55 protein-coding genes (1 of these 55 cut by a window edge) are annotated in these 56855 nt (G+C 65.6%); 17 read left to right on the plus strand and 38 right to left on the minus strand.

The genetic code is table 11. The annotated features are described in order from the left end of the window. Window positions 1-379 carry the start of a hypothetical protein gene (locus tag HN018_RS17670; protein WP_171835236.1) on the minus strand. 569 nt of this gene lie to the left of the window's left edge, so 379 of the gene's 948 nt are visible here — the first part of the coding sequence; its start codon is at window positions 377-379; the stop codon falls past the left edge of the window. 108 nt (window positions 380-487) lie between these two features. After that, window positions 488-1042, minus strand: coding sequence for a thymidine kinase (locus tag HN018_RS17675; RefSeq protein ID WP_171835339.1), 555 nt, complete (start codon window positions 1040-1042; stop codon window positions 488-490). A 99-nt stretch (window positions 1043-1141) separates the two neighbouring features. Here HN018_RS17675 and trpS point away from each other — a divergent pair, with 99 nt between their 5' ends. Then, on the plus strand, window positions 1142-2137 hold the full coding sequence (gene trpS / locus HN018_RS17680; protein ID WP_171835237.1) for a tryptophan--tRNA ligase: 996 nt from the start codon (window positions 1142-1144) through the stop codon (window positions 2135-2137). A gap of 12 nt (window positions 2138-2149) precedes the next feature. Beyond that, a complete protein-coding gene (locus tag HN018_RS17685) occupies window positions 2150-2569 on the plus strand; it encodes a secondary thiamine-phosphate synthase enzyme YjbQ (protein ID WP_171835238.1) in 420 nt (139 codons plus the stop codon). 119 nt (window positions 2570-2688) lie between these two features. On the opposite strand, the gene HN018_RS17690 is transcribed toward HN018_RS17685, so the two are convergent. Next, entirely contained in the window at window positions 2689-3138 is a 450-nt protein-coding gene (locus HN018_RS17690) for a hypothetical protein (protein ID WP_171835239.1), read from the minus strand. A 356-nt stretch (window positions 3139-3494) separates the two neighbouring features. Between HN018_RS17690 and HN018_RS17695 the strand changes: the two genes are divergently transcribed. Further along, window positions 3495-3950: a hypothetical protein gene (locus HN018_RS17695; RefSeq protein WP_171835240.1), complete on the plus strand. Its 456-nt coding sequence runs from the start codon at window positions 3495-3497 to the stop codon at window positions 3948-3950. Window positions 3951-4022: 72 nt separating this feature from the next. Here HN018_RS17695 and HN018_RS17700 read toward each other — a convergent pair whose 3' ends face one another. The 7 genes from HN018_RS17700 to HN018_RS17730 form a co-directional block, all read right to left on the minus strand. Beyond that, the gene (locus HN018_RS17700; RefSeq protein ID WP_204259565.1) at window positions 4023-5981 is read right to left on the minus strand and encodes a beta-galactosidase; all 1959 of its coding nucleotides are present in this window, start codon (window positions 5979-5981) and stop codon (window positions 4023-4025) included. Beyond that, window positions 5974-8100, minus strand: coding sequence for an alpha-galactosidase (locus tag HN018_RS17705; protein WP_171835241.1), 2127 nt, complete (start codon window positions 8098-8100; stop codon window positions 5974-5976). Before HN018_RS17705 ends, HN018_RS17700 begins: the two co-directional genes overlap by 8 nt. Further along, window positions 8097-8951: a carbohydrate ABC transporter permease gene (locus HN018_RS17710; protein WP_171835242.1), complete on the minus strand. Its 855-nt coding sequence runs from the start codon at window positions 8949-8951 to the stop codon at window positions 8097-8099. The genes HN018_RS17705 and HN018_RS17710 overlap by 4 nt, the downstream gene beginning before the upstream one ends. Beyond that, a complete protein-coding gene (locus tag HN018_RS17715) occupies window positions 8951-9829 on the minus strand; it encodes a carbohydrate ABC transporter permease (protein ID WP_171835243.1) in 879 nt (292 codons plus the stop codon). The genes HN018_RS17710 and HN018_RS17715 overlap by 1 nt, the downstream gene beginning before the upstream one ends. A 7-nt stretch (window positions 9830-9836) precedes the next feature. Beyond that, window positions 9837-11075: an ABC transporter substrate-binding protein gene (locus HN018_RS17720; protein WP_204259566.1), complete on the minus strand. Its 1239-nt coding sequence runs from the start codon at window positions 11073-11075 to the stop codon at window positions 9837-9839. A gap of 172 nt (window positions 11076-11247) precedes the next feature. Next, entirely contained in the window at window positions 11248-12087 is an 840-nt protein-coding gene (fghA, locus tag HN018_RS17725) for an S-formylglutathione hydrolase (RefSeq protein WP_171835244.1), read from the minus strand. Beyond that, window positions 12087-13202 carry an S-(hydroxymethyl)glutathione dehydrogenase/class III alcohol dehydrogenase gene (locus tag HN018_RS17730; protein WP_171835245.1) on the minus strand — a complete coding sequence of 372 codons (1116 nt, stop codon included), beginning with the start codon at window positions 13200-13202 and terminating at the stop codon, window positions 12087-12089. The genes fghA and HN018_RS17730 overlap by 1 nt, the downstream gene beginning before the upstream one ends. Window positions 13203-13360: 158 nt before the next feature. Between HN018_RS17730 and HN018_RS17735 the strand changes: the two genes are divergently transcribed. Next, on the plus strand, window positions 13361-15679 hold the full coding sequence (locus tag HN018_RS17735) for an FdhF/YdeP family oxidoreductase (RefSeq protein ID WP_171835246.1): 2319 nt from the start codon (window positions 13361-13363) through the stop codon (window positions 15677-15679). A gap of 218 nt (window positions 15680-15897) precedes the next feature. On the opposite strand, the gene HN018_RS17740 is transcribed toward HN018_RS17735, so the two are convergent. Then, window positions 15898-17037, minus strand: a complete 1140-nt coding sequence (locus HN018_RS17740; RefSeq protein WP_171835247.1) for an FAD-dependent oxidoreductase — start codon at window positions 17035-17037, stop codon at window positions 15898-15900. 231 nt (window positions 17038-17268) lie between these two features. Here HN018_RS17740 and HN018_RS17745 point away from each other — a divergent pair, with 231 nt between their 5' ends. Beyond that, window positions 17269-17451, plus strand: coding sequence for a hypothetical protein (locus HN018_RS17745; RefSeq protein WP_171835248.1), 183 nt, complete (start codon window positions 17269-17271; stop codon window positions 17449-17451). A gap of 140 nt (window positions 17452-17591) precedes the next feature. Here HN018_RS17745 and bluB read toward each other — a convergent pair whose 3' ends face one another. Beyond that, window positions 17592-18254, minus strand: coding sequence for a 5,6-dimethylbenzimidazole synthase (bluB, locus tag HN018_RS17750; protein ID WP_171835249.1), 663 nt, complete (start codon window positions 18252-18254; stop codon window positions 17592-17594). Between the two features lie 95 nt (window positions 18255-18349). Between bluB and HN018_RS17755 the strand changes: the two genes are divergently transcribed. The 4 genes from HN018_RS17755 (at window position 18350) to HN018_RS17770 (ending at window position 23476) form a co-directional block, all read left to right on the plus strand. Further along, window positions 18350-19582, plus strand: coding sequence for a dicarboxylate/amino acid:cation symporter (locus tag HN018_RS17755; RefSeq protein WP_171835250.1), 1233 nt, complete (start codon window positions 18350-18352; stop codon window positions 19580-19582). Window positions 19583-19972: 390 nt separating this feature from the next. Further along, window positions 19973-20926 carry a sugar-binding protein gene (locus HN018_RS17760; RefSeq protein WP_171835251.1) on the plus strand — a complete coding sequence of 318 codons (954 nt, stop codon included), beginning with the start codon at window positions 19973-19975 and terminating at the stop codon, window positions 20924-20926. Between the two features lie 19 nt (window positions 20927-20945). Beyond that, window positions 20946-22472 (plus strand): sugar ABC transporter ATP-binding protein, encoded by a 1527-nt coding sequence (locus tag HN018_RS17765; protein WP_171835252.1) that lies wholly within the window; start codon window positions 20946-20948, stop codon window positions 22470-22472. Continuing rightward, window positions 22469-23476, plus strand: coding sequence for an ABC transporter permease (locus HN018_RS17770; RefSeq protein ID WP_171835253.1), 1008 nt, complete (start codon window positions 22469-22471; stop codon window positions 23474-23476). Before HN018_RS17765 ends, HN018_RS17770 begins: the two co-directional genes overlap by 4 nt. Before the next feature lie 33 nt (window positions 23477-23509). Here HN018_RS17770 and HN018_RS17775 read toward each other — a convergent pair whose 3' ends face one another. The 4 genes from HN018_RS17775 to lepB all read right to left on the minus strand — a co-directional run bounded on the left by HN018_RS17775 (window position 23510) and on the right by lepB (window position 28163). After that, the gene (locus HN018_RS17775) at window positions 23510-25744 is read right to left on the minus strand and encodes a xanthine dehydrogenase family protein molybdopterin-binding subunit (protein ID WP_171835254.1); all 2235 of its coding nucleotides are present in this window, start codon (window positions 25742-25744) and stop codon (window positions 23510-23512) included. Between the two features lie 3 nt (window positions 25745-25747). Then, window positions 25748-26731 carry an FAD binding domain-containing protein gene (locus HN018_RS17780; RefSeq protein ID WP_171835255.1) on the minus strand — a complete coding sequence of 328 codons (984 nt, stop codon included), beginning with the start codon at window positions 26729-26731 and terminating at the stop codon, window positions 25748-25750. Window position 26732: 1 nt separating this feature from the next. Continuing rightward, window positions 26733-27230: a (2Fe-2S)-binding protein gene (locus HN018_RS17785; protein ID WP_171835256.1), complete on the minus strand. Its 498-nt coding sequence runs from the start codon at window positions 27228-27230 to the stop codon at window positions 26733-26735. 177 nt (window positions 27231-27407) lie between these two features. Then, window positions 27408-28163 (minus strand): signal peptidase I, encoded by a 756-nt coding sequence (gene lepB / locus HN018_RS17790; protein ID WP_239478795.1) that lies wholly within the window; start codon window positions 28161-28163, stop codon window positions 27408-27410. A gap of 143 nt (window positions 28164-28306) precedes the next feature. Here lepB and HN018_RS17795 point away from each other — a divergent pair, with 143 nt between their 5' ends. Both HN018_RS17795 and HN018_RS17800 read left to right on the plus strand, forming a co-directional pair. Then, window positions 28307-29059, plus strand: a complete 753-nt coding sequence (locus HN018_RS17795; protein ID WP_204259567.1) for a DUF1223 domain-containing protein — start codon at window positions 28307-28309, stop codon at window positions 29057-29059. Window positions 29060-29145: 86 nt separating this feature from the next. Next, on the plus strand, window positions 29146-30309 hold the full coding sequence (locus HN018_RS17800; RefSeq protein WP_171835257.1) for an MFS transporter: 1164 nt from the start codon (window positions 29146-29148) through the stop codon (window positions 30307-30309). A 70-nt stretch (window positions 30310-30379) separates the two neighbouring features. Here HN018_RS17800 and HN018_RS17805 read toward each other — a convergent pair whose 3' ends face one another. From HN018_RS17805 to HN018_RS17815, 3 genes are all read right to left on the minus strand, one after another. Continuing rightward, window positions 30380-30667, minus strand: a complete 288-nt coding sequence (locus HN018_RS17805) for a pentapeptide MXKDX repeat protein (protein WP_204259568.1) — start codon at window positions 30665-30667, stop codon at window positions 30380-30382. 112 nt (window positions 30668-30779) lie between these two features. Further along, a complete protein-coding gene (locus HN018_RS17810; RefSeq protein WP_171835258.1) occupies window positions 30780-31538 on the minus strand; it encodes a molybdopterin-dependent oxidoreductase in 759 nt (252 codons plus the stop codon). After that, window positions 31535-32182 (minus strand): cytochrome b/b6 domain-containing protein, encoded by a 648-nt coding sequence (locus tag HN018_RS17815; protein WP_338033988.1) that lies wholly within the window; start codon window positions 32180-32182, stop codon window positions 31535-31537. The genes HN018_RS17810 and HN018_RS17815 overlap by 4 nt, the downstream gene beginning before the upstream one ends. Window positions 32183-32323: 141 nt before the next feature. Here HN018_RS17815 and msrB point away from each other — a divergent pair, with 141 nt between their 5' ends. The 3 genes from msrB (at window position 32324) to HN018_RS17830 (ending at window position 34144) form a co-directional block, all read left to right on the plus strand. Continuing rightward, on the plus strand, window positions 32324-32848 hold the full coding sequence (gene msrB / locus HN018_RS17820; RefSeq protein WP_171835260.1) for a peptide-methionine (R)-S-oxide reductase MsrB: 525 nt from the start codon (window positions 32324-32326) through the stop codon (window positions 32846-32848). A 134-nt stretch (window positions 32849-32982) separates the two neighbouring features. After that, window positions 32983-33513, plus strand: a complete 531-nt coding sequence (locus HN018_RS17825; RefSeq protein ID WP_239478796.1) for a sigma-70 family RNA polymerase sigma factor — start codon at window positions 32983-32985, stop codon at window positions 33511-33513. After that, window positions 33503-34144 (plus strand): NrsF family protein, encoded by a 642-nt coding sequence (locus tag HN018_RS17830; RefSeq protein WP_171835261.1) that lies wholly within the window; start codon window positions 33503-33505, stop codon window positions 34142-34144. Before HN018_RS17825 ends, HN018_RS17830 begins: the two co-directional genes overlap by 11 nt. Window positions 34145-34167: 23 nt before the next feature. On the opposite strand, the gene HN018_RS17835 is transcribed toward HN018_RS17830, so the two are convergent. Genes HN018_RS17835 through HN018_RS17850 form a run of 4 tightly spaced genes read right to left on the minus strand, consistent with a single transcriptional unit; the run spans window position 34168 to window position 38894 of the window. Next, window positions 34168-35100, minus strand: coding sequence for an ABC transporter permease (locus HN018_RS17835; RefSeq protein ID WP_171835262.1), 933 nt, complete (start codon window positions 35098-35100; stop codon window positions 34168-34170). Next, window positions 35097-36203, minus strand: coding sequence for an ABC transporter permease (locus tag HN018_RS17840; RefSeq protein ID WP_171835263.1), 1107 nt, complete (start codon window positions 36201-36203; stop codon window positions 35097-35099). Before HN018_RS17840 ends, HN018_RS17835 begins: the two co-directional genes overlap by 4 nt. Beyond that, entirely contained in the window at window positions 36200-37771 is a 1572-nt protein-coding gene (locus HN018_RS17845; protein WP_239478798.1) for an ABC transporter ATP-binding protein, read from the minus strand. The genes HN018_RS17840 and HN018_RS17845 overlap by 4 nt, the downstream gene beginning before the upstream one ends. A 16-nt stretch (window positions 37772-37787) precedes the next feature. Beyond that, a complete protein-coding gene (locus HN018_RS17850) occupies window positions 37788-38894 on the minus strand; it encodes a BMP family ABC transporter substrate-binding protein (RefSeq protein WP_171835265.1) in 1107 nt (368 codons plus the stop codon). 261 nt (window positions 38895-39155) lie between these two features. Between HN018_RS17850 and HN018_RS17855 the strand changes: the two genes are divergently transcribed. Further along, window positions 39156-39530: a hypothetical protein gene (locus tag HN018_RS17855; protein WP_171835266.1), complete on the plus strand. Its 375-nt coding sequence runs from the start codon at window positions 39156-39158 to the stop codon at window positions 39528-39530. 42 nt (window positions 39531-39572) lie between these two features. Here the strand turns inward: HN018_RS17855 and HN018_RS17860 are convergent, their stop codons facing one another. After that, window positions 39573-40070: a YciE/YciF ferroxidase family protein gene (locus HN018_RS17860; RefSeq protein ID WP_171835267.1), complete on the minus strand. Its 498-nt coding sequence runs from the start codon at window positions 40068-40070 to the stop codon at window positions 39573-39575. Between the two features lie 160 nt (window positions 40071-40230). On the opposite strand from HN018_RS17860, the gene HN018_RS17865 reads away from it, so the two are divergent. Next, a complete protein-coding gene (locus HN018_RS17865; RefSeq protein ID WP_171835268.1) occupies window positions 40231-41106 on the plus strand; it encodes a bestrophin family protein in 876 nt (291 codons plus the stop codon). A gap of 5 nt (window positions 41107-41111) precedes the next feature. Here the strand turns inward: HN018_RS17865 and HN018_RS17870 are convergent, their stop codons facing one another. After that, a complete protein-coding gene (locus HN018_RS17870) occupies window positions 41112-41276 on the minus strand; it encodes a hypothetical protein (RefSeq protein WP_171835269.1) in 165 nt (54 codons plus the stop codon). Window positions 41277-41451: 175 nt separating this feature from the next. Here HN018_RS17870 and HN018_RS17875 point away from each other — a divergent pair, with 175 nt between their 5' ends. Next, window positions 41452-41757 carry an alkylphosphonate utilization protein gene (locus tag HN018_RS17875; protein ID WP_171835270.1) on the plus strand — a complete coding sequence of 102 codons (306 nt, stop codon included), beginning with the start codon at window positions 41452-41454 and terminating at the stop codon, window positions 41755-41757. A 15-nt stretch (window positions 41758-41772) separates the two neighbouring features. Here HN018_RS17875 and HN018_RS17880 read toward each other — a convergent pair whose 3' ends face one another. From HN018_RS17880 to HN018_RS17940, 13 genes are all read right to left on the minus strand, one after another. Then, complete coding sequence (locus HN018_RS17880) at window positions 41773-44724, minus strand: ligand-binding sensor domain-containing diguanylate cyclase (RefSeq protein WP_171835271.1); 2952 nt, start codon at window positions 44722-44724, stop codon at window positions 41773-41775. Between the two features lie 192 nt (window positions 44725-44916). Continuing rightward, on the minus strand, window positions 44917-45102 hold the full coding sequence (locus HN018_RS17885) for a hypothetical protein (protein ID WP_171835272.1): 186 nt from the start codon (window positions 45100-45102) through the stop codon (window positions 44917-44919). Between the two features lie 582 nt (window positions 45103-45684). Continuing rightward, window positions 45685-46569 carry an MBL fold metallo-hydrolase gene (locus HN018_RS17890; protein WP_171835273.1) on the minus strand — a complete coding sequence of 295 codons (885 nt, stop codon included), beginning with the start codon at window positions 46567-46569 and terminating at the stop codon, window positions 45685-45687. A gap of 64 nt (window positions 46570-46633) precedes the next feature. Continuing rightward, the gene (locus tag HN018_RS17895) at window positions 46634-47407 is read right to left on the minus strand and encodes a response regulator (protein ID WP_171835274.1); all 774 of its coding nucleotides are present in this window, start codon (window positions 47405-47407) and stop codon (window positions 46634-46636) included. An 8-nt stretch (window positions 47408-47415) separates the two neighbouring features. Continuing rightward, complete coding sequence (locus HN018_RS17900; RefSeq protein WP_171835275.1) at window positions 47416-48195, minus strand: SDR family oxidoreductase; 780 nt, start codon at window positions 48193-48195, stop codon at window positions 47416-47418. Continuing rightward, window positions 48192-49166, minus strand: coding sequence for a sugar-binding transcriptional regulator (locus tag HN018_RS17905; protein ID WP_171835276.1), 975 nt, complete (start codon window positions 49164-49166; stop codon window positions 48192-48194). The genes HN018_RS17900 and HN018_RS17905 overlap by 4 nt, the downstream gene beginning before the upstream one ends. A 12-nt stretch (window positions 49167-49178) precedes the next feature. Next, on the minus strand, window positions 49179-49943 hold the full coding sequence (locus HN018_RS17910) for an SDR family oxidoreductase (protein WP_171835277.1): 765 nt from the start codon (window positions 49941-49943) through the stop codon (window positions 49179-49181). Between the two features lie 45 nt (window positions 49944-49988). After that, window positions 49989-51479 (minus strand): sugar ABC transporter ATP-binding protein, encoded by a 1491-nt coding sequence (locus HN018_RS17915; RefSeq protein ID WP_171835278.1) that lies wholly within the window; start codon window positions 51477-51479, stop codon window positions 49989-49991. A gap of 60 nt (window positions 51480-51539) precedes the next feature. Further along, the gene (locus HN018_RS17920; RefSeq protein WP_171835279.1) at window positions 51540-52475 is read right to left on the minus strand and encodes a sugar ABC transporter substrate-binding protein; all 936 of its coding nucleotides are present in this window, start codon (window positions 52473-52475) and stop codon (window positions 51540-51542) included. Between the two features lie 56 nt (window positions 52476-52531). After that, entirely contained in the window at window positions 52532-53536 is a 1005-nt protein-coding gene (locus tag HN018_RS17925) for an ABC transporter permease (RefSeq protein WP_171835280.1), read from the minus strand. Next, on the minus strand, window positions 53533-55005 hold the full coding sequence (locus HN018_RS17930; protein WP_204259569.1) for an FGGY-family carbohydrate kinase: 1473 nt from the start codon (window positions 55003-55005) through the stop codon (window positions 53533-53535). The genes HN018_RS17925 and HN018_RS17930 overlap by 4 nt, the downstream gene beginning before the upstream one ends. A gap of 2 nt (window positions 55006-55007) precedes the next feature. Continuing rightward, the gene (locus tag HN018_RS17935) at window positions 55008-55967 is read right to left on the minus strand and encodes a transketolase family protein (protein WP_204259570.1); all 960 of its coding nucleotides are present in this window, start codon (window positions 55965-55967) and stop codon (window positions 55008-55010) included. After that, window positions 55964-56818: a transketolase gene (locus HN018_RS17940; RefSeq protein ID WP_171835281.1), complete on the minus strand. Its 855-nt coding sequence runs from the start codon at window positions 56816-56818 to the stop codon at window positions 55964-55966. Before HN018_RS17940 ends, HN018_RS17935 begins: the two co-directional genes overlap by 4 nt. Window positions 56819-56855: the final 37 nt, after the last annotated feature.

The raw sequence follows: 56855 nt of genomic DNA on the forward strand, positions 1-56855 counted from the left end.
CGTCGCGATGGGACGTCGCCATTCGTCCGACGACGCGGTTCACGGCCTGCCCCACAGCCATTTGTGCCTGCCCCTGAATGGTCAAGGCGCTTCCCTCTGCTGTCAGCGCACCCTTGATGAACTCCCTGGCCTCATTCCAGAAGCCGCTGGGAGGCTTTTTCGACACGACAACTGCCGCCGGAAGCCACTGGAAGACGATTATATCCCCAAAGTTCTCGCTATCGCGGCGCGGTGCCCGCAACGCGTAAATGTCGCCGTCGGCGGCCCAGACAATCCCGACATCAGGTCCGCATACCTTGTCAACGAACCTGGCAAGGCAAGTGCGCGCGTCGAACGCGGTACGGTAAGGGCCCCACTGTCGACTCAGCGGCAAAACCAAGCGGATTCCTTCTCTGTTCGTATCGTTATGAAATGCTGACGCACGACGATGCGACCATGCGTGATCCCTGACAACTGTCGGCTTTACCGGGGTTGCTCCGCCCCATTGTCACCGCGCCGGTTCCGTCCAGTGCTCCTCGCACCGCGCCTCGTAGAGATCGTCGTCTCCCAATTCCAGCCGTTTGCCGGTCTCGGTTTTCTTGGCGGTCCACATCGCCAGCTGTTCGCAGATGTGGCAGCGGGCACGGAGGACGAGGTGCCGGTCGGCGCAGGCGGACAGGCGGGTGATGGTGTCGAACGGGCGGCGCAGGTAGTCGGTGTCCAGGCCGCCGACGGTCACCCGGGCGCCGGCGGCGACCGCACGCCCGATGTCGGCCACGATATCCCCGGCATAGTGGGGCGGGACCATGAACTGGACTTCGTCGATGACCAGCACGGTGCGGCCGGCGGCAGCGTCTGGCCAGTCGGCCACGGCGAGCGCCTCGACGCGGGTGCGGTCTCGGCTGGCGATGACCGCCGCTCCATCGCGGGTGTCGAAGGCGGGCTTCAGCACCAGGGCGTCGGGCCCGTGCGCGGCGGCCTGGGCGATCAGCGCGGCAGACTTGCCGGCGAACATCGGGCCGGTGATCAGCACCAGTTCGCCACGTCGTTCCTTCCCCGTCATCACCGCCCCCCCGTTCGTCCGGCCGGTTGCATAGCCGGTTCCGGACACACGCGCACGCCACGCTTGACCGCCCGGCCCGCATGGCCGGACAAGACGGGCATGCAACGCATCTTTTCAGGCATCCAGCCGTCCGGCGTCCCTACGCTGGGCAATTATCTCGGCGCCATCCGCAACTGGGTGGCCCTGCAGCAGGGGCACGAGTGCCTCTACTGCCTGGTCGACCTGCACGCGATCACCACCTGGCAGGATCCGGCGCAGCTGCGCGAGCAGACCCGGACCCAGGCGGCGATCCTGCTGGCGGCCGGGATCGATGCGGAAACCCACATCCTGTTCAACCAGTCGGCGGTCAGCGCGCATGCCCGGCTGGCCTGGATCTTCAACTGCGTCGCCCGGATCGGCTGGCTGAACCGGATGACCCAGTTCAAGGACAAGGCCGGCAAGGACCGCGAAGCGGTCTCGGCCGGGCTCTACGTCTATCCGAACCTGATGGCGGCGGACATTCTCGCCTACCACGCGACACGGGTGCCGGTGGGCGACGACCAGCGCCAGCACCTGGAGCTCGCCAACGACATCGCCCAGAAGTTCAACCACGATTACGGGGTGACGTTCTTCCCGGTCATCGAGGCGCTGGTGCCGCCGGACGCCGCCCGGGTGATGAGCTTGCGCGACGGCACCAAGAAGATGTCGAAGTCCGATCCGTCCGACCAGAGCCGGATCAACCTCACCGACGATGCGGACGCGATCGCACAGAAGATCCGCCGCGCCCGGACCGATGCCGAGCCCCTGCCCTCAGAGCCCGCCGGCCTCGCCGAACGTCCGGAGGCTCGCAATCTGGTGACGATCCTGGCAGCACTGTCCGACATGACGATCGAGGACACGCTGGCAGTGCATGGCGGACAGGGGTTCGGCACGTTCAAGGAAGCGCTGGCCGAGCGGATCGTGGCCACGGTTGGACCGATCGCCGGTGAAGCCCGTCGGCTGATGGATGACCCGGCGCATCTGGATGCCGTCCTGCGCCGAGGTGCGGCACGCGCCAACGCAATCGCCGAACCCATCGTGCGCGAGGCGGAACGGATCGTCGGCTTCCTGCCCTAGAGAGGTTGATCCATGCGACAGGCACTGCACGAGCTGACCATCGAAACCAGGGGCAAGGGACTGGTGATGATCACCCGTCCGGTGCTCGAGTGGGTGGCGGACCAGGGCATCGAGACCGGGCTGCTGACGCTGTGGTGTCGGCACACCTCGGCGTCGCTGACGGTGCAGGAGAATGCCGATCCGAGCGTGCGGACGGATATCGAGCGGTATTTCGAGCATATCGCACCGGAAGCGCCGGGCCGCTACGTGCATGACGACGAGGGCCCGGACGACATGCCGGCGCATCTGCGGACGATGCTGACCAATACCCAGCTGACCATACCGGTGGCCGACGGACAGCCGGTGCTGGGGATGTGGCAGGGGCTGTATCTGTTCGAGCACCGGCGCCGCCCGCATCGGAGGCAGGTCGTGCTGCATCTGCTGGGGGAGTAGTTTCTTTTCAGCGCCCTGAGGCTGAAGGCATGCCAGACCACGGAACGGTCCGGAGCACGACACGCAACAACGCGATGACATCGTGATTGTCCAAAAAATCCACCCGCTCCGACATTACCCTAGCTCCGAACATAAACCAGTTCAGCGCCATACTCTTCCTTACCGGCAGCCCAGGAGATATCGACCCAGGCCTTGCCGCCTTCAATCAGGATCATCCTGCCACCGCCAATCTGCGTGCCATTCTTTTCGACCTTGTAGGCGAGTTCATGCGGAAGCGCCGGGTCGCTGGAAAATACGCTGAGTGTCAAACCAGGGGTAGGTTTTGTCCGATGAACGACCATCGGTTGTCCGTCGATGTGGCCAGTGACAACCTCACCGATCGAAGGAATTTCCCACCTGATCCTCCGGTCGGCCGTGATCGCCAGGACATAGGCTGGCGGCGCGCCGTCCGCTCCGGGACTGGACCTGGCCGGGGCAAGCTTCCAGGTTCCGGTCCATGGACTTTCCGTAGCGTGCGCCGCCATCGGATAGAAGGCGAGGATGGCGGCGGCAAATCTGAATTTCATCATGGTGCCTGTGTTTCTTAATTATCCTACCACCGGGACTCTACCGCGCCTGAGTCTTACGTTTCATTTCCGGAACGTGGCGGTTTCGTCAGATTCGGCATCTTTCCGGCCTGGCTTGCAATGTTAGGTTGAGTCGCCTGAAAAGACGGCCGATCAAAACTGGCGCATTGCCAGCCTCTCGGTCCGGAGCCGGAATCGTCGTTGCGCAGCCCGGCGGCAAGATCCCTTCAACCGCATTCCAGCGATTGCTACTCTGAAGCCAGCGGAAGGCCGACGCGGTCATCCACTTGATCACGCGCCCGACAAATCCCAGATCACCGCTCTACGAAGGTTTGGCAGCCGCAAGAGGGGACCGTGCAATGAGAATGGGATACGGGGTCATCCTGATCGCGCTTGCGGGATGCGCGGGCCCGACCGGACCGGTCGTCGGCGACTGGCGCGGTTACCAGTTGGGTTTAAGCGGCCTCAACGATCTCTCCACCCAATTGATCCTGGACGGGGAGCCAGATGCACGGTCAGGCATCTACCATCTGGTCACGAGGGCAATGGAGCCCGGGCTGGTCGATGATCCGCGCTGGAACGTACGCTGGACCGACCACTGGGAACGGCGGGTACTGCAGGACGCGCAGGCGCAGAGTTATGTCGCGATCCATCTGTTCAATGCACCCAACGCGGAAACGCCTGACTATCTCCTGACCGCGAATGGGCTGCTGGTACCGGTGCCGAACACGAAGCATCCGGACGTGTCTCCGGAGGCCCTGAAAGTCGCGTTGGTGCCGCTGCCTCGCACATCCTGGGGTTACGGGCGGCCATAGATTGCCCAGCCACCGACGACCCAGGCCAAAGGCCGTGGCCACGCGCGCCACGGAGCCTGAAGAACTTTTCGATCAGACCGCTACACGCCAGCATGCGAAATCCTGCGGTTCCACGACCGGGTGTCCCATGACCAGGGTCCGCACGAGATGGTCCGGCAGCGTCCAGGGCTCCGGTCCGTAGTTAAAGGCGAAGCAGAGCTCGCCGCGATGCCTCAGTCTCACGCCGGCCGGCAACTCGGTCAAACCCAGGCCCCCCGCCGGGAGAACATGCCGCAATGCAGCTTCCAGCAGAGCTGCGTCGGGCCAGCAGGCAAGATAGACATATCGGCCGCCCTCGACCACGGCAGGCGACCCGTCGTGGAACCGCGCTGTAACGTCAGCATCGGTTTCGATCCACTCCCGCCAGCGGATCGCACGACCTGCGAACTTGCCGGTCACCGGGTGCGACAGGCCTGGTCGCAGGGAGCCGACGTCGACCACCTGCATCGGCAGCATCGATCGTAACGGACCCGGTGGCAGTCCGTCCGGAATGGAGAAGTCGACGCTTCTGGAACCGGTACGCGGTCCGATCAGGACGGTTGCCTCGGTGGCGGAGAGTGCGGCGAGGCCGGCTTCCGACAGATGCGGCAGGGTCGGCGCCAGCACGGTACGGTATCCGGCCAGCGATGCTCCGGATGCCACTATATCGACGTCCTGACCGAGCCGCCGCGCCATCTCGTACCAGCGGAAGCACATCTCGATATAATTGAAATCCTTGCCCTGCGGCTGGATGTCCAGCATCCAGGCCGCCTCGTAATCGAACACCAGGGCAACCGGTGCCTGCGTGCTTGCCGGCAGGGTGCCGGCGCTTCGAAGTTCGGCCGCGACCTGGAGCGCCTCCTTGCCCCCCGCCGACACCGAGCGGTTAGGCCGATGCAGGCCGGCATGCATCTGCTCCTGTGCGAACGGGCATTGCCGCCAGCGGAAATAGCTCACCACCTCGGCACCGTGCGCAAATGCCTCCCAGGTCCACAGCCGCACCATTCCGGGCTTCGGCACCGGGTTCCAGTCCGCCCAGTTCACCGGTCCGGGCTGCTGCTCCATGATCCAGAACCGTCCGCGTCCGATGCCCCGATACAGATCGTGGTGGAAGGCCGCCATGTCGGGATGGCCTGTCTCGATGAAGGGTGCACGTTCCGCATCCCCGAACGGGAACTGGTCGGTGAAACCCAGCGGGTATGAGTCCCAGGTCGCGAAATCGAGTTCCTCGCCCACCGCATGATGATCGAAACCGGTAAACCGGCCCATGAAGTTGTGGGTCACGAACCGGCCCGGCGAATGGGCGCGCAGGATGTCCGCCTGCATCCGGCAATAGGCCCGCACCTGGTCGGAGGAGAACCGCCGGAAATCCATCCGCGCCGCCGGCGCAGTTTCCGTGACCGCGCCGACCGGCAGCGACACCTCGGCGAAGGAACGCAATTCCGCCGACCAGAACACCGTGCCCCAGGCCTCGTTGAGCCGCCCGATGCTTCCATAGCGGCGCCCGAGCCAGGCCTGGAATGCGCGCAGATCCTCCGGTCCGTAGGACAATACCGTGTCGTGGCAGCCGAACTCGTTGTCGATCTGCCAGCCGGCGACGGCCTGGTTGTCGCCGTAGCGCCCGGCGACCGCCTCCGTGATGCGGCGGCTCTCGCGGATCCAGGCCTCCGACGAGAAACCGGTATGGCGGCGGGACCCGAAGCCGCGCGTCCGGCCGTTCTCATCAGTCGGCAGGATGCTGGGCTCGCGATCGATCAGCCATTTCGGGGGGGTGGCGGTCGGCGTACACATCACCACCCTCAATCCGGCGCCGCCCAGCACGCCGATCGCCCGGTCGAGCCAGGCCCAGTCGAAGCGTCCTGGTTCGGGTTCGATCCTGCTCCAGGCGAACTCGGCGATCCGCACGTAGGTAATACCGGCGGCGCGCATCGCGGTCGCATCGTCCGCCCACCAATCCTCTGGCCAGTGCTCGGGATAGTAGCAGACGCCCAGCATCGCATTAGTGTCAGTCAAGTGCGGTGAGCTCCAGAACCAGTGCGGTTTCGGGCTGCAATTCCGGCAGCGCGATTCCGGCCGTGGCGAGCAACGCGCCTGGAACCAGCAGCCCTTCCGCGAACAGCGAACGCTGCGACTCCGACAGCCGCGTATCCAGATGCTGCGGCGCCGGCAGTTGCACCCGATAGCCGATTGCCGGATCGAGACCGGGAAGTGTCAGCGGCGGCGCACGAAGCGGATCGGTGCGTTCCTGCGCCACCAGGTAGGCGGCGTGCCGTCGATCGGACGAGACCACGCCACGCAAAAGACGCGCCGCCTGCGTCGGACGTGCGAACAGGTTGCCGCCATGCAGGAGCGGGCGCAGTCGCTTGTGCAGCGCGATCCAGCCGGCGAGCATCTCAAGTTCGTCCGGGTCCAGCGTGGTCGGGTCCAGCTCGACACCCATATGCCCGAACAATGCCACGGCCGCCCGGAACGCGAGCGTATGCCGTCGTCCGGTCTGATGGTTCGGCGACGCCGCGACATGCGCACCCATCAACTCCGGTGGCAGGAAACGCGAAAAACCGCGCTGGATCGACAGCCGTTCCAACGCGTCGGTGCAGTCCGATGTCCAGACCCTGTGCGTATGGCGCAGGATACCGAAATCCGGACGGCCGCCGCCGGACGAACAGGTCTCGATCTCCAGCTGGGGGTGCGCCGCACGCAGCCGGGCCAGCAACGCGTAGTTGGCAAGCAGATGGCGCCGATAGGCGGGGTGCCCGTGCCGGTCGCCGGCCGCCACGAAGTCGCGGTTCATGTCCCATTTCAGGTAGGAAATCGGATGCGCGCGCAGCAGCGTATCAAGCTGGCCGAAGATGTCGTCCGCAATCTCCGGGCGGGTCAGATCGAGGATGAGCTGATACCGCGACGTGCGCAGCCTACGCCCGGCAACATGCAGCACCGCATCGGGATGGGCGCGATACAGGTCGCTGTCCGGGTTGACCATCTCCGGCTCGACCCACAGCCCGAACTCCAGACCCTGCGACACGACGGCCTCGATCAGCGGCCCGAGCCCGTTTGGATATTTGACCGGATCGGGCCGCCAGTCGCCGAGCCCGGCATGCGGGTTGTTGCGTCCTGCCATCCAGCCATCGTCCAGCACGAAACGCTCGATGCCGATTTGTTTGGCGGCTGTCGCCTGCGCGACCAGGCGATCATGCTGGTGCGTGAAGTAGTTGCCTTCCCAGGTGTTCAACGTGACCGGCCGTGGCCGCATCGCCCCATCCGGCCAGCGCAGGACGTCACGGCGCACACCGTCGTGGAAACGTCGCGACAGGCCGGCCAGCCCATCCGGCGAAAACGAGGCATAGGCCACCGGCGTCTCGATCGCCTCGCCCGGTGCCAATTCGACTTCTCCCGGATGCAGCAACTCGCCGGTGATCACCAGTACGCGGCCATCCTCGAGCCTCTCGGCGGTGGTGCGATGATTGCCGCTCCAGCCGAGATGGACGCCATAGACCCGGCCTCGATCCTCATCGAAGCCGGCAGCACCGGCGATGATCCCGGGGAAACGGTCATGCAGGCGGCCGCGCCGGTTTTCCGATGCCCACAGTCCGCTGGAGAGATCGACCCGGCGCTCGGCGAACTCCCGGCCCCATCGTCCGTCGAACACGAGCAGTTCGGTCGCATCGGCCGGCAATAGAAAAACGCCGGCCGCCAGGCGTTCCACGTTGAGCGGCTCGTGTCCCTCGTTGCGGAGCACCGAGCGCATGCTCAGCAGGTCGCCGTCGGGCGCCAGGGCCAGGATTATTTCGAGTGCGAGTGCGGTCACCGGATCGCTCGCCGAGATCCGCAATTCCCCCGGCTCCTGGTGGATGGTCACCTCGGTAAATTCCGCAGACCAGTCGATGCGCCCGCGACTGGCCGCCATTGCGGCGGTACGCTGCGAACCCGTCCCCAGCGTCGGCATCAGCACCGCTTCGACATGGTCTTCGTCGAGACCGTTGTGACGAAGCGCGCGATCGCGCAGGGAGGACACTGCGTCCAGCGAAACGCCATCGGGCAGGCGCGCACCCCAGTGCACGATCTCGGGCAGGCCCGTCACGCGTTGCAGAAGCAGCAAGGTCGTGTTGCTGCCATCAAGCCTGTGAGTTGTCATTCCTTCACCGATCCCAAGGTCAATCCGGAAATAAAGTGCCGCTGCATCAGGAAGAACACCACGACCGACGGGGTTGCCGCGACGATCGCGCCGGCCGACATCAACTGCCATGAGGCCAGCCACATGCCCTGCAAGGCCTGCAGCCCGGCGGTAATCGGGCGGGCGCTGTCGGATTGCACCAGTACCAGCGCCCAGAAATAATCATTCCAGATGAACGTGAATTCCAGCACGGCCAGGGCCGCCAGGGCCGGACGGACCAGCGGCAACACGATCAGCCAGAAGATCCTGAAACTTCCCGCCCCGTCCATGCGGGCCGCTTCGAGCAGGGAGTCGGGAATCTCGCGCATGAAGTTGCGCATGAACAGCGTACAGAACCCGGTCTGGAACGCCGAGTGGAACACGATCAGCGCCCAGATCGTGTTGTAGAGCGGGAACACGTGGATCATCAGGTCCCGCACCGGGATCATCAGGATCTGGAACGGCACGAAATTGCCGGCGATGAAGATCGCCAGGACGAAGCTGCTGGCGCGGAAACGGAACTTCGCAAGCCCGAACCCCGCCAGCGTCGACAGCACCAGCGTTCCGGCCACCGCGGGCAAGGTGATTTCGATCGAGTTGAGCAGGTAGCGGCCCATCGGCGAGGACGTGAAGACCGCCGCGTAGTTGCCGAACAGGTTGGTGCCGTGCGGCCATCCCCAGTAGTTGCCTTGGGCGAGATCCTGCGCGGTGCGGGCCGAGGTCAGGAAGATCGCCAGCAGCGGCAGCAGCCAGATGATCAGGCTGACCGGCAGTGCCACGCGATACAGCGCCCGTGCGCCCGGAGAAGCGGTCTGGATCGGGCGGGGAAACATCAGCGCCGCTCCTGCCGAAGCATGATGACCAGGAAGATGGCGATATAGATATCCATGATCGCGAACAGCACGACGGCGATGGCCGCCCCGTAGCCGTAGCGGAACGACAGGAAGGTCTGCTCGTACATGTAGTAGGCGAGCACGGCGGAGCTGTCGTACGGACCGCCCTTGGTCATGATCGACACCAGGTCGAACGACCGCAACGCACCGACCACCGAGACGACGACGGCAATGAAGGTTGCCGGCCGCAACTGCGGGATGATGATGTTCCAGAGCATGTTCCAGCCACGCGCCCCATCCATGCGGGCGGCTTCGACGATCTCGCCGTTCACCGCCGTCAGGCCTGTCAGATACAGGATCATGCAGTATGCGGTCTGCGGCCAGAGACCGGCGACGATGACGGACGGCGTCGCCCAGTTGGCGTTGCCCAGCAGCGATACGCCGTGCAGGCCGATCGCATGCAGGCCCAGGTTCAGCAGCCCGAAATCGCCGTTGAAGAACCACGAAAACACCAGCCCGACCACGACCTGGGAAATCACGAACGGGAAGAAGAACAGGGACTTGTAGAGCCGCATACCCGCGATGCTCTGGTTGAGGAACAACGCCATCGCCAGCCCGAATACCGGAGCCAGCATGTAGGACAACAACCACCAGATGTTGTTGACCAGGGCGGTATAGAACACATCGTCGCCGAACAGCTCGGTATAGTTCCCGAGCCCGACCCAGCGCATGCGGTGGATACCGTCCCAGTCGTGCAACGACACCCAGATGCTGTCGGCGATCGGCCAGAGCACGAACACCGAGAAGAACAACGCGGCGGGCGCGATGAACGGCAGCGCCGCCATCCCGCCACGCATGCGATTGGCGGAGGCCGACATGCCGGCCTCAGTTGGCCGGCGCGTAGATGCGCAGACGCGCCCGGTCGATATCGGCGAGGATGCGGTCCAGCCTGTCCGGCTTGATCATGAACTCCTGGAAGCGCTTCATCGCCAGTGTCGCCAACGCCTCGTCGGTATCGCGATCGAAGAACTGCGAATGATCGGGCGTTGCCTGGAGCAGCTTGCGCCCGTCGACCAGAAAACGATCATCGACCAGCTTGGCTTGCGTATTGGCCGGGATCTGTTTCTCGTAGCGGTTGATCATCTCCTGGATGTCGGGCTGCATCATGAAGGCGACGAACTTCATCGCGCCTGCCTTGTTGACCGCCCCCTGCGGGACGGCCACGGAATCCATTGGTGCGTCCTCCGCCCGGGCAACGCCGGGGGTGATGCTGGGGAACGGCGCGTACTGCATCACCTTTTCCATCTCCGGCGAGAAGTTGGCGGTGATGAAATTGCCCAGCAGCATCATTCCGGCGCGACCCTGGAACAGCAGCGCCTGGCTTTCCTGCATGCTGAGTTCGGCATGATTGGGTACGAAGCACTTACGGTCGATAAGCTGCTTCCAGTGCGCGAACACATCCCGCACTTTTGGGTCGAGGTAGGACATCTTCCCGGACATCAGCTGCATGTGCGAGGCATAGCCGTTGATCCGAAGGTCGAGATAATCGAACCAGGCGGCGGTCGGCCACAGATCCTTGGAGCCGATGTCGATCGGGGCCACGCCGATCGCGTTCAGCTTGTCGCAGGCGCCGAGCAGATCGTCCCAGGTGGCGATCGGACCGATGCCGGCCTTCTGAAACAGGTCGCCGCGATAATAAATTCCATACTGATACTGGGTGTAGGGCACCGCATACTGCTTGCCGTTGTCGGTCACGAGTGCCACCGCGGTGGGACCGAACGCCTCCTTCATCGCCGGCGTCCACAACGCACTCACGTCGGCGAGCAGGCCGGGCTGCACGAACTGGCGAAGCCGAACGCCTGTGTACCAGAGCACCACGTCGGGCGGTGCCGATGTCAGCCAGTTCCGGATCGACTGCTTGTAGGCCTCGTGGTCATAGACGTTGAGTACGACGTGGGTGCCCGGGTTGGCGGCCTCGAAGCGTTTCACCACTTCCTGGAAGGCTGCCTTGGGCTGTGGGTCGGACTGATCGGTGTTGACGGTAATGCTATCGGCGCGCGCGGCAACCGGCGCCAGGGCGAGCGCTCCCATCAGGAAGCGGACGACCCAGGAAGTCCTGGACATTGCTGTATTCCCCGTTCGGCCCGCGTGATCCCGAGGCCGTTACGAGGATATGAACACGGCTTGGCGAACCTGTCGTCCAAATTTACGGCGCCCGGTTTCTACCGGACCGCACATGCAGGATGCGGGGGCAAATTCGCGTCACCGTGCCCGGTGCGCCGTCACGCGGAACAGGTCAGAGAAGCCGGGAATGGTGCTCGATATGGTCGGCGATAAAGCTCTGGATGAACCAGTATGAATGGTCGTAGCCGGCGTGGCGGCGCAGGGTCAGCGACTGGCCGGCCTCCGCAGCCGCCTGCTCAAGGCGATCCGGACGAAGCTGCTCGTCGAGGAACTGGTCCGCCTCGCCCTGGTCGACCAGCAGCGTCGTCGGATGCACCTTGCCGGCGCGGAGCAGCAGCGTCGGGTCGTGCGCAGCCCAGCTGGCCCGATCCGGGCCGAGATAGGCCGAGAACGCCTTTCGGCCCCAGGGAACGTCGCTGGGGTGGCAGATCGGCGCGAAGGCCGAGACCGAGTGCCAGCGAGTGGGATCGGACAGGCCCAGCGCCAGAGCGCCGTAGCCGCCCATCGAATGACCCATGATGCCGCGCCGATCGGGACGCACCGGGAAGTTGGCCTCGACCAGCGTCGGCAGCTCGTCGTTGACGTAGCTGCCCATGCAGTAATGTGCCGACCAGGGCGCCTCGGTCGCGTCCAGGTAGAAGCCGGCGCCGGTGCCGAAATCCCAGTCGGCATCCTCGCCCGGGATGCCGGCGCCGCGCGGGCTGGTGTCGGGGAACACCATGACCAGCCGATGGTCCGCCGCGAGCCGCAGCACGGCGGACTTGGTGGCGAAGGTCTCCTCGTTGCAGGTCAGGCCGGCCAGCGCATACAGCGCAGGCGCCGGCGACGCGGCATCGACGCCATCCGGCACGAAAACGCCGAAACGCGCATCCAGGCCGCCAAGCGCCTCGGACACGTGGCTGTGGAAGCCGAGATTACCGCCGAAACAGCGCTGGGCCGACCGGGTCTGCATCAGTACATCACCACGCTGCGGATGCTCTCGCCGCGGGTCATCAGGTCGAAGCCCTCGTTGATCTGCTCGAGCTTCAGGTGATGGGTGATCAGCGGATCGATGCTGATCTTGCCGTCCATGTACCACTCCACGATCTTCGGCACGTCGGTGCGCCCACGGGCGCCGCCGAACGCCGAGCCGATCCAGCGGCGGCCGGTGACCAGTTGGAACGGGCGGGTCGAGATCTCCTGTCCCGCCGAGGCCACGCCGATGATGGTGGACACGCCCCAGCCGCGATGGCTGCACTCCAGCGCCTGGCGCATCAGGGTCGGGTTGCCGACGCACTCGAAGCTGTAGTCGGCGCCGCCGCCGGTGAGCTCGACCAGATGGCCGACCACGTCGCCGTTCTCGCCGAGATCCTTCGGGTTCACGAAGTCGGTCATGCCGAACTGCCGCGCCATCGCCTCGCGGCCGGGATTGATGTCGACACCGACGATCTGGGTCGCGCCGACCATGCGGGCACCCTGGATCACGTTCAGGCCGATGCCGCCCAGACCGAACACCACGACCGACGATCCGGGCTCCACCTTGGCGGTGAACAGCACCGCGCCGATGCCGGTGGTGACGCCGCAGCCGATGTAGCAGATCTTGTCGAACGGGGCGTCCTCGCGGACCTTCGCCAGTGCGATCTCGGGCAGCACCGTGTAGTTCGCGAAGGTCGAGCAGCCCATGTAGTGCAGGATCGGCTGGCCCTTGTACGAGAAGCGCGAGCTGCCGTCCGGCATGACGCCCCTGCCCTGGGTCGCGCGGATCCGGGTGCACAGGTTGGTCTTGCGGGACAGGCAGCTTTTGCAGTTGCGGCATTCCGGCGTGTAGAGCGGGATCACGTGGTCGCCTGCCTTCAGGCTGGTGACGCCGGGCCCGACCTCGACCACCACGCCTGCGCCTTCATGGCCCAGGATCGCCGGGAACAGGCCTTCCGGATCGGCGCCCGACAGGGTGTATTTGTCGGTGTGGCACAGGCCGGTCGCCTTGATCTCGACGAGTACCTCGCCCTCGCGTGGTCCCTCGAGCTGGATCGTCTCGATTTCGAGAGGCTTGCCGGCCTCGAATGCTACTGCCGCGCGAACGTCCATGATCTCGAGACTCCGACCTTTTGAAGGCGTGCACACAAGGGCCGCGCGGGGCGGAGGTCAATGCACGTCGGCGGATCTTGGCGGCCCGCTGGTTACAACCTACTTATAGGGCCAGTCCATGCCGCGGCCGGCTGTCGTGCGCCTCTAGGAAATCCGCCATGTCCGGTTCGTCACGCTTCAAGCCAAACTCCAGTCCGGCCGGCGGCTGGGGAGCCCTGAATGCCACGGCGCGGATCCTGCGCGAGCAAAGCGTGATCGCCCAGTCCACGACGACCTTGCTCAAGATGAACAAGCCCGGCGGGTTCAAATGCTCGTCCTGCGCTTGGCCGAACCCGACGCCCGGCCACGTCAAAACCTTCGAATTCTGCGAGAACGGCGCCAAGGCGCTGGCCTTCGAGACCACGCGCAAGCGGGTGACACGCGAGTTTTTTGCTGCCCACACGGTCAGTGAACTGCGCGGCTGGTCGGACTACGACCTGGAACAGCAAGGCCGCCTGCCCGAGCCGATGCGCTACGATGCGACGACCGACCACTACGTGCCGTGCTCCTGGGACGAGGCGTTCGCCGACATCGCGTCCGAGCTGCAGGCGCTGGACAGCCCGGACGAGGCGGAGTTCTACACATCCGGACGCACCTCGAACGAGGCGGCGTTCCTGTATTCGGTGTTCGTGCGCCAGTTCGGCACCAACAACTTCCCCGACTGCTCGAACATGTGCCACGAGCCGACCAGCCGGGGCCTGCCGAAATCGATCGGCATCGGCAAGGGCACCATCACCATCGACGACTTCGCCAAGGCGGAGGCGATCTTCATCATCGGCCAGAACCCGGGCACCAACAGCCCGCGTATGATGACCAACCTGGTCGAGGCGCGGCATCGTGGCGTGCCGATCGTGGTGATCAACCCGATGCCCGAGCGGGCGCTGATGAAGTTCACCGAGCCACAAAATGCCGTCGAGATGGCGACCGGCGGCTCGACCAAGATCGCCAGCGAGTTCGTACATGTGCGGATCGGCGGCGACATCGCGGTGCTGAAGGGCATCCTGCGCGCCTTGCTGGAAGCCGACGACGCCTCGCGCGCGGCCGGAACCGGCGCGCTGATTGACGACGAATTCATCGCCACCCACACGCACGGTTTCGAAGCGGCGGCAGCGGCGGCGCGCGCGACCGGCTGGGACGAGATCGAGGCGGTCAGCGGCATCGACCAGGCGCAGCTCGCCCGTGTCGCACATATCTATGCGCAGTCGAAGGCCACCATCATCTGCTACGGCATGGGAATCACCCAGCATCAGCGCGGTTCGAACGCGGTGCAGCAGATCGCCAACCTGTTGTTGGCCAAAGGCAATATCGGCAAGCCGGGTGCGGGCATCGCGCCGGTGCGCGGCCATTCAAACGTGCAGGGCGACCGTACCGTCGGCATCGACGAGAAGCCGACCCAGATCTACCTGGACCAGCTCGAGCAGGTGTTCGGCTTCCGGCCGCCACAGGAGCATGGGCACGATACCGTCGAGGCGGTCGAGGCGATGGTCGCGGGACACTCCAAGGTGTTCATCGCGATCGGCGGCAACTTCATCCATGCGATCCCCGACACGCCGATCGCCTACGAGGCCATGAGCCGGCTGAAGCTGAGTGTCGCCGTCAGCACCAAGCTAAACCGCGGACATGTGGTGCATGGGCACAAGGCGTATATCCTGCCGTGCATCGCGCGGGCCGAGCTCGACATCCAGAACGGGGTGAAGCAGCGAATCACCATCGAGGACGCGACGTCGATGGTCGGCGCGTCGTCGGGAATACTGGAACCGGCGTCTCCGGACCTGATTTCCGAGATTGCCATCGTCTGCAGGATGGCGCGGGCGACCCTGCCGGACTCCGCTATTCCGTGGGAAGACTACGAGGGCAATTACGACCTGATCCGTGACAAGATCGCTGCGGTCTATCCGAAGCTCTATGCGCGCATGAACGAGCGTCTGGACGAGCCGCAGTTCCACCTGCGCAATTCCGCCCGCGAGCGCGAGTGGAATACGCCGAGCGGCCGCGCCAACTTCCTGGTGTTCGACGGGATCGCGATGGACAAGCCGGTCGACGTCGAAGGCATGCTGCGGCTGGCGACGATCCGCAGCCACGAGCAGTTCAACACCACCATCTACAGCAACAATGACCGTTACCGCGGCGTCTATAACGACCGCATGGTCGTGTTCATGAACGAGGACGACATGAAGGCCCGCGGCATTACCGTCGAGGGTCCGGTCGAAATGGAGACGGTGTCGCTCGACGGAGCGAGGCGCTGGCTCGGCGGGCTCAAGGCACTGCCCTATCCGATCCCGCGTGGCTCGGTCGCCGCCTACTACCCCGAAACCAATGGGCTGCTGCCGCTGTATCACCATGACGAGTTGAGCAAGACGCCGGCCGCCAAGTCGATTCCGGTGCTGGTGCGGCCGAGCACGCCAGGCGCTGCCGGGTCGGCGATCCAGGGAATGTAGCACCGGAGGTCAGCGGGACCGCACCTGATAGTCGGGATGCGGTCCCGTCGGTCTGCCCACGCTGCATGAACCTGCTGGACGAAACCTTCCAAAAGCTGACATGGAAGTTCCGTGGTCACCGACCGGGATTCGTGTCGCGCCTGATGCGGATTGATCGCAAACGGTGGCAGCTGGAACAGCGTTCAGGAAAACATGGACGTGCTAGGTGAGGCTGCCCGTCATGTGTCAGATGCTGCAAAGCTGCCGAATAGATTGACCAAGCTCCCCGGGGCGTCGTTACCGAAGAACAACTTCAGGTTCTGCGCCGACATACGTGCCGCCTCACGGCTTCGCGGGAACAGGGAGTCCTCATACGCGGACAAGGACGCGTTCATGTCATCAGGATTGTCGATAATCGCCCGGGCGAGTTCCGCGCCGTCATACATGGCTAGGTTGGCGCCCTCACCCGCGAATGGGGACATGAGGTGTGCCGCGTCGCCGACCAAGGTCAGGCCGACCTTTCGCTTCCACTCATGCCCGACCGGCAGCGCATAGATCGGGCGGATCGTCGGATCGGCAACGCTGCCGGTGATGAACCTGATAAGATGCGGCGCCCAGCCGGAGAACTTCTGGGCGATGAAATCCAAGGCTGCGGGAGCATCGCTGAAGTCTATGGACCTGATCCATTCTTCCTGCTCGTTCAACGCGACATATCCCGCGACGCTGCCATCGGCGCTGCGATGCGCGATGATACCCTTGCCCGGCGCCGCTGCCATGAGGGTGCCGGTTCCGATCGCCGCCACGCTTTCCGCATTGCGCGCGTCCCCGGCGGCTAGCGCGATCTCGATGAAGCAAGTGCCTGAATAAACCGGCTTGGAATCGGAAAGGAGTGGGCGGACTTTTGACCAGGCGCCGTCAGCTCCGACGAGCAGATCAATCGCCGTCCGGGTCCCGTTGGCGAAGCCGACCTCGTGGCGCCCTTCTGCAGTCCGCGTCAGGTACGTGACCTTGTGATCCCAACGGATCGCGGTATCCGGAAGCGAGGCAATCAGCATCGCGCGAAGCTCACCCCGATCGACCTCTGGGCACCTGGGCGAGCGGTCCCCCGCCTTGTCGAACAAGATAACCCCATCCTTGTTTACGACGCGCTTTGCATCTTCGCCGAGCCGAACAAGACGCAGAAATGCATCATACAGACCGGTCGCCTTGAGCGCGAGCTGGCCGTTATGCTCGTGTATATCGAGCAGGCCTCCCTGCTCCCTGGCGACCGGCGACAGCTCGGCCTCGTAGATTGTCGCTTCGATCCCGTAGCGATGCAGGGTACGGGCAAGCGTCAGGCCAGCAAGGCCGGCACCGATAATCGCAAGGGTGTCTCGCATGCATGCGCTCCAGTGTCGCAGCATCCTGCGATGCTGGCGGTTGTTCGGAGACGCTGGGCAGCCACGCAGGGTGCGTGGGCGACGTGTATGCGGCGGCTTGCAATGAAAGGGCAGCCGTTTTTCGCGACGCTCGATCGATATAGGAGGCTGTCGGGTTCAACAAGGCTTACGCCTTACTTGCGGCCCGTGCCTTCTCCCGGACTACCATCGTTTGCGGGAGCAGCGAGCGGCATGCGCGCCATGTTCGACAGCCTGGCTTTGAGCCTGGCGGTGGAACCCCGGCCCGGTCGACGACGGTCAATGCCGGGCGACTGGCCGAAGGCGCACTGGCTCCCGGGCTGGGGACCAATTTGGCTTGCAGCCCTGCTCGGGTTGGCGTTCGGAGTAGCAGCCGCCCTGTCCCACTCGATCTGATACGCAGCCGGGCACGCGCTGGCACGGTTGCTGCGGAACGATCGACAGTGGCAGGTGCTGAACGCCGTACTGGGTGTTCTGCTGGTCGCTCCGATCATCCCCGATGTGGCCCTGGCCGACCCACCGTGGGCGGATGCCGGTCAGCGATGAAGGATACGCGATCCGGCGTTCTGCCGGCGCTCCCATCCGGCTCGTTCCAGTTCTGGCGTGTCGTCCTCCGCCAGCAGGAAGCCCAGGCAGAAATAACCGATGAAGGTCCAGTGCGCGGGGATGTCGAGCGTCTCGGCAATCGCCGCCGGGTTCAGGATCGAGACCCAGCCCAGCCCCAGGTTGACGGCGCGGGCAGCCAGCCAGAGCGTGTGGGCCGCCATCACCGCCGAATACGTCGTGGTGTCCGGCATGGTCTCCCGGCCCAGCCGTTTCCCCTGCGCCGGTTCGGGATCGGCGAAGATCGCGAACTGGCTGGGGGCCTGGTCGAGTCCCGCCAGCTTAAGGCGCGCATAGGACGCGGCACGCTCCTGCGACTGATCGGCCAGGGCTCGTGCATTGCAGGCCTCGAAATCTGCACGGATGGCGGCTCGGCGTGACGGGTCGTCGACGATGACGAACCGCCAGGGCTGGCTCAGCCCGACCGACGGCGCCAGGCACGCCAGCTCGAACAGGTCAGCGAGCAACCCAGCCGGAACCGGCTCGCGACTGAAATGCCGGACGTCACGGCGCCAGGCGAACAGCTCGTCGAGTTGCCGACGAAATACGTCGTCGAAGGTTGGTCCGGCGCTGTCCGGAAGTCGCGCATCTGTCATGCCGGCTCTTCTACGCCATCGGGCAGCGGAGCGAACGCCTGCATCGCCAGGCGCCGGTGCCGATGCAACGGCCCACGTCTGCGCTACAAAGGGGAATGAGATCTTCGGGCGTCATTCTTCTCGCGATGCTGCTCGGCCTGATAGCTGGCGGCATCCTGCATGGCGTGGTGCCAGCACCGATATCCCAGTCGGCCGCCGATGATGCAGGGGTCGTCGCGGACCTGTTCCTCCGGCTGATCCGGATGATCATCGCGCCGCTGGTGTTCGCGACGCTGGCGGGCGGGATCGCCGGCATGCGAGGCGGCTCGATCGGACGGAGCGCCCTGCTGGCGATGACGTGGTTCGTCACCGCGTCGCTGGTCTCGCTAGGGCTGGGGCTCGTCGCCGCGAACGTGCTGCAGCCCGGCGCCGGCTTGTCGCTGTCGGTGCCGCCCATGGCTGCAGGCACCACCGCGGGCATCGCCAGGGGTTTCGACACACGCAGCTTCATCACCCATCTGGTGCCGTCGAGCGTGATCGACGCGATGGCGCGCAACGACATCGTAGAGATCGTGGTGTTCGCGTCGCTGTTCGGGACCGCGGTGGCCGCGATGCCGGACGCAGCCTCGACGCGCCTGCGCGGCATGCTGGCGGATCTGGCCGACGCGATGCTGGCCCTGACCAGACTGGTGATGCGGCTGGCGCCGGTTGCGGTGTTCGCAGCGCTGTTCGCGACGTTCGCACGCGGCGGGATCGGCATGGCAGGCAGTTTCGCAGCGTTCATCGGCGGCTTCTACGCGACCATGCTGGTGCTGTGGGTGCTGCTGGCCGGGGCAGGCTTCGTGCTGCTTGGACGGCCGGTGTTCGGCTTGCTCCGCGTGATCGCGCCGGCCGGCATGGTGGCGTTCGCGACGGCAAGCAGCGAGGCGGTGTTTCCGTTGATGGTCGCAACCCTGGAACGGTTCGGCGTGTCGCCGAGGCTGGTCGGGTTCGTGCTGCCGCTCGGCTACGCGTTCAACCTGGACGGTTCGATGCTGTTCCAGGCATTCGCGGCGCTGTTCATCGCGCAGGCCTACGGCATTCCGCTTACGATGGAGCAGCAGGTCGGGATGCTGCTGGTGCTGATGGTCAGCAGCAAGGGCACCGCCGGCGTGCCGCGTGCGGCGATCGTGGCGCTGGCGGCGGTCATGCCGGCGTTCGGATTGCCGGATGCGGGCCTGCTGCTGATCCTGGGCGTGGACCATCTGCTCGACATGGGCAGGACCGCAACCAACGTGGTCGGCAATGCGATAGCGACCGCCGTGGTGGCACGCCGGACCGAGCCAGGTTTCCGGCGGGAGCCGGGATAGGCGGGACCTATCGGCAGCGTAACGATCGGTTGGGGTGATCGCTCCGGCCGAATGCGTGACCGTTGATCGCCGAGACGCACGACCGCCGTATCGAAAACCAATCCTGCTCAACGCCGCGCCCTCGCACGGCCGGTCGCACGGAACGGTGATCGTCATGCTCGGACGTCACCGTCGCTGCACGAGAGCCGCAATCACCCTGGCTACAGGCACGGCCTCCAAACCGTTCGGCGAGATAATGGCAGCGGGTGACCTATCCGTCGATCGCTTCGAAATCGGAACCGTGAAGCGCGTCTTCAAGTAAGCACCTATCCAGACCGCGACGAATCGCCCTAGCATCGCAACGGCGTTGCCAAGAGCGCCGAATATAAAAAACAAAGACCCGGAGGAAACATGCGTCGCCTCATCCAGGCTGCTCTCATGGGGGCGGCCACCCTTTCATTGTGCAGTGCACCAGCCGGTGCCCAGCAGAAGAAATCCCTTGCCCTGATCACCAACGTCTCGGCCGATTTCTGGACCGTCGCCCGCGCCGGCGTCATGAAGGCACAGAAGGAACATCCCGACTTCGCCATGCAGGTGATCGTCACCGGCCAGGCAACGGCGGCCGAGCAACGTCGCGAGCTGGACGATCTGCTCGCCAACGGCATCGCCGGCGTTTCCATCTCGGCCATCGATCCCAAGAACTCTACCGAGGAGTTCAACAAGGTCGCCAGCCACGCCGTCCTCTTCACCACCGACAGCGACGCGCCGGGCTCCAACCGCGTGCTCTATATCGGCACCGACAACAAGGCGGCCGGCCTGCAGGCTGCCACCGAGATCAGGAAGGCCCTGCCCCAGGGCGGCAAGATGATGGCCTTCGTCGGCACCATGGATGCCGACAATGCGCGCGAGCGCGTCGACGGGATCAAGGAAGGGCTGCAGGGCAGCAACATCCAGATCGTCGACATCCGCACCGACGGCGGCGATTTCGCCAAGGCAAAAGCGAACGTGCAGGACGCGCTCGCAAAGGGCGGCCTCGACGTCCTGGTCGGCCTCTACAATTACAATACGCCGCAGATCTACTCCGCCGTGAAGGATGCCGGCATGTCCGGCAAGATCAAGGTCGTGGGCTTCGACGAGGACGCCCAGACGCTGCGCGGTGTCGCCGACGGCACGATCCAGTCGACGATCGTTCAGCAGCCGTTCGAGTTCGGCTATCAGTCGATGACCGACCTGGTGAAGTACATCAACGGCGACAAGTCCTTCATTCCGGCCAACCACCTCATCATCATTCCCACACGCATCATCCAGAAGGACAACGTGCACGAGTTCCAGCAGAGCATGCGCAAGATGCTGGCTGCGAAATAGCTCCGGAAGACTGCGCCGCATGTCGTCCCCACCGCTGCTGTCCCTGGTCGGGATCAGCAAGTCGTACGCCGGCGTCAGGGCTCTCGAGGATGTCAGCCTCACCGTCGAGGCCGGAACCGTTCTTGGCCTGATCGGCGAGAACGGCGCCGGCAAGTCGACGCTGATGAAAATCCTCGGTGGGGTCGTCCAGCCGAGTGCGGGCAGCATCGTCGTCGACGGCGTGGCGCACAGCACCATGACCGTCGCCGACGCCGCCCGTGCCGGCATCGCCTTCGTCCACCAGGAACTGACCGTCCTGGACAATCTCGACGTCGCCGCCAACATCTTCCTCGGCCGTGAGGCGGTGATGGGCGGTCCGCTCCGGCTTGTCCGCAACCGGCGCATGCATGATCTCGCGCGCCCGCTGCTCGAGCGCCTCGGAGCGGATTTCGGTCCAGAAACGAGCGTGTCGCGGCTGCTGATCGCCCAGAGGCAACTCGTCGAGATCGCCAGGGCGCTGTCGGTCGATGCGCGCGTCATCATCATGGACGAACCAACCTCCAGCCTGACGCTGCAGGAAACCGACCGGCTGCTGCAGGTGATTGCCGAACTGCGCGCGTCCGGCGTCGCGGTGATCTATATCAGCCACCGTCTGCACGAGGTGAAGCTCTGTGCCGACCGCGTGGTCTGCCTCCGCGACGGCAGCGTCGCCGGCGAGCTTTCACGTGACGAGATCGACCATAACGCGATGATCCGCCTGATGATCGGCCGCGAACTCCGCTCCCTCTACACGCCGCCGCGCACGCCGCCCGGAGGCGAACTCTGTGTCGTCGACCGGGTCGTCACCAGCGCCTTTCCCGATCGTCACATCTCGTTCAGCGTCCATCGCGGCGAGATCCTCGGCCTGGCCGGCCTGGTTGGGTCCGGCCGTACCTCGCTCGCCCGCGCGCTGTTCGGGGTCGACCCGATCCTGTCGGGCGAGGTCCACCTGGCCGGAAAGCGGGTGGAGGTTCCGTCGCCCAGGCGGGCGATCGCGCAGGGGATCTACCTCGTGCCGGAGGACCGCAAAGGCCAGGGCCTGGTGCTGGACATGCCGTTGTCGGAAAACATCTCGCTCGCCAGCCTGCGCCGCTATGCCAGCTTCAACCTCGTCGATCGCGATGCCGAGGCGACCACCGCCCGCGCCCAGCAGGTCTCGCTCAGGATCAAGACGCCCGGTGTCGGCGTCCATGCCGCGACCTTGTCCGGCGGCAACCAGCAGAAGGTGGTTCTCGCCAAGTGGCTCTCGATGGCGCCGCGCCTGATCATTTTCGACGAACCCACGCGCGGCATCGATGTCGGTGCCAAGGGCGAGATCTACACGCTGATGCGCGCACTCGCCGATGACGGAGTCGCCATCATCATGATTTCCAGCGACATGGAGGAGGTCATCGGGGTCTCAGACCGCGTCGCCGTCATGCACGAAGGCGAGATCAGCGGCATTCTCGACCGCGTCGATTTCTCCGAGCTCAACGTCCTGCGTCTCGCCATCGGCCAACCCGTCGAACAGCTGGAGTCCCTCGCATGACCCGGAAGGATTGGGGACTTCTTCTTCTCCTGATCGTCGTCGGTGGTATCACCGCGATCCTCAACCCGCGCTTCCTCTCCGCCGTCAACCTGCTCGACATGGCCAACCTCATCGGCCTGTTCGGCATCTTCTCGATCGGCGAGGGGCTGGTGGTCATCACCGGCGGCATCGATCTTTCCGTCGGCTCGATGTTCTCCCTGCTCGGCGTCATATTCATCGACCTACTGGTCAATCGCGGCGTACCCTGGCCGCTGGCGATCCTCGCCATCGTAGTTGGCGGCATCGTGCTCGGGGCGCTGCAGGGCCTGCTGGTGACCAAGGCCAAGCTCCAGCCGTTCGTCGTCACCTTGTGCGGATTGCTGATCTATCGCGGCGCCGCCCGCTACTACACCACCGACGCCACCATGGGGTTCGGCTACACCGACGATTTCGACTGGCTCGGCTGGCTGGCGTCCGGGCGCAGCTGGGGCATCCCGCACCCGTTCATCCTGCTGATCCTGGTCGCCGTGGTCATGGGCGTGCTGCTGCATCGCTCGGTGTTCGGCCGCTACCTGTTCGCGATCGGCCGCAACGAGGAGGCCGCCCGCTTCTCCGGGATCCGCACCGGCGCGATCATCACCGGTGCCTACATCATCAGCGGCGGGCTGGCCGGCCTCGCGACGATCTGCCTGGTGTTCTACACGAATTCCGTCTCACCCTCGTCGTTCGGTAATTTCTACGAGCTCTATGCAATTGCCGCCGCCGTGCTCGGCGGCTGCAGCCTGCGCGGCGGCGAAGGCTCGATCATCGGCATCGTCCTCGGCACCGCCCTGCTCCAGGTGCTGCAGAACCTGGTGAACATCCTGGGCATCCCGAGTTCGCTCAACTTCGCCGTCATGGGCACGGTGATCCTGATCGGCGTTCTTGCCGACCAGCCCTTTATCCGGCGCGCAATCCCATCGATCCGCTCGTTCCGCTCCGGCAGCGCGACGCCGGCCGCCAAATCGACCAGGGCGATACCGTAACCCTGGCTGGCACGCGCCACGAACCGATCGGTTCTACCCCAGCAGGTCCTCGACCAGGATCGGCGTCTTGCGCACCCTGATGCCGGTGGCGTGGTAGATGGCGTTGGCGATCGCGGCGGGCATGCCGACGATGCTGACCTCGCCGACCGCCTTGGCGCCGATCGCGTTCACTACCGTGTCATGCTCGTCCAGCGTCTCGACGATCACGTCGCCGATGTCCGCATTGGTCGAGACGTGATAGCCGGCGAGATCGGTGTTGGCGAAGCGGGCGCGCGGCCGGTCGACCCTGGTTTCCTCCAGCAGCGCGAAGCTGGCGCCCCAGATCATGCCGCCGGCGAGGTTGCTGTGCGCCGTGCGCGGATTGATGATCCGCCCGCATGCGAACACCCCCACCATGCGCGACACCTTCACCGTGCGCAGCAGCGGGTCGATCCGGACCTCGGCGAACTGCGCGCCGAACGAGTGCGAGACGTGCGTGGCGGTAACCGGCCCCGCGAATGCCATACCGCCGGCGAGGCCGCGACGCATCGACCGGTCATCCATGCCGGTCGGCTTCCAGTTGGCGGTCTCCTCGATGAACCCGCCGGGGCTGTTCCCGAGCACCTGCGCGATGCGGTGCCGGCTGCCGTCCGGACCGACCACATGCCCGTCGGCAATGGTGAAGCCGGCGGTATCGCCGCTGCCCGAGACGGCCTGGAACAGCCGGTCGCGGACGGCGGTCGCCGCCATGTGCACGGCCGATCCAGACGATCCGGTGGTGACCGACCCGCCGGCCATCGATCCGGACGGCAAGGTGGTATCGCCGAGATGGACCCGGACCAGTTCGTCGGACACGTGCAGCACGTCGGCGGCAACCTGGCCCAGCACCGTGTAGGCGCCGGTGCCGAGATCATGCGCGGCGCAGGACACGATGCAGGTGCCGTCCGCATTCAGCCGGACCCGCGCGGACGATGGCGCCATCGCCGACGGGTAGGTCGCGGTGGCGCAGCCCCAGCCGATCAGGGTGCCGTCGGCCGCCGTCATCGAACCGACGCCCGGCGTGCGGCGGTCCCAGCCGAACAGCTCGGCCCCGCGCCGGTAGCACTGCACCAGGGAGCGGCTGCTCCAGGGCAGGTCGCTGACCGGGTCGCGGGCGGGCTCGTTGCGGATCCGCAGCTCGATCGGGTCCATGGCGAGCGCCACCGCCAGTTCGTCCACCGCGCTCTCGAACCCGAAGAAGCCGGGGGCTTCCGCCGGCGCCCGCTGAAAGCCGGGCGTGTTCACGTCGGTGGCGATGGTGGTTTCCCGCATCCGGATGTTGGGGGACGCATACATCCGTGCGGTGATCGCGGTCCCGGCAAAGGCGATATGGTCGATCGCGGCAGTCTGCCCGGCCTCGTCGTGCAGCACGGCGGTCAGGGTGCCGTCGCGTTCGGCGGCCAGGCGGACCCGGCTGCGCGTGGCCGGACGGAACGAGCCGACGGTGAACATCGCCTCGCGCGGCACCACCAGCTTGACCGGACGGCCGAGCCGCCGCGCCGCCATCGCGACCAGCACGGTATGCGGCAGGATGGTGGCCTTGCCGCCGAAGCCGCCGCCGACGAACGGGCTCTCGACCTTTATGTCGGCCATCGGGATGCCGAAGATCGTCGCTAGGCCGGCCTGGGTGCCCACCACCCACTGGCTCGGGACGTTGACCAGCAAGGTATCGTCGCGCCAGACGGCGGAGGTCGCATACAGCTCGATCGGGTTGTGATGCTGCGCCGGCGTGAGATAGGTCGCATCGATTTTGACCGGGGCGGCATCGAACGCGGCTTCGGCATCGCCCTTGTCGATCGACTTGTCCGCCAGCCGGGTCTCGATGCGATCGGGATCGTCGATCGCCGCGGAGGCATGCTCGGCCTGGTAGTCGATCTCGACCTTCCGCGCGGCTTCCTCCGCCGCTTCCTGGGTGTCGGCCACGATCAGCGAGACGATCTGGCCGGCATAATGCACCTGGTCCGAACTCAGCGGCATGAAGGAGGACTGCATGTGGCCGCCCTTCATGATGAAGGTCTCGCCGTTCAGCGTGGCGTTCAGGCTGCGATGGGTGAGCACGAGGCGGACACCGGGGACGGCTTCCGCGGCCGCCGTGTCGATCCGGGTCATGCGGCCACGGGCGATCGGGCTGGTGGCGATCGCGGCGTAGGCGGTGTCGGCGTGGGGAAAATCGGCGGCATAACGCGCGACGCCGGTGGCCTTGGCGGCGGCGTCGCGACGGACGACCGGACGACCGATGCTTCCATCCATGGTTCAGATCCTCCGGCTGGCGAGCAGGGCGGCGCGGGCAACCACGCGGCGGCCGAGCTCGACCTTGAATGCATTCTGGCGCAACGGCCGCGCCCCGACGAAGGCTGCATCGCCGGCCTCCAGGGCGGTCGCCTGGGTGAGCTGGCGGCCGACAAGTGCTGCCTCGGCCTCGGGTGCCCGCCAGGGCCTGGAGGCGACGCCGCCGAGCGAGACACGTGCGGCCCTAACGTGGTCGCCGTCCATCTCGAGGGCGACCGTCGCCGAGACGAGCGCGTAGGCGTAGCTCTGGCGGTCGCGCACCTTCAGGTAGGTCGATTTCCGGCCGAGCGGCGTCGCCTGCACGGTGATGGCGGTGACGATCTCGCCCGGCCGGAGCACGGTCTCGACCACCGGATCGTCGCCGTACGGCAGATGGAAGTCTGCGAACGGAACCGTGCGGCGGCCGGTCGCGGAGCTGATTTCCACGTCGGTGTCGAACGCCGCGAGCGCCGTTCCCCAGTCGCCGGGATAATTGGCGACGCACAGATCGGAGGTGCCGAACAACGCCATCTCGCGATCCTCGCCATCCAGGGCGGAACAGCCGGAGTTGGGAACGCGCTTGTTGCAGGCGGACACGCCGTTGCGGAAATACGGACACCGGGTGCGCTGCAGGATGTTGCCCCCGAGCGTGGCGGCGTTGCGAAGCTGCTGCGATGCGGCCTGTTGCAGGCTCTCGGGCAGGGCCGGGTAGTCGCGTAGCAGGGTCGGGTTCTCGGCCGCGTCGGCCATGCGCACCAGGGCGCCGAAGCGCAGCACCGGGCCGTCGGTATCGATCGTGGCCAATTCGGGCAGGTGGCCGATATCGACTAGGCTCGACGGTGCCGCGAGATCGCCGCGCATCAGGTCGATCATGGTGGTGCCGCCGGCGAGGATCGCAGCACCCGGCTGTGCGGCCTGCTGCAGTGCCTCGTTCAGGGATTGTGCACGGACATAGGTGAAGGGCTGCATCTCAGGCGTCTCCGGCGTTCGCGACATCCCGGACCGCGGCAACGATGTTGGGATAGGCACCACAGCGGCACAGGTTCCCCGACATGTATTCGCGGATCTGCTCGTCGGATCGGGCGTGTCCTTCCTGGACGCAGGCAACCGCGGACATGATCTGGCCGGGCGTGCAGTAGCCGCACTGGAGCGCGTCATGCTCGACGAAGGCGGCCTGCATCGGATGCAGCGTACCGTCGGGCCCGGCGAGGCCTTCGATCGTGACGACCGGCCGACCGGACGCGGATGCCGCCAGGGTCAGGCAGGCGAGTTGGCGCCGGCCGTCGATATGGACCGTGCACGCGCCACAGGTTCCGTGGTTGCAGCCGACCTTGGTGCCGGTCAGCCCGAGATGCTCGCGGAGCGCATCCAGCAGTGTCGTGCGCGGATCGAGCAGAAGCGCATGCCGACGGCCATTGACGTGCAGGTCGAGCGGAACGACGACGCTCGACGATTGGGTCTGGGACATGTGGCGGAACTCCGGTGTCTGTTCCAGGAAGAAGCAGTCGGACGCCGTGACAGTTCAGCGTCGCTACCGCTTCGACACAACGCCGCTCAGGCGGAAATGTCCCGCCACGATAGTCCATCCTGCGGCCCTGGCGCTACCGGGCCGCCAGCCCACAAGCTCGGGTCGAGCGAGGGCATGTCAGTCGATCGAGTGCAGGAAACGTCCGGAGCGGATCGACGCGATCCAGGAGGTGGGGCCGCCGGTGGTGACCGCGATGTCGCGCGATGCCAGGACGAGCTCGACGCGGCCCTGCAGGTTCCAGAGCGGCAACAGCCCGACGCCACCCTGACCGACCGGGACGCGGCTGTCGGCGGAGTTGTCGCGATTGTCGCCCATCACGAACAGGCAGCCGGCCGGTACGATCACATCGGGCGTGTCGTCGAGCGGGCCGTCTTTCCAGCGTTTGAGGATCGGGTGCGACCGGCCGTCCGGCAGCGCCTCGGTGAAGCGCTCGGCGGGAACCTTGCTGCCATCGGCAACTTCCTCGTCGCCCGGTCCGTCGTCATGCCACGTCACCTTCCGGCCGTTCAGCCAGAGCCGGCCGGCGCGCATCTGCACATGGTCGCCGGGCAGGCCGACAACGCGCTTGACCCATGTCGTGCCGGGCATGGCCGGGCCGCGGAAGACGACGATGTCGCCCCGCCGGGGCAGGCTGGCAAATATCCGGGAGCCGCGCGGCAGCCTGTCCCCGAACGGCAGCGACGCGGTGCTGTAGCCATACGCGAACGGCTCGGCCAGCATCCGGTCGCCGATCAGCAGCGACGGCTGCATCGAGCCGGACGACACGGAATAGGTGGCCGCAAGACTGCTGCGCGCGACGCAGACCAGAAACAGCGTCAGGGCGATCTCGGTCGCGGTGCGTCGCCACTGGGGTGGCGGCAATAGATTTGTCACGGCAGCGGCTTCGTCCCTGATCGAATGCAATTTCGACGAGGATGATGCGGCAGGGAAGTTAATAAAACGCAATGACCGGCATCGTGAATACCAAACTGGTTCAGCCTCCGTAACCTCGATGGACCGCACGGCGAAGTCCCGTCATGCCGCGTCTCCTGCATGTGCAGGCAGGCGTCTATCGGAGCATGATCATGGTCTTGCAAAGCACCGCATTCGCCATCCTGATGGTCGCGGGATTGGCCGTCTCGGCCCAGTCGGCCAGGGCTGCGGATATCGCGCATCCAACCGTCGTCGAACTTTTTCAGAGCCAGGGCTGCTCATCATGCCCGCCAGCCAACGCCAACGTCATGGCGATCGCCGACGATCCTACCGTTCTCACCCTCTCATGGCAGGTGACCTACTGGGACAATCTCGGCTGGAAGGATACCTTCGATAATCCGGCATTCACCAAGCGCCAGTATGAATACGCCGACGCGTTCCATCGCCAGCAGGTGTTCACTCCAGAAGTCGTGGTCAACGGCCGATCGGATATCGTCGGCAGCAGGCGTGATGAACTCGACGCGCTGGTCCACCAGGATGATCGCGGCACCGGCGGCCCGAGCGTAACGGTCGCGGGAGACCGGGTGACGGTTTCCGGACCCGGCTCGGCTCCCGGCACTATTGTCCTGCTGGTCCGTTACAACCCGAACATCCTGCAGGTGCCGATCCGGCGTGGTGAAAATGGCGGCCAGACATTGCCGCACCGCAACGTGGTTCGTCAGCTGGTGTCTCTAGGAGACTGGAAGGGGCAGACACAGACCTACGCCCTGCCTGCCGCCGGCGAGCCTGGCCTGAAAGCCGCAATCCTGGTGCAGGCGGGCCGTGGCGGGCCGATTATCGCAGCGGCGCGCGTCTGAGGTGGCCGCCAACTCGAAGCCCATGTAACACCGGACGGGCCGGACGGGTCGACCGCACGGCCTTAGGCCCCGACGGAGGCACATCCATGACATCGAGACCGGACCGAATGATGATCCTGTCGTTGGGCTGGCTGCTTTTCGCCGTTATGTTCCTGGTGTTCGGCACCAACCTGCAGGGGGTCCTGCTGCCCATTCTGGGCCACGAGCGTGGCAGCAGCATGGTGCTGATCGGCCTATTCTCGGCAGGCTGGTCGATGGGCTTCGTGCTCGCCTGCATCTGCGTCGGGCAGATGCTTGGCCGGTTCGGTCATGTCCGCGCCTTTCTCGGCCTCGCGCTGGTCTCCGCGGTTGCCACGGCCCTGCTGCCATTGTTCCCCAACGACTGGGCCTGGGTCGGACTGCGGGTGATCACCGGGTTCTGCTTCGGCGGCCTGTCGGCGATCGTCGAGGGCTGGCTGGTCGAACAGGCGGGCAGCGGCATCGGCTTTGCGAGTTACATGGTGGTAAACCTGCTGGCCTCGCTGCTTGGAACGCTCAGCCTCGGTGTCGTCGATGTCGCCGCAGCAACGCCGTTGCTGCTGGCGGCGGCAGCGGTGGCGCTCTCCGCGGTGCCCATCGCATTCGGGCGGTTGCCGCGACCGCCCATTCGTCCCGTCTTCCGGCCGCGTCTCGGCCTGCTGATGCGCCGGTCACCGCTGGGCACGGCCGGCTGTATCGGCGCGGGCGTCATCACCGGTGTCATCGGTGGCCTGGCGCCGGTGTTCGGCATGATGTCGGCGCTGTCGATGCGCGCCGACACGCTGATGCTGGCAGCCAACTCGATCGGTGGCGCGATCGCCTACCTGCCGTTGAGCATGCTGGCGGAGAAACTGGGGCAGCGGACCCTGTTGACCGGCGTGATCCTGCTGGGCCTGCTGGTCTGTGCGCCGCTGGCGCTGATGCCGCATCTGCCGCCGGCCGCCCTCATCGGCCTGATGGGAGCCTTCGGCTTCGCGCAGTATCCGATCTATGGACTCTGCGTCGGTATCGCCAACCGCGAGGCCCCGGATCGTCCGGCGGCCCACATCGCCGGCGAACTCGTGCTGCTGTTCGGGCTGGGAACCATCGTCGGACCGCTGGTCGGATCGCAGGTGCTGCGCGGCGGCACCGCCTCGCTTTTCGTGTTCGTGGCGTTCGTGCTGGTGCTTCTGCTGATCGGGTCGATCGGACTCAGGCCGCGTGCGGTGAGCCATCCACTGGCGGAAGCGTAGGATCGACAGTCGGCGCAAATTTGGGGGGCGGGCAAGGCTAGGTAGAAACGCCTTGCCCGATGGCGGTGTTTTACTTCGGCTCTGCGGGGGCCGCCATCTTGTCGTTCGCCATGCTGTCATGGGCCATGGCATCGTGCTTCATCGCGCTATGCGTCATGGCACCGGATGACATCTTGTCATGGGCCATGGAGCCGCCCGGCGCTGCCATCTTGTCATGCGACATGCTGGAATGTGACATCGAGGATGCCGGTTTCTGCATCGTGTCCTGTGCGTACGCCGTGAAGGACACAGAGCCTGCCATCATGACGATGGCGGAGAAGACGGAAAGACGCTTGGACATAACGAGATCCTCGATCATGCAGGATCGTCGCGGTTGCGACGATAACCTGCCTGTTCATTCGCCGGCGTCGTTCCGGCGGTTACATGAAGATGGTAGAATCCCGAATGTCGTCGAACGGTCATCCAACGACTTATGATCCACTGAACCAGTTGTAGCCCTGGTTTTCCCAGTAGCCGCCGGGGTTATGGTTGGTGATTGTGATGGCCGCAATATATTTCGGATTCTTGATGCCGAGCTTGGTCGGCATCCGCAGCTTCAGCGGCGCGCCATAGGCCGGCGGAAGTGGCGAGTCTCCATAGTCCAGCGCCATGATCGTCTGTGGATGCAGCGCCGTCGCCATGTCGATACTGGTGAAGTAATCATCGAAGCATTTGAAGCCGACATAGCGCGCACGGAGATCCGCACCGATCCTTTTCAGAAAGACCGAGAACGGCACGCCGGACCAGTCGCCGATCGCACTCCAGCCTTCGATGCAGATGTGACGGGTGATCTGCCTCTGCTGCGGCAACTCGCGAAGCTGCGCCAGCGACCAGGGACGTCGATCGGCGATCTGGCCCGAGAGTTCGAGACGCCAACTCGCGGCATCGACGGTACGGATGTCGGCCATCCCGTAATAGGCATTGAACGGGAACGGCTTGGTGATCGCGCCGGGTGGGAACGTTGCGGCAAGATGGTCATTGCTGAACAGGGCCGCCTGGACCTTGTCGTTGAAGCGCGACATGATTTTCAACGCCTCATCGACGGAGTCGCCATCTTCCAGGTTGCATCCGGTCAGCATCGACAAGGCGCCGAGCGACAGGGCACTGCGCAGCATCAGCCGGCGTTCGATCTTGACCAGGTCGGGACGAACCTCGTCATAGGTCGGGCGGACCCGCCTGAACGGGTTCATGATGCGGTCTCCCGGTCGATCGGTTCGGCGACCCGGCCGCCGGTGATCATGCTGCGCAATGTCGACGGGACCAGAGCAACCAGGGCCAGATGCACCACGATGAAGCAGACGATCAACACCATCATGGTGAAATGGATCACCCTGGCAACCGCATAGCCGCCGAATATCCACGACAGGAAACCGAGCTGGACCGGCTTCCAGATCGACAGGCCGGTGATCACGGTGAGCACGATGACAACCAGCACACCGGAATAAAGCAGCCGCTGCACCGCGTTGTAGTGACCTTCGCGATGCGCCAGGCGCAGGGTCAGCGCGGCGACGATGTCGCGCAGGATCGCGCGCGGCCCGACCGGTCTGATATCGCGCCGGAAATGGCCGCTGCCGAAACCATAGACCAGATAGATCGCACCGGCGGCGGCCAGGGCCCACATGGCGGCGAAGTGCCAGTTCAGCGCACCGCCCAGCCAGCCGCCGATCGTCGCCCATTCCGGGAACGTAAAGGGCAGGATCGGCGATGCATTGTAGATCCGCCAGCCGCTCATGATCATGCAGACCATCGCGGCGGCCGAAATCCAGTGAGTCAGGCGTACGATGGCAGGATGCGCCCTCGGCGCCCGCCCTGGTTTTCGATGCATCTGGTTCATGATTGGACGACCCCCGTTGGTCCGGCATTCGGCGGGGCGGAGGATCCGGTTACGACGGCCGGAAACATTTCGGCGCACCGTACTGTAACCGCCGGGGTGCCGCCGCGAATACCATGTGGAAGCTGGAGAGCGGCGGGACGGATGATGCGACACGATCGACGGGACATCTTGATCAAGGGCGTGGCTTTTCTGGGCGTCGTGGCCGCGGCACGCGGTGCACTGGCCGCGCCGCCGATGGCCACGACCGCGACCGTCGGCGGTTCGGAGGCCCATCCATACGCCGTGGTCCACACCGAGGCCGAGTGGCGCCGCCTGCTCAGCCCGGGCCAGTTCGAGGTGCTCCGGCAGGCCGGCACCGAGGTTCCCTGGTCCAGCGCGTTGCTGAAGGAGAAGCGCCACGGCCGCTTCCTGTGCGCCGGCTGCAGGCGGCCCAAATTCGACGAGGCCACGAAGTTCGAGAGCGGGACCGGTTGGCCGAGCTTCTGGCAGCCGATCGGCGGAGAGGTTCTCGTGGCCACCGACACGAGCTTCGGCATGGACCGGTCGGAGGTGCATTGCGCGACCTGCGGCGGGCATCTCGGCCATGTGTTCGATGATGGCCCGAAACCGACCGGTCTTCGCTACTGCATGAACGGCATTGCCCTGGAGTTCCGGGCCGATGCATGACCGCGGACACATGCGAGCCGAGCGATAGTCCCGGACCGGCCATGTTGCGGCGTCGGTTCGACGGTCCTATCGTACCCGAATCGTCCTGGTCATTATCGGGCAAATCCGGATCCAAGGGATCAGCAGGACATGGTGTGAGCGATCGCGGCTGGACCGAGATGATGGCGGCGGCGCAATCCGGCAACGCCGCCGTCTATCGGCGCCTGCTCGGCGAAATCGACCCGTGGCTGCATCGTTACTTCGTGCGGCGCCTGCCGCCGGCGATGGTGGACGATGCCGTGCAGGACACGCTGCTTGCAGTGCACGAGAAGCGCCATACCTATGAGCCATCGAGGCCGTTCGAACCGTGGCTCGGCGCGATCGCCCGCTACAAATGGATCGACCGGCTGCGAGCGATGAAATCGTCCCGGACCGAGGAACTGACGACTGACATTGCCATTCCCGATCATGAAGATGCAGTCACCAGCGCCAGGTCGCTGGAACGACTGCTCGATGAATTGAAGCCCGCGCAAGCCGATGTCATTCGCCTGGTCAAGCTGCAGGGCCTGAGTATTCAGGAGGCATCGTCGCGCACCGGGCAGACGATGTCGCTGGTGAAGGTCAATATCCACCGTGGCCTCGGCCGGCTGAGCTCGTTGGTACGGAAGCGCGCCGATGTCGAATGAATTCCTGATCGATCGGCTGACGGTCGGTCTCAAGCCCGTGCGGCCGCGCAAGCCGGTCATCGACGGGGTCATCATCGGCGGCATCTGCCTGCTCGAGCTGATCCTGTTCCTGGGCATGGGTGCGACGCGTCCCAACATGCCGCTTGCCATGGTGCAGCCGTCCTTCTGGTGGAAGCTGACCGGGCTCGGCCTGATCGCCCTGTTCAGCGGCGCGGCAGCGGTCATGTCGTTCGACCCGGTCCGCTCCCCACGCCGCGGGCTGATCGCGGTGGTGGCGCTGGTGGCGATCTGCCTGGGTGCCGGGTGGATGATCGATGCCGGGCGCGGCGGCTGGGGCGCAGTGGTTGGCCGCCTCGACTGGCGCAACGGGATCTGGTGCGTCCACGACATGACGCTGCTGGCGATACCGCCGGTCATGGGCCTCGGGGTGCTCATGCAGCGCGGCGCTCCGACCGACCGGAAGGGCACCGCCTGGATGGTCGGGATCGCCGCCGCCGCCTGGGGTGCGTTCGTGTTCGTGTTCGCCTGCCCGTTCGACGATCCGCTCTATACGGCGGTCTGGTACAGCGTCGGATGCGGGATCGTCACGGTCGTATCGCGGCTGGCACTCCCGATCCTGACCCGCTGGTAGCGGTGCCCTGCAGGACCGTGGCCTCAGCGCTGGTCCCGGTAGTAGGGCACCCCGAGTGCCGCGGGGGCGGACAGGGTGAAACGGCCGCGGGCGAGCAGGGCCGGCAGGATCATGAACAGCATCGTCACGAGATAAGGCAGCATCGACAGGAAGGCCGACGGGATGCCCCAGTTGCGGGCCTGCGCCAGGTAGCCGAGCGCGTTGACCAGGCCAAACAGCAGCGCCCCGCCGACGATGCGCCAGGGGCGGTAGCCGGCAAAGATCACCAGCGCCACCGCGATCCAGCCACGGCCGGCAGTGACCCCGTCGGACCAGGAGGGCACGAAGCCGAGGGTCAGGTAGGCGCCGGCGGATGCGGACACCGCCGCGCCCAGCACGACATAGATGAAGCGTAACGGGATCACGCGGATGCCGGCGGCGTCGCAGGCAGCGGGGTTCTCGCCGATGGCGCGGAGCGTCAGGCCATGGCGGGTGCGGAACAGCAGCGCCTGCAGAACGAACGGCAGGATCAGGTACGTCAGGTAGACCAGGATGTTCTGGTCGAACAAAGCCGGCCCGATGATCGGCAGGCGATCGAGCAGCGGGATCGGCAGGGCCTCGAACGTCGCCGCAGCCGGCTGTCCTGCATAGGTCCGGCCGATGGTGGCCGCGAGCCCAAGGCCACCCATGGTCAGCGCCATGCCGCACAGGACCTGGCTCGCGCGCGCCAGCACCGTGGCAACCGCGAACAGGCTTCCCGCAACCGCGCCGACGGCCAGTGCGGCGAGAAAGCCGATATACGGATCATGGGTGGCGGCCACGGTGGCGATTGCGGTGACGGCACCGAGCGCCATCAGCCCCTCGACGCCGAGGTTCAGCACACCGACGCGTTCGGCCAGTAATTCGCCCAGCCCGGCCAGGGCAAGCACGCCGCCGGACAGGATGGCGGTGTTGAGCAGCCCGGACACGATGTTCATGCTGCGGTCCTGGCGGATAACGGAGCCGGCGCACGCGGGTGCAGGACGACCACGCGGTAATGGGCCAGGCGCTCGCCGATCGCGGCGAACATCAGGATCAGCCCGGTGAGTGCCACCGACGCGCTGGCCGGGATGCCGTGGGTCTGCAGCACGGTGCCGGCGTTCAGCACCAGTGCCATCAGCAGGCCGGTGACGATCGCGCCAACCGGCGACGAAGCGGCAAGCACGGCGACGATGATGCCGACATAGCCATAGCTGTTGGACAGGCCGGATTGCAGCCGGTGCACCGTGCCGGCGAGTTCCAGCATGCCGCCGATGCCGGCGATGGCGCCGCCGATCAGCATCGCCTCCAGCAGCCGGCGCCGGACGCGCATGCCGGCATAGGCGGCGGCGTTGCGGTTGGCGCCGCAGATGCGCAACTCGTAGCCCCAGCGCGTGAACCGGAACGCCAGGGCGGTGACGACCGCGAGCGCCACGGAGACCGCGATTCCCCAGTGCACGCCGCCGAGATGCCAGTCGTGCGGCAGCTTCGGGATCGCGTACGGGATGCGCGGCGACTGGGCGGTGACCGAGCTGTGCTGGTCGCGCCAGGGGCCGGTGGCGAGATAATCGACCAGCAGGCGGGCGACGAAGTTCAGCAGCAGCGTGGTGATGATCTCGCTGGTGCCGAGGGTGAGGCGGGCCAGTGCCGGCACGGCGATCCAGGCGGCACCGCCCAGTGCGGCCGCGATCCCCATTAGGACCAGCATCGGCAGCAGCGGCCAGTGCGGGCCATACAGGCCGACGCCGGCAGCACAGATGGCACCGACGAAGAACTGCCCGTCGGCGCCGATGTTCCACAAGCCGACACGCAGCATCAGCGCCACCGAGAGCCCGCACATCACCAGCGGCGAGGCCAGCAGCAGCAGATCCTCGAAGCCGTACCGGCTGCCGAGGCTCTGGTGCAGGACCTGGCCGCCGAGGGCCAGCGGATGCAGGCCCAGCAGGCTGAGCAGGAGACCGGCGACCAGCACCGCGGCCAGGCCCGAGGCCAGATAGGCGCCGACGCGCAGGCTGCCGGAAATGGAGGGAACACGCTGGATGGTCCAGGTGGTGCGGGTCACAGCGCGATCGCTCCGGCCGGATGGGAGGCGGTCTGGCCGCTCATCAGCAGGCCGAGCCGTTCGGGATCGGCCTCGGCGGCGGGCAGGATGCCGGCGATGCGGCCGGCGAACAGCACGGCGATGCGATCGGCATGCTCGAGCAACTCCTCGATCTCCTCCGAAATCAGCACCACGCCGACGCCCTGGGCACTCAGCCGGTGCATCGCCGCATGCAGCGTGGCGACCGCGCCGATATCGAGACCGCGGGTCGGATACGCGGCGACCAGCACACGGCTGGCGATGCGTGTCTCGCGCTGCGCCACCAGGCGCTGCTGGTTGCCGCCCGACAGGTTGCGGACCGGCATGTCGGGGTCGCGACGGTCCAGTTCGGCGTCGTCGATGATGCGCCGGGCCAGGATGCGCGCCCGGCCGGGACGGAAGGCGATGCCGTGCGAGACCGGAGGGCGCGCGTACTCGCGCAGCACCGCGTTCTCGGCGAGCGACAGGTCGGCGGCAAGCGCGGTCTTGAGCCGGTCCTCGGGGATGTGGCCGATGCCACGTTCGGCGAAATCGCGCGCGTCGGGCTGTGCTACCGGCACTCCATCGACAAGAACAAGGCCCTCGTCGGGGCGCAGGCAGCCGGTCAGGACTTCACTCAGGGCGCGCTGGCCGTTGCCCGCCACGCCGGCGATCCCGAGCACCTCGCCGGCCCGCACCTGCAGGTCGATACCGTCCAGCAGGACGATCCGCCGGGAGTCGCGCACGGTCACGCCCTGCAGTTCCAGCAGGACCGGCGCGTCGGGGCATACCCCCTGCCCTGCTTCCGGTGCCGTCGGCAGGCTGGTCTCGCCGATGATCAGGCGGGCCAGGGAGGCCCGGCTGGCGCCGGCGGTCGGCAGGCTGGCGACCGAGCGGCCGGCGCGCATGACGGTGACGTGGTCGGCGATCTCCATGACCTCGCCGAGCTTGTGGCTGATCAGGATGACCGAGTTGCCCTCGGCCCGGAACGCACGAAGTGCTGCGAACAGGACCTGCACCTCAGCGGGCGTCAGCACCGCCGTCGGTTCGTCGAGGATCAGGATACGCGCGCCGCGCGCCAGCACGCGCAGGATCTCGACACGCTGCTGCTCGCCGGCGGAAATGTCGGCAACATGGGCTGACGGGACCACGGTCAGGCCGAACCGCCGGACCAGCGCGGCGGTGCGTGCCTCCAGCACCGAGGCGGATGCGCGCCACGGCGTTTCGGACCAGCCGAGATGGATGTTCTCGGCCACGGTGAACGCCGGCACCAGCTTGAAATGCTGGTGCACCATGCCGATGCCGGTCGCGATCGCGACAGACGGGCTCTCGATCCGTCTCGGATGGCCCTCGATCAGGATGGTTCCGGCATCCGGCTGGTACAGGCCGGTCAGCACGTTCATCAACGTCGATTTTCCGGCACCGTTCTCGCCCAGCAGCGCGTGGATCTCACCGCCGGCGAGAGTGAAATCGACACCGTCATTGGCCAGCGCGCCGTAGAACGACTTGGTGATGCCGCGCAACGCCACCAGCGAGCCGCGCTGACTGTCCAGGTTGGAAGCGACGACCAAAACCCGTGTCGCCGGCTCAGGCGTTCTTGAGGCCGGTGACGCCTTCGACCGGCCAGCTCCAGGCGCTGCAGGCGGCATCGTTCATGCTCTCGCCCTGTCGCACGCGGACCTTGCCATCGATGTCCCTGATCTCGCCGACGAAGGGGTTCCAACCGCCGATGATTCGCGTACGGACTGCGTCCGCCTGCGCCGCCACATCGGGCGGCACGCTCCGTCCCCAGGCATCGCGATCGACACCGTGGCCGACCGGCAGCAATACCCCGTTACCTGCGGTCCAGCTGCCCTTGAGACGGCGGCCGATCTGGTCGTTGCAGTAGCCGTTCCAGTCCAGCAACAATGAGGTGATGTAGGCGTCCGGGCCCGACTTGCGCATGTCGGTGTTCCAGGTCGCACACTTGATGCCGGCTTTCTGGGCGACCTGCAGACAGGATGCATCGTCGAGATTGGTATAGATCAGGTCTACACCGTTCTGGATCAGCGCGGACGCGGCCTGTGACGCCGCCTGCGGATCGAACCAGCTGTTGATCAGGATCACCTGGGCCGTCGCATGCGGATTGACCGAGCGTGCACCGAGCAGGAACGAGTTGGCGCAGGCATAGACGGCCGGTACCGGGAAAGAGCCGACGAAGCCGAGGCGGCCGGACTTGCTCATCCGCGCGCTGGCGACGCCGATCACGTAGCCGATCATCCAGTGCTGGATATAGTACCAGCTTTCATTGTCCGACAGCCGGTGCCCGTTGCATTCGAGGAAGGCGACGTCGGGCGCATCGTCGGCAACGCTGGATAGCAGGTCGCCGTATTCCGAGGACGCGAACACGATGTTGGCGCCGTTCTCGACGAACTGGCGAAAGGTCCGGGTCGCATCCGCCGAAACCGGGATGCTCTCGACCTCCAGGAACTTCGCAGCCGGAAAGGCGGCCTTCGCAGCCAGCAATGCACGATGATGGGTCGAGCTCCAGCCGCCGTCCGAGATCGGGCCGATATGACCGAACGCGATGACCGCATCGTTCTCCGCGACCGCCGCCAGGGATGGTGCGGCGACCGCACGCCGGGTGTTCCATGCGGATGCCAGAGGGGCGGACGCGGCTGCAGCCAGCAGGGTGCGGCGGGTCAGGATCGGCATATCGGCGAGTCTCCGGTCAAAACCAACGGCCGCCTGTATGGCACGGTCACGGAACGATGGAACAGCGTCGGCCCGCCATCAACGGCGGCCTGCAAGAGGCGGATCGAGCAAGCGTCATGCCAGCCGCCCCTGGACATCATCGACCGCAGGCGAACCAGGTCTGCATGCCGCTTGGCGCTTTGTGAAGACAGGACCCGCCGGCTCGATTAACCTCGGCGCCGGAGACAGCCAACCTGGCTGGCCGGTGGGACTGGGTCATCCATGAACCGATTTGTGCTGGCCTTCGCCAGCTTTGCCGCGATGGCATCCGCGCCGGCCATGGCGAGCACGCCGACGGCGCCGACCCGACCGTCACCTGCCCAGTCGTCACCTGCCCAGTCGTCACCTGCCCAGTCGTCACCTGCCCAGTCGTCGGCGGTCCAGTCGTCGGCGGTCCAGTCATCACCCGCGATGAAGACCGCCGCGGTGACGCCCGATATCTCGTGCCCGGGTGATACGATCGTCTGGGTGAACGCTCGCAACCATGCCTACCACGTGCAGGGCGACCCGTATTTCGGACACACCAAGCACGGGAAGTTCGAGTGCAGGAAGGCGGCCGATGCCGAGCGCGGTCACCAGTCCGCCAGGACCCGATAGATCAGGACGGGGGCCGATGCCCCCGCCCCGACGGCTCCGGACCTATTTCGCGGCAGCCTTGGCGGTCTTCTCGACCAGCTTCGACGCGTATTCATCGGCCTTGTAGATGTCGGCGACGATCGCCCTGAGCTTGGCGACGTGGTCCTTCATGCCGAGCGCCTCGGCATAGGCGGTGGCGCAGCCGAACCCGGCGATCCCGTAGTGGCACATGCGCTGATACTGGGCGACGATCACGATATCCAGGAGCTCGCCATCCTCCGGCGCCTCTTTCGTGGTGTGCTTGAGGGCTTCCTTGACCAGCCCCTCCATGCCCTTGCAGTGCTCCTTCTCGACCTCCTCGTCGGCGTCCTTGAGCAGCGCTTTCAGGGTGTCGGCATGCTTGGCGATACCGGCGGTCGAGGCCTCGAGCGTCTGCTTGAGCTTCGGGTCATGGGCCTTCTGCGCCATCTGCTTGACGACCGCGATCATCTGGTCGTTCGCCGACCAGAGGTCCTTCATCTCGTCCGCGTAGATGTCCTTGAGGCTTTCAGGTGCTGACATGTCTTTGCTCCTCGTTGTATCCGAGCAGCTAGAAGCGGCGCAGGCCGGGATCGTTCATTCGGCATCTGCCCACGATTCACCTAATCAGCCGCTGGAGATATTGCGTGCGTCAGAGCAACACCCTCGTCCAGCCGTCGCCCGGCCTGTCCGGGCTGAGCAATTGATCGTCGATCGTCGGACCGGCGTCGCCCGGATGCTCACCGAGAGCCTCGGTTCCCTGGGGGCCCTGTTCGCCTGGGACATCATCGTCGTGTTGATATTCCAGCTCGCCCACCGGAGCTGGATGGACCAGCCGGCGCTGCCGGTCTCGCTGATCGGCTCCGCGCTGGTGCTGTTCATGAGCGTGCGCAACACCACGGCCTATAACCGCTGGTGGGAGGCCCGTACGTTGTGGGGCTCGGTGGTCAACAATTCGCGCAGCTTCTCGCGGCAGATGGCGACGTTGCTGGGCGGGGCGCCGGAACTGACCCGTGCGATGATCGGCTTCGGGCACGCGCTCCGCGGCGGGCTGCGCGGCGTCGATGTCACGCCGGAGGTGCAGCGCTTCCTGACACCCGAACTCGCAGCCCGGGTTCGGGGACGGCGAAACCAGGCAAACGCGATTCTGTACGAGATCGGCGTGCTGGTCCGGGTTCAGGCGCTCGAACGAAAAATCCATCCGGCGGCTCAGGCCGAGATCGACCGCATGCTGTCCGACCTGGCCAATGCGCAGGGCGGCCTGGAACGCATCCGGAACACGCCGCTGGCGATCCAGTTCTCGACCTTGCCCCGCCTGCTGGTCCGGGTGTTCTGCCTCATCCTGCCGCTCTCGATGGTGCAGGATCTCGGCTGGATCACCCCGTTCGGCTCGACGCTGGTGGGCTTTCTGTTCGTCGCTCTCGACGAGATCGGTGGGGATCTCGAAAGCCCGTTCGAGGACAGCCCGCATGCGGTACCGATGCTGGCGATCACCAGGACGATCGAGATCGACCTGCTGCAGGCACTGGACGAACCGGCGCCGGAGCCGATGCTCCCGGCCAGAGGCGTGCTACCGTAAAGGCTTCAGCTGGCCCAGAAATAATGGACGATATCGACCAGGGCCGCGGCCGAAATCGGCATCACCAGCAGGCAGATCGCGCAGAACAGGAACAGGAAGCCGAACACCCTGTCTCCGGTGGGCCTCGGTTGCTTGCGACCGGCATTGAAATCAGTCCCGTCGAACGGCACGGGCTATCCTCCCTCGATTTGGCTAAAACCGCTTCCAGCGCGCAATGGTTGCATCCCGTTTCGGTCAACTGACGGTTTGGCCGATCCGGGGTGCTTCCCCGCGGATCACAAGGGCCGCCGCAACGATATCGCGCCATCCGATCGAAACAGCCTGCTTCATGCGACAGGAGCTGACATGACAGACACGAGCGGCGACTACACCTACGACGAGGCGACCGGAGAATGGGGGCCGCCACCCGCGCCGGTCGCCATCCCGAGGACGAGCAGGGCAGACGTCCGCGACGCGGCCGGGACCGTTCTCGCCGATGGCGATTCGGTCGCCCTGATCAAGGACCTGAAGGTGAAGGGCACGAGCCAGACCCTGAAGCAGGGCACTGTCATCAGGTCGATCAGGCTTACCGACGATGAACACGAGATCGACTGCCGCTTCGAGGGGATCAAGGGCCTGGTTCTTCGGTCCGAGTTCGTGCGCAAGCGCTGAGGCGCGTTCGACCGGTCAGAGAGCCGGCCCGGGACGCTGCACGGCAACGGCCGGCTTGCCCGGATCGACCGAACGGCTTTCGACGACACGGTCGCGACCAGCCTCCTTTGCCTCATACAGCGCGGTGTCAGCGCGGCCGACGAGCGATTCCCAGTCGTCGCCCGGAACCACCCACGACAAGCCGATCGAGCAGGTCAGGCGGATTACGGTGCCGGCCGCGCTGAAGGTATTCTCCCGGAACGCGCGATGCAGGTTCAGCACCCGCTTGGCACCGGCGCCGTCGGCATCCTGCAGGACGAGCAGGATCTCCTCGCCGCCGTATCGTCCGGCATGCTCGCCGTCGCGCATGGTTCCCGAAACGAGGCGGCCGATTGATCGAAGCACGTCGTCGCCGCCTAGATGGCCGTACTTGTCGTTCACCTGCTTGAAGTGATCGATATCGATCAGCGCCACGATCATCTCGCCGCCGACCGCGCCGCCCGACAGCTTGGCGGCAAGCCGCCGCTCCACCTCGGACCGGTTGAGCAGGCCGGTCAGGCTGTCATGGGCGGCCTGATAACGCAGCTGCGCGGTTGCTTCGGCAACATGGCGCTGGAGCTCCGCCTGTCGGACCAGGATAGCCCAGAACCGGAGGCGCATCGCGCCATACACGAACGCGACGCCACCCAGGACCCAGAGCGCCTCGGACCACCAGCGGCGCCACCATGGATAGGCGATGTCGACGGTGAGCTCGGTCGGGGTGGAAGACCGATGGGTCAGCTTGTCGTAGCTGACCACGGTCAGCAGATGACGACCGGGCGGGACGGACGGATAGCGCACAATGCCGGAGGATGATTCCGCCCAGTCCGCATCCACGCCCGAGAGGCGATAGCGGAACAGGATGGACCGCTCGGCACCATAGTTGGGCGTGCCGAACTGCAATGACAACGCGGCATTACTGTAGGGCAGCATGTCGCCCCTGACCGGGAGCGTGCCGAGATAGGCACCGCTTATCAGTGCAGTGATCGGGCGATCCGTGAACATCTGGTCTGGATTTAGAAGATGGGACAGACCGTGGCTCGTCACGATCCACATCGAGCCGTCCGGATCTTCCCTGATGCCGCCCTGGGACACATCGTTCGACAGCAAGCCGCCGTCCGCATCGACGGAAACCCAATGCTGACCGTTGAATACGGAAACACCCAGCGTCGTTCCGGTCCACACCCAGCCCCGGTGGTCCACCATGACGGTAAAGACGGAGTTGCTCTGGATATCGGCAGTGGCAATGGGGTGAAACGACAAAACCTGGTCGTTCGCCACGACAAGTCGAAAGAGGCCCCCTGGACCACCAACCCATAGAGTTTTGTCGCCACCCATGACAAGTGTGATCAGCTCGAACGCATCGCTTGGCCAGACGCCACCAACCGCAATGTCGCTCATGTCATGGTGCAGGTGTCGAAGGCGATTGCCGGACAGATAGAACACTCCTCCGGACCCGTCCCTCATGAGGGCGGGCACTGCCGTGTGAAGCGATCCGACCTGCGTGGCCCGGAGCGGCATGCCCTGATGAGTATCGACGCGAAACAATCCAGCTTCCGTACCGATCCAGACCACCCCATGAGGATCAGAAACAATCGTGTCGACGGGAGGCGTATTGAGGCGGGTCACCGAGTTGTCCACAGTGTCGATAACCTCTACGCCGGCGGAGGCGGCGGACGTCCAGAGCTTGCCTTCGGGTCCGGCCGCAACCGCAAACGATGGACCGGGAATCACTCGGCCTATCTGGAGGCGTGAGCCAATGCGGACGATTTCGTCAATCCCGGTATCGGTAGCCAGCCAAGCCGAGCCGTTGGGAAGGTTGGCCAACATCCAGGACATGCCATCAGATACGCCTTCGGTCTTGTCGAGCGTCTGCCAGTGTCCGTAGCCTAACCAGCGAACTAGACCACCTCCGTAGATTTGAAGCCAAAACTGACCTGTCGCATCGGTCATGGCGCCGACGATAGTTCCGGGGGGCGCCCCATCCTCTACTGTGATTGCGCGCCATCCGCTTGCCTCGAGAACCGCAAGTCCGTGATTGGTCTGCGTCACGAGGCGACCGTCGGGAGTTCTGAACAGGCCAAGATAGGAAGCGTAGATAAGGTAGCGATCACCCTGGTCAGGAAGAACGACAACATTCCATTGTTGAGACCCAGGATTAAGTGTCGCGACAGACGTGAGCGAGCGCGCCGCAATGGAATCACCACTGCCGGCAACAACATCCAACCAGTTGCCGCCCTGCAGTCCTTGTGCAACTCCGTAACATTTCACATCACCAGGATCGGCCCTGCACAACCGTCCATCATCAAGCGCTTCCCAGAGAGCCCCTTGGACCGAGAAGACCGAAAGCGCTCCGGCGAGAAGCACCTGCTCTCCCGGATCATAGCTCATGGTCTCCACATGAGGCGATCCACTGTCCGGGACAATGATACGCAAGGTCGCATCGCCAGCGAGAAGCACGAACCCGCCCTGCCAAGGTACTAGGTGGTGCGGCTTGTTATTTGAAAACGACACGCCTGGATGAAGAGCTTTGTGAAACCGAAGCAAGCTAGGTGCGTGAGAGGCGTCGGACACACGATCGGAGATCAAAATCTCATCTGAGTATGTGACGGCGATCCGTCCGTTGGACGTGATTGCGAGCCCGTAGACGGTCCCGCCTTCGCGCAAACCCTGATCGGGTCCCAGATTGACGAACCGCCGGCCGTTGTAGGCGAACACGCCATGTTCACTGCAGACAAGTATATAGCCTGCGTGGTCCTGGATCATGCAGGCACCACCGACACTGGCAAGCCCCTGGTCTGCATCGTAAGTTCGAAAGGTCGAACGCGCGGCATGAGCTGGTATGGCAAATGATGATATGCCCAGCATCACCAGCAACGCGCCCGAGATGGTCTTTAAAATCCGACCTAGTATCGGACGTATGCATGCGATGTCCGTGGTCTTGAGCATCCCATGACAGTCAAGGCCAAGTGTGGAGACACCTCATCATAGAGCCTTGGCGATGCAATACAACCGGTCAGGGGATCCGGCCGCTCTCTGAATATTTAGATTCTTTTGATAAACGAGGCCAACTGCCAGGCGACATCTGACAGGTGGCTCAACGTTGCAGCAAAATAGATTAAAGGACCTTATTACAAGTCTTTAGGTGGGGTAGTGGTGCCCGACATAGGGGTCGAAGCTCGCGACGTTCATCGGCTGGGCGTGGCTCGTGACGGCCGCAATGGCCTGGCGAGCATGCTGGTCGTGAGCGATCGTTGACAGAGCGATGACCGCAACAAAAGTAAGCGCAGATGCGTGGGATACGACGCGACGAAGACGAGCGGTCATGTTTAGTTCTCCGGGCTGCGGACACTTTGTCCACTGACAAACCTGACACTAGCTAGAACAGATGACCAAATCAACAACCAAGAAAAGTAATATTAGAGAAATATAAAGAAATCGTTAAACTTTCCAAAATATAGAGTTATTATAACGTTATTATCTACATGCACACTGTTGGGTTCTGCATGCTTTTAATTCGTACGTTGGATCGACTGGATACGAATAGTATGTAGAGGCTGACCTATTGGGCGCTTGGCAGGACAGGTATTGATCCCTCGACACGGAGCAATGTCGGATCTCAACTCGCGAGATTGCTTCAGGCGAATTCGAAACAGCATTATCGCTAACGAAAATTTGATCAATAGGAAGGCGGGGAATCATCAGTTTGGAAGCCAAGCGGGCGTCGGCCGCACGATCATGACCCGATCCTGCCGGACAGATCGATCAGCACGCCTGTCTCCCGCTAGTTACGGTAACGTAACAGTCCTGTAGCCACGCCTTCTCCCTGGGAGACCCAGCACCGGTTCTGCTCCCCCAACTTGTTACAGAACCGTTACGGCCGCCGGGGTCGCTTCTTCCTGAGGCAGTTCAGGGTGACGCGTAGGCGGAGCCATCCTCGGCGCGTGCCGGATGCAGCTCGTAATGGGGATGCGGCGGATGGGCGAGCTGGTCGAAACGGCGCGCCAGTTCACGCAGCCCGGCGCGAACGACCGGGCCATGCACGGCCATGCCGTGACCGGTCAGGAGATACTCCGGCTCGAGCTGCGCCAGAATCTCGACCGAACGACGCGCCGCCGGCCAGTCCTGGGTGAAGTACATCGGCGGCCCATGCAGTTCGGTCTCCGCGGTCAGCACCGCATAGGCGGATTCCTGTGCCGTCGTGATCACTGCGTCGGCTGCGAGCAGCATCCGGTCAGCCTGGCGCCAGAGCGAGACGTGGCCGACCGAATGGCCGGGGGTATGAACCCAGCGCCAGCCGTCCATATGCGACACGCTGCCATCCGCAGGCAGGGCCTGCAGCCGGCTCCCGACATTCACCGGCCCGCGCGGATAGAGCGGCGAGGCCAGCGACATCAGGCCGCCGCCGATTTTCGGATCCGGCGGCGGATAGGCGGCACTGCCATCGAGATACGGATGTTCGAGCTGATGCGCATACACCGGCACGTCCCAGTGATCGGCGAGCTCTTCCAGCACGCCGACATGATCGAAATGCCCGTGCGTCTGGATGATCGCCAGCGGACGCGCCAGGATACCGAAACGATGGGCGGCGGCCGCCATGATCGTGGCCGCGGTATCCGGCAGGCCGGTATCGATCATGACCCAGCCGCGGTCGCCGGCGCCGGCCGGACCGATGAACACCACATTGACCAGGGTCAGCCGGAGATAGGCCACATCCGGCCGCACCTCGATGACACCGTTGCCGGTATCGGTGCCGATCACCGAAGAGGCATCGAGGGGGATCTGCTGGGTCATCGCGCGTCACTCCTGCAAGCAACATTGACACGCGGAAGCGCCGGGTCCGGTTTCCCGGCGGATACTACAAAACGGCGGGGTCGGCGTCCGGATCCGGACGGCTCATCCGGTAGCCGATGCCGGGCTCGGTCTCGATCAGGCGGGCGGCGGCCGGGCCGAGCTTCTGCCTGAGATGGCCGATATAGACCCGGAGATACTGTACATCCTCGACATGGGCCGGTCCCCAGACCGTGGCGAGGAGCTGACGGTGGGTCATGATCCGGCCCTCGTGGCGCATCAAAAGAGCCAGCAGGCCATGCTCGCGCGGACTCAAAGGGACCGGGACGCCGTCCACCCTCACCTCGTGCCGGGCGGCGTCGAGCCGGACCGGCCCGATGACCAGCTTCTCGATCGAAGCCGGCGTCACGTTCGAATCCGCGCCGGCAAGGGTGCCCCCGGTCCGGCCGTGCCGCAACGTGGCGCGCAGACGGGCCAGGAGTTCGCCCAGGCCGAACGGCTTCTCGACGTAATCGTCGGCGCCGGCATCGAAAGCGGCGATCTTCTCGGCCTCGCGATCGCGGGCCGACAGCACGATCACCGGCACGGCGGAAAAGCGGCGCAGCTTTTCCAGCACCAGCTTGCCGTCCATGTCGGGCAAACCGAGATCGAGCAGGACCGCGTCGGGCGATTGCGAAGCAGCCAGCCGGAGCGCTTCCGCCCCGTCGGCCGCCGACAGGCTGCGATAGCCCGCAGCTTCCAGGGCCGGACGCAGGAACCGGTGGATCTGCTTCTCGTCGTCGATGATCAGGACGGTCGGGTGATCGCTCGGGAGGCTGGTTTCGGGCTCGCTCGTACTCATGCCCGATCCTACGACATGATCAGGCCGCCATCGACGTTGATGGTCTGGCCGGTGATGTAGCTCGCATCCGGGCCGGCCAGGAACGAGACCAGGCCGGCGACATCCTCGCCCTGCCCGGCCCGCCCCATCGGGATGTTGTCCACCCACTCCTGCATCAGAGCCCCGGGCGCGTAATCGCCGAGCAGCTTGCCCCAGGCCTGGTCGTTATAGGCCCACATGTCGGTCTCGATGATGCCGGGACAGAAGGCGTTGACGGTGATGCTCTCCTTCGCGACCTCCTTCGCCAGGCTCTGGGTGATGCCGATCACCCCGAACTTGCTGGCGGCATAGTGCGGCGTGAAGATGAAGCCCTGCCGCGCCTGGCCGGACGCGGTGTTGATCAGCCGGCCGCCGCCGCCGTGCTTGCGGATGCGCGCGATGGCCTCGCGGCAGCACAGGAACACGCCCTTTGTATTCACCGCCATCACCTTGTCCCACTCGGCCTCGGTCAGGTCCTCGACGCGGGCGATGGTGATCACCCCGGCATTCTGCACCGAGATATCGACCCGGCCGAACGCGCGCTCGGCCTCGTCATACAGGCGGGTGACGTCGGCAGAGCTGGTGACGTCGATCTCGACCGAGATCGCACGGCCGCCATTGTCGGTGATGCGCGACGCGACGTCCGCGACCAGGCGTTCGTTGGCGGCAAGCACCACGGCGGCCCCGTCCCGGGCGAGGCGCGCGGCGATGGCGGCACCGATGCCGCGGCTGGCGCCGGTGATGACGGCGACCTTGTTCTCGAGGCTCATGGAAAAGCTCCTTGTTCGGGTGCGGCATCGAGCCGGGCGGCGGTGAACTGGTCGGTGACGAGCACGTCGATCAACCGGCCCCGCAGCACGGCGAGCAGTGCCTGGTGCTTGCGCTGGCCGCCGGCGACGCCGACCACGCGCGGGATCGCATGCAACTGCTCGAGCGTGATGCCGATGACACGCCCCTCGATCGGGGATCGGATCGGCTGCCCGTCGGCATCGAAGAAATGCAGGCACAGGTCGCCGACCGCGCGCAATGCGCGCAGCTCCTGCAGTTCGGCGGCAGTGAACACGTTGCCGCTGTCGGCCAGCAGCTTCGACGGCTCCAGCCCGCCAACGCCGACCAGCGCCATGGTGATGCGGCCGAACTCCGCCAGGGTGGAAGCCACGAACGGGTCGGAGACCAGCGCCTTCTGCACCTCGATCGACCCGGCGACGCCCTGGGTCGCCAGCAGCATCGGTTCGGCCCCGGTGATGCGGGCGAGCCGGGTGGTGAGCGCGGTCGCGTGGCGCTGCACCGCCGGATTGCCCATGCCGCCCAGGATCTGCACCACGCGGGCCGCCTGCAGGCGACGGCCGGGATCGAGATTATCGACCATGCGCAGCAGGCTCTCGCTCCAGGACGAGATGCCGATGATCTCGCCGGGCTGCAGCGTCGCCTCGAGATATTGCGCGGCGGCCTCGCCGATGCGCGACAGGATCTGTTCCTCGCGATCCTCGCCGCATTCGGCCACCACCACTTCGGACAGGCCGTAGCGCCCGACCAGCCGTTCCTCGAGCTCCGGGAAAGTCCCGGACGGGGTATCGACGGTGATCCGGACCAGCCCCTCGTCCCGTGCGCGCTTCAACAGGCGCGAGACCCCGGCTTGGGAGATACGAAGACGCTTTGCGATCTCGGTCTGCCTGACATCCTCGAGATGGTACATGCGGGCGACCCGGGCGATCAGTCGCAGCTCGTCAGACCGTGCCATCCCGCAATCCGTTCACCAGCAGCAGAAACCGCCATCGACCAGCAGGTCGACGCCGGTGCAGAACGACGCAGCCTTGGAGGACAGGAAGATCGCCGGACCGACCAGCTCGTCGACATCTGCCATGCGGCCAAGCGGCGTGTCGGTCTCGAACAGCTTTACCTGTTCGGCGACCTCGGGGCGAATATTCATCGGCGTCGCCGTGTAGCCCGGGCTGATGGTGTTCACCCGGACGCCGCGATCGGCCCATTCCATCGCCAGGCTTTTCGACAGATGGATCACCGCCGCCTTGGATGCGTTGTAGTGCGCCTGCAGCAGGCCGCGATTGACGATCACTCCGGACATCGATGCGATGTTGACGATCGATCCACGCCGGTTCGGCAGCATCGCCCGCGCTTCCGCCTGGCAGGACAGGAACAGGCCGGTGACGTTGACGTCGAACATACGCTGCCACTGCGCCCGCGCCATTTCTTCCGCCGGCGCCGCGTTGGCGATCCCGGCGCAGTTCACCGCGAGCGCCAGGGGCCCGAGCGCGCCCTGCAGCGTCCCGATTGCCGCGGCGATGGACGCCTCGTCGGTGACGTCGCCGCGCAACGCCAGCGACCTGCGTCCGAGCGCCTCGATGCGCGCCACGGTCTCGCCGAGGCCGGGGCTGGCCGACATGTCGAAACAACCGACATCCGCACCCGCTTCCGCCAGGCCGACCGCGATCCGTTGCCCGATGCCGCTGCCGGCGCCTGTAACGAACGCGACATCACCGGTCAGATCGAAGAGCTTCATTGTCTTATCCTAAGTAGGTCGAAAACCGGCTAGGCCGGATCATTTTCAGGCGGTAGCCAGTTCCATGACCTTGACGTTCGTCGCCTCGTCGCGCGGCAGGACACCCATCTGGCGGCCGCGTGCCAGGACCATGATCCGATGTGCCAGGCCCAGGACCTCCTCGAGATCGGACGACACCACGATCACCGCCATGCCCTCGGCGGCGAGCTCGGCAATCACCTCGTAGATCGCCGCGCGGGCGCCCATGTCGATGCCGCGGGTGGGCTCGTCCAGGATGAACACGCGCGGATTGCGGGCGACCCAGCGGGCGATCACCACCTTCTGCTGATTGCCGCCGGACAGCGATCGCGCGGTCTGTTCGGGACGACCCTTCACGCCAAGGCGCTGCACCAGCTTGGCGGCGAAGTCATGCACCGCGTCGGGCATCAGCCAGCCTGCTTTGGCCAGCCGGTCGCTGTTGCCGAGTGCGAGATTGTCGGCGATCGAATGATCCAGCACGACACCCTGGCCCTTGCGATCCTCCGGCACCAGGACGATGCCGCGCCGGATCGCCTCGTCCGGCCGTCCCAGCCGCAGTGGCGCGCCGTCCAGAGTTATGGTTCCGGAAGCGACCGGGTCGGCGCCGGCGATCGCACGCACGAGCTCGGTGCGGCCAGCACCGACGATGCCGGCAATGCCGAATACCTCGCCGGCCTGCACACTGAAGCTTACGTCCTTGAACGCGCCGGTCGCGGAGGTCAGCCGGTCGATCCGGATGACTTCCTTGGTTGTCGGCGCCTGCATGATCGGGAAGATCCGGTCGATCGAACGGCCGACCATGTCGCGCAGCAGCGTGCTGACCGGCACCTGCGCGGTGTCGTGTGTCGCCACCATGTGTCCGTCGCGCAGCACCACCACGCGGTCGGCGATGCGGGCGATTTCTTCCAGCCGGTGACTGACATAGATGAAACTGACCCCCTCGCTCTTGAGGCGGCGTATCTGGGTGAACAGCTGTTCCGTCTCGGCAAGCCCGAGGGCTGCGGTGGGCTCGTCCAGGATCAGCAGGCGGGCGCCAAGCGTGAGCGCCTTGGCGATCTCGACCTGTTGCTGGGCCGCTACGGAAAGGCCGCGGACCGGGCGCATCGGCGAAACGTTCAGGCCCAGGGCGCGAAGATGCTCGCCGGCGCGCTCGTTCATGAACGCACGGTCGATCGCACCGGCCCGCATCGGCAACCGGCCGACGAACACGTTCTCGGCGATCGAGAGGTCCGGCAGCAGCCGCATCTCCTGGTGGATCAGCCCGAGCCCATGCCCGATCGCGTCGCCGGGGGATGTCGGGGTGTAGGCCGCCCCTTCCCACTGCATCGCGCCCCGGTCGGGTGGGATCAGGCCGGAGATGATCGAGGACAGGGTCGATTTGCCGGCACCGTTCTCACCGAGCAGGGCCACCAGCTCGCCTTCGCGTACGTCGAGATCGATGCCGTGCAGGACAGCGACTGTGCCGAACGACTTGGTGATGCCGCGCAGGCTGAGACGGACCGGACCGGGTTGAGTCATCGCATTGCTCCTGGCGGCATCAAGGCGAACGGGCCAGGGCGACGCCCTGGCCGATCGGCATCAGGGGTGCTTGGCGAGGAACGGCGCCACATTGGCCTTGGTGGTCAGCACCGCCTCCTGAAGCTGCTGCGCCGGCACCGGCTTGCCGGCGATCAGGTCGAGAGCCGAATCGACCGCAAGCTTGCCCATGAACTGCGTCTTCTGCGTCATCGTGGCGGCCAGCGTGCCCTTCTGGACTGCCTTCAGGCCGGCGACGTCGCCATCGAAGCCGACCACCATGACCGGATGGTCCAGGTTGCCGACCTTGACGGCCTGTGCTGCACCGAGTGCGAGACCATCGGCGCGGCCGAAGAACACGGTGATGCCCGGATGCCGCTGCAGCATGTCCTGGGCGATCGAGAAGCCCTCGCTCTGCGACCATTCCTGGCTCGCCTGCTTTGCGACCACGTCGAGGCCGGTGCAGCTGGCGAGCGCATCGCTGAAGCCCTTGTTGCGATCGTTCTCCGGGGTGGTGCCGATCTGGCCCTGGATGATCGCGACGTGGCCCTTGCCGCCGGTCTCCTTGCAGACGAACTCGCCGAGGGTGTGCGCCGCCGCCACGCTGTCGGTCGCGATGAAACTGGTCGCCGGCGCATCGGGAGCGTTGCGGTCGACGGCGATGACCGGGATATGCGCCTTCTCGGCTGCACGCACCGGCACGCCGGCGGCGGTGGCGCCGGCCGGGATATAGATGATCGCCTTGACGTTGCGGGTGATCAGATCCTCGATCTGGTTGACCTGGGTGGCAGAGTCGCCGTGTGCATCGACCACGATCACGTCGGCGCCGCGCACCTTCGCTTCGGCGGTGACGGCCTGCTTGATCTGGTTGAAGAAGTCCGCCTGCAGGTTTGCCACCGCGAGTCCGATGGTCGGCCGTGTCTGCGCCATGGCCGGCACGGAGGCCGACAGGATGGCGGTGGCGGCGAACGTGGCGGCAAGTGTCTTGATCGTGGACATACTATTTCCCCGGTTGATGCGGAGGCGTTCGTCGCCCCCTGCATGTGGTTCAGGTGTCAGGCGCGCCGGCGCAGCGTGTCGAAGGTGACGGCTACTGCGATGACGATGCCGATGACGACCTGCTGGATGAAGGGCGAGATGCCGACGAGGTTGAGCCCGTTATGCAGCACGCCGATGATGAAGACGCCGACCACGGTTCCAGCGATCGAGCCGATGCCGCCGGACAGGCTGGCACCGCCGATCACCACCGCGGCGATCGCGTCGAGTTCGTAGCCGAGCCCCGCCGATGGCTGCGAGCTGTCGAGCCGGGCCGCCATCACCGCAGCCGCGACGCCGGCGAGCAATCCAGAGGTGACATAGACGGCGACCGTCAGCTTGCGCACCGGGATACCAGCGAGACGCGCCACCTCCGCACTGCCGCCGATCGCATAAAGGCTGCGGCCGGTGGCGCGATATCGCAGGAATACCCACGCCGCGAGTGCCAGCGCCACGAACACGCCGGCGGTGGCGGAGAGCACGCCGAGATGGCGGATGGTGGCGAGGCCGGTGAACCAGTCCGGATAGCCGACCACCTGCTGGCCGTCGGTGGTGATGTTGGCGAGCCCGCGCGCCACCGACATCATGGTCAGCGTGGCGATGAAGGCCGGCAACCGGGCGCGGGTCACCAGCAGGCCGTTGACCAGGCCGCAGATACCGCCAGTGACGATGCACAGCAGCAGGGCTAGCGGGAACGGCACGCCGTAATCCTGCGGCAGCCAGCCGAGCACCATGATCGACAGTGCCAGGATCGAGCCGACCGACAGGTCGATGCCGCCGATGATGATGACGCCGGTCATACCAAGTGCCAGAATACCAAGTGTGGTGACCTGATCGACAACGTTAAGGGCGTTGCGCAGGGTCAGGAATACGCTGGTCGTGCAGGCGAACACGATGCACAGCAGCACCAGCCCGATCAGCGGGCCCTGGGCGCCGCTGGTCAGGAAGGCGACCAGTCGCTTCGTGCCGCTCGCCGTACCACCGGTCAGCTTGGGCGAGGCAACCACGGTTTGTTGCTGGCTCATTGTGCGTTCTCCCTGATCCGCCGGCTTGAGGCGCGTGCGATCGCATCACGCCAGTGCCGGCTGTCCGATGGCAGGTTGGTCGCGACCGCGCTGAAGCGGTCGCGTGGTCGTGGCAGTGCGTCCAAGGCGGCGCGATCCCAGAGTCCCGCCGACAGGCCGGCGAGATGGGCAACGCCGAGTGCAGACAGCTCCGGCTCGACTGCCCGCAGCAGGGTGCAGCCGAGCCGGTCGGCCTGCATCTGCATCAGCCCGTCGGTGCGGGTAGGGCCGCCATCGACGAACAACTCGGTGACGGTGCCGACGCTGTGCCTGATGGCTTCGACCACGTCCGCCACCTGCTGCACCACGCTCTCCACGGCCGCGCGGGCGATGGCCTCGCGCGTGGTGCCGAGCGTCAGGTTGGTCAGCAGGCCGACCGCGTCCCGGTCCCACCATGGCGCGCCGAGACCACCGAAGCCCGGCACCAGGACGACGCCATCGCTGCGCGCGGCGAGGCCCATCGAGACCAGGACGGGCACGTCGATGCCCAGGATTCCGGCCATCCAGCGCAGGGCGGAACCAGCGGAGCGGATGTTGCCCTCGGCTGCATAGGCGGGGCGATCGGTCATCCAGCCGATGGTCAGGCACAGCCCGGCCTGGAGGTCGTCGGGTTCGGCGATCAGTCCCATGACCGACGAGCCGGTGCCGTAGGTTGCCTTGACCTGTCCGGGGGAGAACGCGCCGTGGCCGAACAGGGCGGCATGGCTGTCTCCCATCACGGCATGGATCGGGGTGCCGTCGGACAGCGGCGGCAGACCCCCCACCGACGGGAACGGTCCGGTGGATGCAACGACACGCGGCAGGCAGATGCGCGGGATGCCGAACAGCGACAGGAGGTCGTCGTCCCAGTCCACCGCTCGAACGTCGAGAAGCTGCGTACGCGATGCGTTGCCGGCCTCGATCAGATGATCGCCGGAAAATCGGCTCAGCAACCATGAATCGATCGTGCCGAGGCACAGCATCCCGTCGCGCGATCGCACGCGGTCGGGATCGTAATGGTCGAGCAGCCAGCGCGCCTTGACCGCCGAAAACATCGGGTCGAGCGGCAGGCCGGACCGCGTGCGCACCAGATGCTCGGTATCGTCGCTGCGAAGTGCGTCACAGATCGCCGCACCGCGCTGGTCCTGCCAGGAAATCACCGGCGAAATCGGTCGTCCGGTTGCCCGATCCCACAATAACAGAGACTCGCGCTGGGTGGCGAAACCGACGGCGATCACTGCGGACGGCTCGTGTCCGGCAAGGCACGCGGCGACGGCGGTCTGGACGCTCTGCCAGATGGCGTCTGCATCCTGCTCGACCCAGCCAGGCTGCGGGTGGGTTTCGCCGACCGGTGCCGTGCCGCGGGAGATGAAGCGTCCGCCTGCGTCGATCAGCGCGCATTTCGTGGCGCTGGTGCCCTGGTCGATCGCGAGGATGAGCGGGGCACCCATGATCAGGCCATCAGCTCCGTGGCTGCCGTGACGATGCCGTCGGCGTTCAACCCGAAATGGTCGAGCAGGAAGGATGCCGATCCGGTCGGGGCGAAGTGCGGCACGCCGAGGATGCGCATGCGCACCGGATGGTGGCGCACGACGGTTTCCGCCACTGCCGAGCCAAGCCCGCCGGTGATGATCGCCTCTTCCGCGGTGACGATGCCACGGGTCTCGCGCGCTGCCGCCAGCACCGCGGCTTCGTCCAGCGGTGCGATCGTCATCATGTTGAGCACGCGAGCCGAGATGCCGCGCGAGGCCAGGATGTCGGCGGCTTCCAGCGCGCATGATACCAGCACGCCGGTGGCGATCACCGTGACGTCGTTGCCTTCGCGCAGGGTAAGCGCGCGACCGGGCTCGAACACCGTGTCCTCGGGCGTTACCGCGGGCACCTTGAAGCGGCCGACGCGCATGTAGATCGGCCGGTTTGCCTGCGCGGCCCAGCGTGCGGCGTCCCGGGTCTGTTTCGGGTCGGCCGGGTTCAGGATGGTGATGTCGGTCAGCGCCCGCATCCAGGCGAAATCCTCGATCGAGTGGTGGGTGGGTCCGAGTTCGCCGTAGGACATGCCCGGGCTCTGGCCGCACAGCACGACGTGGTAATGATTGTAGGCGATGTCCGCCTTGATCTGCTCCAGTGCACGTCCGGTCAGGAACGGACCTGCGCAGCACACGAACGGAACGAAGCCGCCATTGGCCAGGCCGGCGGATACGCCGACCATGTTCTGCTCGGCGATCCCGACATTGATCAGGCGCTCGGGAAATTCTTTCTGGAACGCGTTCATGTTGGACGAACCGACGGAGTCGTTGCAGACCACGACGATACGTGGATCGACACGAGCCAGTTCGGCCAGCGTTTCGGCAAAGGCCACGCGGCAATCGAACGTCTCGATGCCGGAGGTGACGGGGGCGCTCATGTCGTTCATTGCGCGCGGAGCTCCTCGATGGCCTGGAGGACCTGTTCGGGCGACGGCACCTTGTGATGCCATTCGACCCGGTCCTCGATGAACGACACGCCCTTGCCCTTGCGGGTGTTGGCGATCAGGAACCGCGGCTTGTCGATGCGGGGCGCCTCGAACGCGGCCAGCAGGGCGGCATGATCGTGCCCGTCGACCTCGTGCACCTCCCAGCCGAACGCGCGCCACTTGTCGCCGAGCGGCTCCAGGCTGTTGGTATCCTCGGTGCGTGCACCCTGCTGCAGCCGGTTGCGATCGACGATCGCGGTCAGGTTGGACAGCTTGCGATGGCCGGCGAACATCGCCGCTTCCCAGTTGGACCCTTCCTGCAACTCGCCGTCGCCCAGCACGACGAAGGTGCGGTAATCCGACTTCGAGATCGTCGCGGCGATGGCCGCACCCACGCCGATCGGCAGGCCGTGCCCGAGCGGACCGGTATTGGCCTCCACCCCCTTCACCTTGCGGCGGTTGGGATGGCCGTTCAGCACCGAGAGCGGCGCCATGAAGGTCGAGAGCAGGTCCGGGCTGAAATAGCCGGCGGTGGCAAGCACGGAATAGAGCGCCGCCGAGCAGTGACCTTTCGACAGGATGAACCGGTCGCGTTCGGCCCACTCCGGATCGGCCGGACGGGTGCGCATGATGTCGAAGAACAGCGTGACCAGGATGTCGGTCACCGAGAAGTCGCCGCCGATATGCCCCATGCGGGGCCCGGCGATCGTGTTGACGATCGAGACGCGGATGTCGGCGGCGATCTCCTTCAGTCGGGCTGCGCGCGCCTCGAGGGAAGAGGTATCGCCTGGCTGGGCGAGTGCCGTGCTCATGACCGGTCGTCCTTCATTCTGGCACCGCCAACTCTAG

It is taken from the genome of Lichenicola cladoniae, assembly GCF_013201075.1.
In the GTDB taxonomy this organism is placed as follows: Bacteria; Pseudomonadota; Alphaproteobacteria; order Acetobacterales; family Acetobacteraceae; genus Lichenicola; species Lichenicola cladoniae.

Coding starts and splice junctions, on each gene's coding strand:
- HN018_RS17755 (WP_171835250.1), top strand. CDS start 18,350: ATGAGATCTTCGGGCGTCATTCTTCTCGCGATGCTGCTCGGCCTGATA.
- HN018_RS17935 (WP_204259570.1), bottom strand. CDS start 55,967: ATGAACGACATGAGCGCCCCCGTCACCTCCGGCATCGAGACGTTCGAT.
- HN018_RS17760 (WP_171835251.1), top strand. CDS start 19,973: ATGCGTCGCCTCATCCAGGCTGCTCTCATGGGGGCGGCCACCCTTTCA.
- HN018_RS17690 (WP_171835239.1), bottom strand. CDS start 3,138: ATGATGAAATTCAGATTTGCCGCCGCCATCCTCGCCTTCTATCCGATG.
- HN018_RS17735 (WP_171835246.1), top strand. CDS start 13,361: ATGTCCGGTTCGTCACGCTTCAAGCCAAACTCCAGTCCGGCCGGCGGC.
- HN018_RS17720 (WP_204259566.1), bottom strand. CDS start 11,075: ATGTCCAGGACTTCCTGGGTCGTCCGCTTCCTGATGGGAGCGCTCGCC.
- HN018_RS17900 (WP_171835275.1), bottom strand. CDS start 48,195: ATGAGCCTCGAGAACAAGGTCGCCGTCATCACCGGCGCCAGCCGCGGC.
- HN018_RS17895 (WP_171835274.1), bottom strand. CDS start 47,407: ATGAGTACGAGCGAGCCCGAAACCAGCCTCCCGAGCGATCACCCGACC.
- HN018_RS17885 (WP_171835272.1), bottom strand. CDS start 45,102: ATGACCGCTCGTCTTCGTCGCGTCGTATCCCACGCATCTGCGCTTACT.
- msrB (WP_171835260.1), top strand. CDS start 32,324: ATGATGCGACACGATCGACGGGACATCTTGATCAAGGGCGTGGCTTTT.
- HN018_RS17695 (WP_171835240.1), top strand. CDS start 3,495: ATGAGAATGGGATACGGGGTCATCCTGATCGCGCTTGCGGGATGCGCG.
- HN018_RS17780 (WP_171835255.1), bottom strand. CDS start 26,731: ATGCAGCCCTTCACCTATGTCCGTGCACAATCCCTGAACGAGGCACTG.
- HN018_RS17915 (WP_171835278.1), bottom strand. CDS start 51,479: ATGACTCAACCCGGTCCGGTCCGTCTCAGCCTGCGCGGCATCACCAAG.
- HN018_RS17785 (WP_171835256.1), bottom strand. CDS start 27,230: ATGTCCCAGACCCAATCGTCGAGCGTCGTCGTTCCGCTCGACCTGCAC.
- HN018_RS17805 (WP_204259568.1), bottom strand. CDS start 30,667: ATGATCGAGGATCTCGTTATGTCCAAGCGTCTTTCCGTCTTCTCCGCC.
- HN018_RS17795 (WP_204259567.1), top strand. CDS start 28,307: ATGCCGCGTCTCCTGCATGTGCAGGCAGGCGTCTATCGGAGCATGATC.
- HN018_RS17920 (WP_171835279.1), bottom strand. CDS start 52,475: ATGTCCACGATCAAGACACTTGCCGCCACGTTCGCCGCCACCGCCATC.
- fghA (WP_171835244.1), bottom strand. CDS start 12,087: ATGCAGACCCGGTCGGCCCAGCGCTGTTTCGGCGGTAATCTCGGCTTC.
- HN018_RS17835 (WP_171835262.1), bottom strand. CDS start 35,100: ATGAACATCGTGTCCGGGCTGCTCAACACCGCCATCCTGTCCGGCGGC.
- HN018_RS17940 (WP_171835281.1), bottom strand. CDS start 56,818: ATGAGCACGGCACTCGCCCAGCCAGGCGATACCTCTTCCCTCGAGGCG.
- HN018_RS17810 (WP_171835258.1), bottom strand. CDS start 31,538: ATGAACCCGTTCAGGCGGGTCCGCCCGACCTATGACGAGGTTCGTCCC.
- HN018_RS17905 (WP_171835276.1), bottom strand. CDS start 49,166: ATGGCACGGTCTGACGAGCTGCGACTGATCGCCCGGGTCGCCCGCATG.
- HN018_RS17715 (WP_171835243.1), bottom strand. CDS start 9,829: ATGTCGGCCTCCGCCAATCGCATGCGTGGCGGGATGGCGGCGCTGCCG.
- HN018_RS17775 (WP_171835254.1), bottom strand. CDS start 25,744: ATGGATGGAAGCATCGGTCGTCCGGTCGTCCGTCGCGACGCCGCCGCC.
- HN018_RS17675 (WP_171835339.1), bottom strand. CDS start 1,042: ATGACGGGGAAGGAACGACGTGGCGAACTGGTGCTGATCACCGGCCCG.
- HN018_RS17890 (WP_171835273.1), bottom strand. CDS start 46,569: ATGACCCAGCAGATCCCCCTCGATGCCTCTTCGGTGATCGGCACCGAT.
- HN018_RS17830 (WP_171835261.1), top strand. CDS start 33,503: ATGTCGAATGAATTCCTGATCGATCGGCTGACGGTCGGTCTCAAGCCC.
- HN018_RS17705 (WP_171835241.1), bottom strand. CDS start 8,100: ATGACAACTCACAGGCTTGATGGCAGCAACACGACCTTGCTGCTTCTG.
- HN018_RS17800 (WP_171835257.1), top strand. CDS start 29,146: ATGACATCGAGACCGGACCGAATGATGATCCTGTCGTTGGGCTGGCTG.
- HN018_RS17710 (WP_171835242.1), bottom strand. CDS start 8,951: ATGTTTCCCCGCCCGATCCAGACCGCTTCTCCGGGCGCACGGGCGCTG.
- trpS (WP_171835237.1), top strand. CDS start 1,142: ATGCAACGCATCTTTTCAGGCATCCAGCCGTCCGGCGTCCCTACGCTG.
- HN018_RS17880 (WP_171835271.1), bottom strand. CDS start 44,724: ATGCTCAAGACCACGGACATCGCATGCATACGTCCGATACTAGGTCGG.
- HN018_RS17685 (WP_171835238.1), top strand. CDS start 2,150: ATGCGACAGGCACTGCACGAGCTGACCATCGAAACCAGGGGCAAGGGA.
- HN018_RS17815 (WP_338033988.1), bottom strand. CDS start 32,182: ATGAACCAGATGCATCGAAAACCAGGGCGGGCGCCGAGGGCGCATCCT.
- HN018_RS17855 (WP_171835266.1), top strand. CDS start 39,156: ATGAACCGATTTGTGCTGGCCTTCGCCAGCTTTGCCGCGATGGCATCC.
- HN018_RS17740 (WP_171835247.1), bottom strand. CDS start 17,037: ATGCGAGACACCCTTGCGATTATCGGTGCCGGCCTTGCTGGCCTGACG.
- bluB (WP_171835249.1), bottom strand. CDS start 18,254: ATGACAGATGCGCGACTTCCGGACAGCGCCGGACCAACCTTCGACGAC.
- HN018_RS17745 (WP_171835248.1), top strand. CDS start 17,269: ATGCGCGCCATGTTCGACAGCCTGGCTTTGAGCCTGGCGGTGGAACCC.
- HN018_RS17730 (WP_171835245.1), bottom strand. CDS start 13,202: ATGGACGTTCGCGCGGCAGTAGCATTCGAGGCCGGCAAGCCTCTCGAA.
- HN018_RS17770 (WP_171835253.1), top strand. CDS start 22,469: ATGACCCGGAAGGATTGGGGACTTCTTCTTCTCCTGATCGTCGTCGGT.
- HN018_RS17765 (WP_171835252.1), top strand. CDS start 20,946: ATGTCGTCCCCACCGCTGCTGTCCCTGGTCGGGATCAGCAAGTCGTAC.
- HN018_RS17925 (WP_171835280.1), bottom strand. CDS start 53,536: ATGAGCCAGCAACAAACCGTGGTTGCCTCGCCCAAGCTGACCGGTGGT.
- HN018_RS17910 (WP_171835277.1), bottom strand. CDS start 49,943: ATGAAGCTCTTCGATCTGACCGGTGATGTCGCGTTCGTTACAGGCGCC.
- HN018_RS17875 (WP_171835270.1), top strand. CDS start 41,452: ATGACAGACACGAGCGGCGACTACACCTACGACGAGGCGACCGGAGAA.
- HN018_RS17850 (WP_171835265.1), bottom strand. CDS start 38,894: ATGCCGATCCTGACCCGCCGCACCCTGCTGGCTGCAGCCGCGTCCGCC.
- HN018_RS17930 (WP_204259569.1), bottom strand. CDS start 55,005: ATGGGTGCCCCGCTCATCCTCGCGATCGACCAGGGCACCAGCGCCACG.
- HN018_RS17860 (WP_171835267.1), bottom strand. CDS start 40,070: ATGTCAGCACCTGAAAGCCTCAAGGACATCTACGCGGACGAGATGAAG.